At 65.8% G+C, this 53128-nt stretch carries 49 protein-coding genes, 1 tRNA gene and 2 pseudogenes (1 of these 52 running past the window's edge); 35 read left to right on the top strand and 17 right to left on the bottom strand.

Features of this window, described 5'->3' with window-relative positions; genetic code table 11:
* The 7 genes and pseudogenes from AC1DQ3_RS12310 to AC1DQ3_RS12280 form a co-directional block, all read left to right on the top strand.
* A pseudogene (locus tag AC1DQ3_RS12310) lies at nt 1-148 on the top strand (TenA family transcriptional regulator); the annotation flags it as partial.
* An 80-nt stretch (nt 149-228) separates the two neighbouring features.
* A complete protein-coding gene (locus AC1DQ3_RS12305; RefSeq protein ID WP_477120467.1) occupies nt 229-582 on the top strand; it encodes a 2Fe-2S iron-sulfur cluster-binding protein in 354 nt (117 codons plus the stop codon).
* Nucleotides 583-607: 25 nt separating this feature from the next.
* Nucleotides 608-931, top strand: coding sequence for a ferredoxin (locus AC1DQ3_RS12300; protein WP_477120466.1), 324 nt, complete (start codon nt 608-610; stop codon nt 929-931).
* Between the two features lie 66 nt (nt 932-997).
* Nucleotides 998-1321, top strand: a complete 324-nt coding sequence (locus tag AC1DQ3_RS12295; RefSeq protein WP_477120465.1) for a 2Fe-2S iron-sulfur cluster-binding protein — start codon at nt 998-1000, stop codon at nt 1319-1321.
* A 197-nt stretch (nt 1322-1518) separates the two neighbouring features.
* Nucleotides 1519-3060, top strand: coding sequence for a hypothetical protein (locus AC1DQ3_RS12290; protein WP_477120464.1), 1542 nt, complete (start codon nt 1519-1521; stop codon nt 3058-3060).
* A 63-nt stretch (nt 3061-3123) separates the two neighbouring features.
* On the top strand, nt 3124-4632 hold the full coding sequence (locus tag AC1DQ3_RS12285) for a gamma-glutamyltransferase family protein (RefSeq protein ID WP_477120463.1): 1509 nt from the start codon (nt 3124-3126) through the stop codon (nt 4630-4632).
* Between the two features lie 54 nt (nt 4633-4686).
* The gene (locus AC1DQ3_RS12280) at nt 4687-5307 is read left to right on the top strand and encodes a glutathione S-transferase family protein (RefSeq protein ID WP_477120462.1); all 621 of its coding nucleotides are present in this window, start codon (nt 4687-4689) and stop codon (nt 5305-5307) included.
* Between the two features lie 11 nt (nt 5308-5318).
* Here the strand turns inward: AC1DQ3_RS12280 and AC1DQ3_RS12275 are convergent, their stop codons facing one another.
* Nucleotides 5319-6482 (bottom strand): OpgC domain-containing protein, encoded by a 1164-nt coding sequence (locus AC1DQ3_RS12275; RefSeq protein WP_477120461.1) that lies wholly within the window; start codon nt 6480-6482, stop codon nt 5319-5321.
* A gap of 577 nt (nt 6483-7059) precedes the next feature.
* On the opposite strand from AC1DQ3_RS12275, the gene tcuC reads away from it, so the two are divergent.
* The 5 genes from tcuC to AC1DQ3_RS12250 all read left to right on the top strand — a co-directional run bounded on the left by tcuC (nt 7060) and on the right by AC1DQ3_RS12250 (nt 13980).
* A complete protein-coding gene (tcuC, locus tag AC1DQ3_RS12270) occupies nt 7060-8358 on the top strand; it encodes a tricarballylate/proton symporter TcuC (RefSeq protein ID WP_477120460.1) in 1299 nt (432 codons plus the stop codon).
* Between the two features lie 235 nt (nt 8359-8593).
* Nucleotides 8594-10147: a class I adenylate-forming enzyme family protein gene (locus AC1DQ3_RS12265; protein ID WP_477120475.1), complete on the top strand. Its 1554-nt coding sequence runs from the start codon at nt 8594-8596 to the stop codon at nt 10145-10147.
* Nucleotides 10148-10263: 116 nt separating this feature from the next.
* On the top strand, nt 10264-11430 hold the full coding sequence (locus AC1DQ3_RS12260) for a thiolase domain-containing protein (RefSeq protein WP_477120459.1): 1167 nt from the start codon (nt 10264-10266) through the stop codon (nt 11428-11430).
* 4 nt (nt 11431-11434) lie between these two features.
* Nucleotides 11435-11833 carry a Zn-ribbon domain-containing OB-fold protein gene (locus AC1DQ3_RS12255; protein ID WP_477120458.1) on the top strand — a complete coding sequence of 133 codons (399 nt, stop codon included), beginning with the start codon at nt 11435-11437 and terminating at the stop codon, nt 11831-11833.
* Nucleotides 11834-12153: 320 nt separating this feature from the next.
* Nucleotides 12154-13980 (top strand): methyl-accepting chemotaxis protein, encoded by a 1827-nt coding sequence (locus tag AC1DQ3_RS12250; RefSeq protein ID WP_477120457.1) that lies wholly within the window; start codon nt 12154-12156, stop codon nt 13978-13980.
* 117 nt (nt 13981-14097) lie between these two features.
* Here the strand turns inward: AC1DQ3_RS12250 and AC1DQ3_RS12245 are convergent, their stop codons facing one another.
* Nucleotides 14098-14634, bottom strand: coding sequence for a carboxymuconolactone decarboxylase family protein (locus AC1DQ3_RS12245; RefSeq protein WP_477120456.1), 537 nt, complete (start codon nt 14632-14634; stop codon nt 14098-14100).
* A 177-nt stretch (nt 14635-14811) separates the two neighbouring features.
* Here AC1DQ3_RS12245 and AC1DQ3_RS12240 point away from each other — a divergent pair, with 177 nt between their 5' ends.
* Nucleotides 14812-15783, top strand: a complete 972-nt coding sequence (locus tag AC1DQ3_RS12240; RefSeq protein ID WP_477120455.1) for an AraC family transcriptional regulator — start codon at nt 14812-14814, stop codon at nt 15781-15783.
* Here the strand turns inward: AC1DQ3_RS12240 and AC1DQ3_RS12235 are convergent.
* From AC1DQ3_RS12235 to AC1DQ3_RS12200, 8 genes are all read right to left on the bottom strand, one after another.
* Nucleotides 15765-16703, bottom strand: a complete 939-nt coding sequence (locus AC1DQ3_RS12235; protein WP_477120454.1) for a 2-dehydropantoate 2-reductase — start codon at nt 16701-16703, stop codon at nt 15765-15767. The two genes, AC1DQ3_RS12240 and AC1DQ3_RS12235, sit on opposite strands and share 19 nt — an antisense overlap.
* A gap of 43 nt (nt 16704-16746) precedes the next feature.
* A complete protein-coding gene (locus AC1DQ3_RS12230) occupies nt 16747-17295 on the bottom strand; it encodes a winged helix-turn-helix transcriptional regulator (RefSeq protein ID WP_477120453.1) in 549 nt (182 codons plus the stop codon).
* A gap of 93 nt (nt 17296-17388) precedes the next feature.
* Nucleotides 17389-18576, bottom strand: coding sequence for a thiolase family protein (locus AC1DQ3_RS12225; RefSeq protein WP_477120452.1), 1188 nt, complete (start codon nt 18574-18576; stop codon nt 17389-17391).
* 28 nt (nt 18577-18604) lie between these two features.
* Nucleotides 18605-19249 carry a DUF302 domain-containing protein gene (locus AC1DQ3_RS12220; RefSeq protein ID WP_477120451.1) on the bottom strand — a complete coding sequence of 215 codons (645 nt, stop codon included), beginning with the start codon at nt 19247-19249 and terminating at the stop codon, nt 18605-18607.
* A complete protein-coding gene (locus AC1DQ3_RS12215) occupies nt 19246-20130 on the bottom strand; it encodes an FAD binding domain-containing protein (RefSeq protein ID WP_477120450.1) in 885 nt (294 codons plus the stop codon). Before AC1DQ3_RS12215 ends, AC1DQ3_RS12220 begins: the two co-directional genes overlap by 4 nt.
* The gene (locus AC1DQ3_RS12210) at nt 20127-22502 is read right to left on the bottom strand and encodes a xanthine dehydrogenase family protein molybdopterin-binding subunit (protein ID WP_477120449.1); all 2376 of its coding nucleotides are present in this window, start codon (nt 22500-22502) and stop codon (nt 20127-20129) included. Before AC1DQ3_RS12210 ends, AC1DQ3_RS12215 begins: the two co-directional genes overlap by 4 nt.
* On the bottom strand, nt 22495-23004 hold the full coding sequence (locus tag AC1DQ3_RS12205; RefSeq protein WP_477120448.1) for a (2Fe-2S)-binding protein: 510 nt from the start codon (nt 23002-23004) through the stop codon (nt 22495-22497). The genes AC1DQ3_RS12210 and AC1DQ3_RS12205 overlap by 8 nt, the downstream gene beginning before the upstream one ends.
* 100 nt (nt 23005-23104) lie before the next feature.
* Nucleotides 23105-23593 carry an SRPBCC family protein gene (locus AC1DQ3_RS12200; RefSeq protein WP_477120474.1) on the bottom strand — a complete coding sequence of 163 codons (489 nt, stop codon included), beginning with the start codon at nt 23591-23593 and terminating at the stop codon, nt 23105-23107.
* A gap of 296 nt (nt 23594-23889) precedes the next feature.
* Between AC1DQ3_RS12200 and AC1DQ3_RS12195 the strand changes: the two genes are divergently transcribed.
* Together AC1DQ3_RS12195 and AC1DQ3_RS12190 are read left to right on the top strand one after the other, a co-directional pair.
* Complete coding sequence (locus AC1DQ3_RS12195; RefSeq protein WP_477120447.1) at nt 23890-24441, top strand: TetR/AcrR family transcriptional regulator; 552 nt, start codon at nt 23890-23892, stop codon at nt 24439-24441.
* A gap of 115 nt (nt 24442-24556) precedes the next feature.
* Nucleotides 24557-25258, top strand: a complete 702-nt coding sequence (locus AC1DQ3_RS12190) for a TetR/AcrR family transcriptional regulator (RefSeq protein WP_477120446.1) — start codon at nt 24557-24559, stop codon at nt 25256-25258.
* A 110-nt stretch (nt 25259-25368) separates the two neighbouring features.
* On the opposite strand, the gene AC1DQ3_RS12185 is transcribed toward AC1DQ3_RS12190, so the two are convergent.
* Nucleotides 25369-26325, bottom strand: coding sequence for a chemotaxis protein (locus tag AC1DQ3_RS12185; RefSeq protein ID WP_477120445.1), 957 nt, complete (start codon nt 26323-26325; stop codon nt 25369-25371).
* Nucleotides 26326-26758: 433 nt separating this feature from the next.
* Here AC1DQ3_RS12185 and AC1DQ3_RS12180 point away from each other — a divergent pair, with 433 nt between their 5' ends.
* The 3 genes from AC1DQ3_RS12180 to AC1DQ3_RS12170 all read left to right on the top strand — a co-directional run bounded on the left by AC1DQ3_RS12180 (nt 26759) and on the right by AC1DQ3_RS12170 (nt 29491).
* Nucleotides 26759-27973, top strand: coding sequence for an MFS transporter (locus tag AC1DQ3_RS12180; RefSeq protein WP_477120444.1), 1215 nt, complete (start codon nt 26759-26761; stop codon nt 27971-27973).
* Nucleotides 27974-28405: 432 nt separating this feature from the next.
* Nucleotides 28406-29107: an MgtC/SapB family protein gene (locus AC1DQ3_RS12175; RefSeq protein ID WP_477120473.1), complete on the top strand. Its 702-nt coding sequence runs from the start codon at nt 28406-28408 to the stop codon at nt 29105-29107.
* A 27-nt stretch (nt 29108-29134) separates the two neighbouring features.
* The gene (locus tag AC1DQ3_RS12170) at nt 29135-29491 is read left to right on the top strand and encodes a hypothetical protein (RefSeq protein ID WP_477120443.1); all 357 of its coding nucleotides are present in this window, start codon (nt 29135-29137) and stop codon (nt 29489-29491) included.
* Between the two features lie 121 nt (nt 29492-29612).
* On the opposite strand, the gene AC1DQ3_RS12165 is transcribed toward AC1DQ3_RS12170, so the two are convergent.
* Nucleotides 29613-29798 carry a YjfB family protein gene (locus AC1DQ3_RS12165; RefSeq protein ID WP_477120442.1) on the bottom strand — a complete coding sequence of 62 codons (186 nt, stop codon included), beginning with the start codon at nt 29796-29798 and terminating at the stop codon, nt 29613-29615.
* A 310-nt stretch (nt 29799-30108) separates the two neighbouring features.
* Between AC1DQ3_RS12165 and serA the strand changes: the two genes are divergently transcribed.
* Nucleotides 30109-31320 carry a phosphoglycerate dehydrogenase gene (serA, locus tag AC1DQ3_RS12160; RefSeq protein ID WP_477120441.1) on the top strand — a complete coding sequence of 404 codons (1212 nt, stop codon included), beginning with the start codon at nt 30109-30111 and terminating at the stop codon, nt 31318-31320.
* Between the two features lie 54 nt (nt 31321-31374).
* Here serA and AC1DQ3_RS12155 read toward each other — a convergent pair whose 3' ends face one another.
* Nucleotides 31375-31602, bottom strand: a complete 228-nt coding sequence (locus AC1DQ3_RS12155; RefSeq protein WP_477120440.1) for an H-NS family nucleoid-associated regulatory protein — start codon at nt 31600-31602, stop codon at nt 31375-31377.
* Nucleotides 31603-32450: 848 nt separating this feature from the next.
* On the opposite strand from AC1DQ3_RS12155, the gene AC1DQ3_RS12150 reads away from it, so the two are divergent.
* Entirely contained in the window at nt 32451-32885 is a 435-nt protein-coding gene (locus AC1DQ3_RS12150; RefSeq protein WP_477120439.1) for a PaaI family thioesterase, read from the top strand.
* Nucleotides 32886-32921: 36 nt separating this feature from the next.
* Here the strand turns inward: AC1DQ3_RS12150 and AC1DQ3_RS12145 are convergent, their stop codons facing one another.
* Nucleotides 32922-34343 carry an MFS transporter gene (locus tag AC1DQ3_RS12145; protein ID WP_477120438.1) on the bottom strand — a complete coding sequence of 474 codons (1422 nt, stop codon included), beginning with the start codon at nt 34341-34343 and terminating at the stop codon, nt 32922-32924.
* 110 nt (nt 34344-34453) lie between these two features.
* Nucleotides 34454-34900 carry an RcnB family protein gene (locus AC1DQ3_RS12140; RefSeq protein ID WP_477120437.1) on the bottom strand — a complete coding sequence of 149 codons (447 nt, stop codon included), beginning with the start codon at nt 34898-34900 and terminating at the stop codon, nt 34454-34456.
* A gap of 257 nt (nt 34901-35157) precedes the next feature.
* Between AC1DQ3_RS12140 and AC1DQ3_RS12135 the strand changes: the two genes are divergently transcribed.
* From AC1DQ3_RS12135 to AC1DQ3_RS12105, 7 genes are all read left to right on the top strand, one after another.
* A complete protein-coding gene (locus AC1DQ3_RS12135) occupies nt 35158-35319 on the top strand; it encodes a hypothetical protein (RefSeq protein WP_477120436.1) in 162 nt (53 codons plus the stop codon).
* Nucleotides 35320-35325: 6 nt separating this feature from the next.
* Entirely contained in the window at nt 35326-36819 is a 1494-nt protein-coding gene (locus AC1DQ3_RS12130) for an MFS transporter (protein ID WP_477120435.1), read from the top strand.
* 277 nt (nt 36820-37096) lie between these two features.
* Nucleotides 37097-38173, top strand: a complete 1077-nt coding sequence (locus tag AC1DQ3_RS12125; RefSeq protein ID WP_477120434.1) for a class I SAM-dependent methyltransferase — start codon at nt 37097-37099, stop codon at nt 38171-38173.
* 29 nt (nt 38174-38202) lie between these two features.
* Nucleotides 38203-38670 (top strand): ferritin-like domain-containing protein, encoded by a 468-nt coding sequence (locus AC1DQ3_RS12120; protein ID WP_477120433.1) that lies wholly within the window; start codon nt 38203-38205, stop codon nt 38668-38670.
* Nucleotides 38671-38726: 56 nt separating this feature from the next.
* A complete protein-coding gene (locus AC1DQ3_RS12115; RefSeq protein ID WP_477120432.1) occupies nt 38727-39605 on the top strand; it encodes an NAD(P)-dependent oxidoreductase in 879 nt (292 codons plus the stop codon).
* 80 nt (nt 39606-39685) lie between these two features.
* The gene (locus AC1DQ3_RS12110) at nt 39686-41053 is read left to right on the top strand and encodes a TAXI family TRAP transporter solute-binding subunit (protein ID WP_477120431.1); all 1368 of its coding nucleotides are present in this window, start codon (nt 39686-39688) and stop codon (nt 41051-41053) included.
* Nucleotides 41054-41184: 131 nt separating this feature from the next.
* On the top strand, nt 41185-42237 hold the full coding sequence (locus AC1DQ3_RS12105) for a phytoene/squalene synthase family protein (protein ID WP_477120430.1): 1053 nt from the start codon (nt 41185-41187) through the stop codon (nt 42235-42237).
* A 117-nt stretch (nt 42238-42354) separates the two neighbouring features.
* Here the strand turns inward: AC1DQ3_RS12105 and AC1DQ3_RS12100 are convergent.
* Together AC1DQ3_RS12100 and AC1DQ3_RS12095 are read right to left on the bottom strand one after the other, a co-directional pair.
* A tRNA-Leu gene (locus tag AC1DQ3_RS12100) sits at nt 42355-42441 on the bottom strand.
* 216 nt (nt 42442-42657) lie between these two features.
* Entirely contained in the window at nt 42658-44895 is a 2238-nt protein-coding gene (locus tag AC1DQ3_RS12095; protein ID WP_477120429.1) for an NADP-dependent isocitrate dehydrogenase, read from the bottom strand.
* Nucleotides 44896-45195: 300 nt separating this feature from the next.
* Between AC1DQ3_RS12095 and AC1DQ3_RS12090 the strand changes: the two genes are divergently transcribed.
* From AC1DQ3_RS12090 to AC1DQ3_RS12055, 8 genes and pseudogenes are all read left to right on the top strand, one after another.
* Complete coding sequence (locus AC1DQ3_RS12090) at nt 45196-45972, top strand: FadR/GntR family transcriptional regulator (protein ID WP_477120428.1); 777 nt, start codon at nt 45196-45198, stop codon at nt 45970-45972.
* A gap of 105 nt (nt 45973-46077) precedes the next feature.
* On the top strand, nt 46078-47487 hold the full coding sequence (locus AC1DQ3_RS12085) for an amidase family protein (RefSeq protein WP_477120427.1): 1410 nt from the start codon (nt 46078-46080) through the stop codon (nt 47485-47487).
* 27 nt (nt 47488-47514) lie between these two features.
* Nucleotides 47515-48528: a Bug family tripartite tricarboxylate transporter substrate binding protein gene (locus AC1DQ3_RS12080; protein ID WP_477120426.1), complete on the top strand. Its 1014-nt coding sequence runs from the start codon at nt 47515-47517 to the stop codon at nt 48526-48528.
* 350 nt (nt 48529-48878) lie between these two features.
* A complete protein-coding gene (locus AC1DQ3_RS12075; protein WP_477120425.1) occupies nt 48879-50288 on the top strand; it encodes an MFS transporter in 1410 nt (469 codons plus the stop codon).
* A gap of 40 nt (nt 50289-50328) precedes the next feature.
* Entirely contained in the window at nt 50329-51387 is a 1059-nt protein-coding gene (locus AC1DQ3_RS12070) for a porin (RefSeq protein ID WP_477120424.1), read from the top strand.
* 132 nt (nt 51388-51519) lie between these two features.
* Nucleotides 51520-51843: pseudogene (locus AC1DQ3_RS12065) on the top strand (AEC family transporter); the annotation flags it as partial.
* A 109-nt stretch (nt 51844-51952) separates the two neighbouring features.
* A complete protein-coding gene (locus tag AC1DQ3_RS12060) occupies nt 51953-52480 on the top strand; it encodes an AEC family transporter (RefSeq protein ID WP_477120423.1) in 528 nt (175 codons plus the stop codon).
* 272 nt (nt 52481-52752) lie between these two features.
* Nucleotides 52753-53128, top strand: the 5' end (the start) of a protein-coding gene (locus AC1DQ3_RS12055; protein ID WP_477120422.1) for an alkaline phosphatase family protein. The gene runs 1292 nt beyond the window's last position; only the first 376 of its 1668 coding nucleotides appear in the window; the start codon lies at nt 52753-52755; the stop codon falls past the right edge of the window.

The raw sequence follows: 53128 nt of genomic DNA, 5'->3' as shown, positions 1-53128 counted from the left end.
GGAGCACGCCAACACCGTCGAGCTGCAGCAGCGCTGCCTGAAGATCTGCGAAATCGGCGCCCAGATGCGCCTGCTCTACACCACCGCGCTCTACCACGACTACGTCGCGCAGGAAATTCCCCTGCCCGAACTGGACATGGCCGCCTGAGACGGCCGCCAGAGCGCGCAATAACACGCGGCCGGGCGCATCGCCCCGGCCGCCCCACAGACCGCTTGCGGAAACGTTGTATGCCGAAAGTCGTATTTCACAAGAACGGCCAGACCTTCGAGGATGAGGTCAAACCCAGTACCAACCTGGTGGTGCGCGCAGGGATCAAGCAGTTTCCCTACCCGAACCTGCGCTATGAGTGCGGCATGGGCAAGTGCTCCAAGTGCGCCTGCCGTGTGATCGCCGGCGGCGAACACCTGCCGCCGCCGAACTGGAAGGAAAAGAAGCAACTGGGCGAACGGCTGGAACAGGGCTATCGCCTGACCTGCCAGATCTGGCTGGAGCACGACATCGAGCTGATGCAGGATGAACTGCCGCCGGAAAGCGCCGCGGCCAACGTCGCGCAAATCGGCGTCCCGGCCAGCCCTCAGTAACCAGCAACCTCCGAGCAGCGCAGTCATGTACGTGATACTCAGCAGCAAGCCAGGGCAATTCAGGACCGAACTGGTCGAGGGGCTGGTCGCCGTCGAGGCTTACGACTATCTCTTCTATGGCCGCAAGACCGCCCACTTCGTCATCGCCGAAATGGCGTACCCGGTCAAGGTGAAGGTGGTCGAGGAATTCTGCCTCGACGCGGACCCGGATGCCGCGCAGGCGCCGACCATCAACTACGTACCCTCGAAATTCCTCGAGAAATTCGACACGCTGCAGGATGCCCGCGAAGAACTCCAGCGCCTCGCCACATTCGGCAGCATGGACATCTCGCTGGTGAAGCGCGAATAACGCGCGTATCAACCTTGTATGACCGGCACGACGCCGGGCAGCCCCTCATGCAATCGGATTGTCTTCATGATTGAAATCACCTTTGTCAGCAACGACGGCAAGGTCGTCAGCGCCCCCGAGAACAGCAACCTGCTGCGCGTGTCCCTGCGCGAGAAAGGCGGCATCCCCTTCAAGTGCGGCGGCGGCCTGTGCGGCACCTGCAAGTGCAAGATCGAACGCGGGCTGGAGTTCACCGACGCCGTCAAGCCGAAGGAGCGCAAGCACCTGACGGAGGCGCAGTTTGGCGAGGGCTACCGCATGGCCTGCCAGACCTTCGTCAACGGCGATATCAGCGTGTCCTGGGAAGTCCAGGTGAGCCCGGCCAGGGCTGTCGGGACGGTTGCCGGATAACTCCAGGCAAGCCACGGCGCCCGGCGACCGCAGTGACGCAGCGCGCGCCCGGCATCCCTGAACGGGACCCGCAGCGCACTTGCACGCCACGCGGCCCCGCCAAGGGTTGCCGCGCCGGTGCCAAGCCAGCTACGATGCGTCGGCACAGACCGGCAGCCCCTACCCAGCCACGCCGGCACAGGAGACAAGCCCCCAAAATGGAATCACACATCGCCCTCGGCGCGGCCCACTGGGTCTACCTCGCCGGCGTTCTCGCCATCGTGCTGACGATGGTGTTCCGCGCCAACGTCGTCGTGCCCGCCATCGTCGCGACCTTCCTCGTCACGCTGGCCTGGACCCATAGCCCGGTCAGCGCCCTGGCCAGCATTTTCAACGCCAGCCTGGTGGCCGCGCGCGAGCTGTTCAATATCTTCCTGGTGATCGCGCTGATGACAGCGCTGCTCAACGCGCTCAAATCGCTGCGCTCGGACGTGCGCATGGTGGAGCCCTTCCGCGCGGTGATGAAGAACGGCCATGCCGCCTACTTCATGCTGGCCGCCATCACCTACACCATCTCGCTGTTCTTCTGGCCCACGCCGGCGATCCCGCTGGTATCCGCCATCCTGCTGCCGGCGGCGATCGCCGCCGGGCTGCCGCCGCTGGCGGGCGCCATGGCCATCGCTATCGCGGGCCAGGGCACCGCGCTGTCATCCGACTATGTGATCGGGGTGGCGCCGGGCATCAGCGCCAAGGCAGCCGGGGCCGCGGTCAGCGCCGCCATGGTGGCGGACCGCGCGCTGGTGCTGTCGCTGATCACCGGCGGCATCGCGCTCACGATGGCTTACTTCTCCATCCGCGCGCAGATCCGTCCCGCCCATGCCGACCACCTGGAACGCTGGCAAGGCCGCGCACCCGACGCGCGCCTGGCGAATGTCGAAGCCGCCGGCAGCTTCGACAAAGCCGAACTGGCGCGCGGCACCGCGCACGACGAACCGCTCGGCACCGATGCCAATATCGCACGCAGCCTCTCGATGGTGGATCTGCGCCAGATCAAGTGGTCGAAGGTCTTCGCCGTGCTGACGCCGGTAGCCTTCGCCGCCGTGATCGCGCTGATGGTGGTGCCCAAGCTTGGCCTGGGCGTGGCCGAGCTCAAGGGCGGCGAGGCAGCCGCCATGGTGGGCGGCATGGCCGCGCTGCTGATGATCCTGTGCACGCTGGCGGCCGAGGGGCCGCGCAAGATGCTGGATGCCAGCGCCGAGCACATCACCGACGGTTTTGTCTTTGCCTTCAAGGCGATGGGCTCCGTGCTGCCGATCGCGGGCTTCTTCTTTATCGGCGCGGGCGACACCGCCGGCGCCATCCTGCAGATTGGCTCGGGCCATGCGCCCAGCCTGCTGTTCGAGCTGATCCAGGGCGCCGGGCAATGGATCCCCAACAACCACGTCATGGTGGCGTTCGGCGTGCTGCTGGTGGGCATGATCACCGGCATCGACGGCTCCGGCTTTGCCGGCCTGCCGCTGACCGGCACGCTGGCCGGCGCGCTGGGCCCGACCGTCGGCATCGACGCCGCCACGCTGTGCGCGGTGGGCCAGATGGGCGCGGTCTGGACCGGTGGCGGCACGTTGATTGCGTGGTCCTCGCTGGTGGCTATCACCGGTTTCGCGCGCGTGCCGGTGCTCGATGCGGTGCGGGCCCTGCTGATGCCGGTGCTGGCGGGCCTGGCCGTATCGACGCTGTGCGCCGTGGTGCTGTGGCGCTGAGAGACCGCTCACGCTCGGCACGGCGTCATACCCAATTGATTTGATTCTCCTGGAGCGCTACGCATGACATCCACAGCTTCCGCCAGCCTTGCCGCCACGGCCGCCATCGCTGGCGGCGAAGGCGTGCGCGCCGCGCACTGCATGGTCGCCACCGGCCACCCGCTCGCCGCCGAGGCCGCGCTGCAAGTGCTGCGCGAAGGCGGCAGCGCTATCGATGCGGCGCTCGCGGCCGATGCCATCCTCGGCGTGGTGGAACCGATGGCCACCGGCATCGGTGGCGACCTGCTGGCCATGATCGTCGAGCCCGATGGCCATGCCGTCAGCTACAACGGCACGGGGCGCGCGCCCGCCGCCTTCCCAATGGACGCGCTGGCCGGCCTGCCCAGGCAGCGCATCCCCGAGCGCCATGCGCTGTCGCTGACCACGCCCGGCTTGGTGCGCGGCTGGGAAGACCTGCACCGCCGCTACGGCCGGCTGGAATGGAAACGGCTATTCGCACCCGCCATTGCGCTGGCGCGCGACGGCTTCGCGGTAGCGCCGGTGGCGGCGCGGGAATGGGCCTTGTTCGACCGCGTGCTGCATCAAGACCCGGTCTGCGCGGCGCTGTATCGCGCTGGCCGCCCGCCGGCAGCCGGGGAGATATTCAGCAACCCGGAACTGGCCGCCACGCTGGCCGCCATCGCCGCCGAAGGCGCCGATGCCTACTACCTCGGCAAGCCGGCCCAGGCCGCTGAAACGGCCAGCCGCAATGCCGGCGGCGCTCTGGCTGCCGCCGACTTCGCGACCCATCGGGGCGATTTCTGCACGCCTGTCTCCACCGGTTTTCGCGGCCTGACCATCCTCGAATGCCCGCCCAATACGCACGGCATCGCCATCCTGCACGCGCTGGACGAACTGGGTGAACTCGATCCTGCCCTGTTGGCGCAGGACGATCCCGCAGCCGTGCTGCGCACGGTGCAGGCCATGGGCCGCGCCATGCAGTACGCCAGGGAGACCGTGGCGGACCCGGCCGGCAATACCGTCTGCACCGTAGTGGTGGACCGCGACGGTCTGGCGGTCACGTTGATGACCAGCATCTTCAAGCGCTTCGGTTCGGGCATTGCCGTGCCCGGTTGCGGCTTCGTGCTGCAGAACCGCGGCTTCGGCTTTGCCGGCCCCGGCCATATCAACAGTCCGGCTCCCAACAAACGTCCGTATCACACCGTGGTGCCCGGCGCGGCGCTGCGCGATGGCCGCTTCCATGCTGGCTTCGGCGTGGTGGGCGGGTTGATGCAGCCGCAAGGCCAGCTGCAGTTGCTGGTCAGGCTGGCCGCCTGGCAGCAACCGCTGCAGGCCGCACTGGACGCGCCGCGCTGGCGGCTTGAATCCGATACCGCCCTTGCCATCGAGGCCGGCATGCCGCCGGAGATCGTCAGGGTCCTGCGCGATGCTGGCTTTGCCGACCCCGCCGGCCTGGGCGAACTCGGCGGGCGCAGCGATTTCGGCGGCGCACAGATCGTCATGCGCGATGCGTCCGGCACGCTGCTCGGCGCCTCGGACAAACGCAAGGACGGCATTGCGCTGGGCGAGTAAAACCTCGTCCGGAATGATCCCCTTTCATCCTCCCAACCCGCTGGAGCCTCACCGGTGACCCTGAAGATCTACGGCATTCCCGCCTCGCGCGCCATCCGTCCCATCTGGGCGGCGGAAGAACTCGGCCTGCCCTACGAGAACATCCCGCTGCATTACGCCTCGGCCGAGGTCAAGGCACCCGCCTACCTGGCGATCAATCCCAACGGCACGGTGCCCGCCATCGACGACGAGGGCCACATCGTCTACGAGTCGCTCGCCATCACGCTGTACCTGGCCCGCAAGCACGCGGCGCGGGGCCTGTGGAACGGCACGCAGTCGCAGGACGCGCACATTCTGCAATGGACCTTGTGGGCCGCCACCATGATGGAGCCGCTCACCACGCAATGGGCCCAGCATACCCGGCTGCTGCCGGCCGCCGAGCGCAATCCAGCGCTGGCCGGCGGTGCGCTGGCTGCATTGCGCAAGCCGCTGGCCGTGCTGGACGCGCATTGCGCGCGCCAGCCCTACCTGTTGGGCGATGTTTTCACGGTGGCGGACCTGAACGTGGCGTCGGTGCTGCACCGGCTGGCCGATCTGGATGCCGCGGGCTTTGCCAGCCTGGGCGAGTGGCACCAGCGCTGCGTGACGCGGCCGGCGGCGCAGCGTGCATTTGCGTTGCGGCAGAAGGCGGCCTGAGCGACGGCTGCCTAAGCGACCGCCCTCCTCACTTCCTTCCTCGCTTCCGCCCTCACTTCCTTCCTCTCCTCCTTGCGCCGCCCATACCAGCCGCCGATCGCCAGCAGCAGCGCCACCGCCACGATGTCGCCACCCAGCGCAATGGGCCGCGAGGGCCGGCCGCCGGCAATGCCATAGGTAAAGCCTTCGATCACCACCGACAGCACGGCGCCAAAGACGAAGCAAAACAGGCTGTGGCGGCCGATCTGCACCACCGGCCCCATCAGTGACGCCAGCCGCGCCACCCAGCCCGCGCGCACCGCGAGGTAGCACAGCCAGGCCAGCCCGAGAAAGCTCACGATACGCAGCGCCGCCAGGCTTTTCTTGGGCAGCGGGAAGACCATGGTCGGCACCCATGCTGGCAGCCACGGCTCGTACACATGCGGACGCATCCACAGGTAGGCCAGCAACACACCTGCCAGGGTCACCGCCACCGCGAGCACCGTGACGACCCAGCGCACCAGCGCCTGGCGCGGCAGGATCACGTCCGGCCGCAGGCGCGTCATCAGGCCCAGGCCGAACAGCAGTTGCCAGGCAAAGGGGTTGAAGCTCCAGCCGTTGCCATCGCTGCTAGGCAGCAGCGGCGTGAGCATCGGCGCCATCAGCCACAGCAACGCGCTGGCCCCGATAAACATCAGCGGCAGCGCCCGCGCCATGCGTATCGCCAGCGAAGCGAACAGGATGAACACGGCGTACATCGGCAGCACGTCGGAGACAAAAGGCTGCCGGGCGACACTGAACACCTCGATCAGCGTGCCGAGCGGATGCGCCATGAAGATCGGCGCCTCCGTGGAGTGGATCACCGGCGCCGGCACCCTGGCCAGCGCCAGCAACAGGCCGAACACCAGCATCAACACGCCTGTCAGCACGAACGCCTTGTAGATCTCCCAGCTACGGCGGATCAGGCGGTTCTGCGCGGCGCCGGCGCCGTGCCGCGCCTCCATGGCAACGTAGGCCGCCCCTGCCGAATAACCGGCCAGGAAGACAAAGATCTCCGCCGCGTCGAAGAGCGCGAAATTGCGGATGGTGTAGTCGGCCAGCACGCTGCCGTTCACATGGTCCACCACGATGAAAATCAGCGCGATACCGCGAATCAGGTCAACCTCGGTCCTGCGCCGGGTTCCGTTTATCGACAAAAGCAACTCCTGCAATACCTGGCAATCCGGGCGCTCCGACAAAGGGCCCGGATGTCTCAGAGACCATTGAACCATGGTCCCCGCTATAAAAATGATTTAATCAGCACCCAAAGGTAGCCGGTGGCGTTCAGCGTGCTGCTGGTGCATCACTCGACTTTGTCCTTGAATAGGGAAAAAAGTGCGACGGGCGATGCGCGCCCGTTGGCGCGGACGGCAAAAGGCCCCGGCGATGCAGCCGCGCCAGGGTGAAATGATACGGCATACTGGGGATTACCCTAGGACATGCTGCCAATCGACGAAGGCCTGGCGGTGGAAGCAATGCAGTTCATGGTCGCCGCGGCGTCGCACGATGCGCGGGGGACAGCCGCGCTTTCGTCGAGAAGCGTCCGGCGGTGTTTCGCGGCGCCTGAGTCCGCGGCCAGGCCTTGCCGAAGCGGCAGCTCTCGCACATGCCGGACTGGCAATGGGCGCTTGCAGCGCATATATTGACCAGCACAAGCGCGGCCCCGGCCGGCTGGCCGGCCTCCGCCCCCGGGGATACGGATAGCCGGTACGGCATGCCCGAAGGAGACTGGCGATGCAAGCGCAAATGGCAGGCACTGCCGCACCCGATTCCTCGAAGGCAGGCGCCGTACTGCGCGTCACCAGCGGCAACTTCCTTGAACAGTTCGACTTCTTCCTGTTCGGTTTCTACGCCACCTATATCGCCCACGCATTCTTTCCGTCGAACAGCGAATTCGCCTCGCTGATGCTGACCTTCGCCGTGTTTGGCGCGGGTTTCCTGATGCGCCCGCTCGGCGCCATCATCCTTGGGGCCTATATCGACAAGGTGGGGCGCCGCAAAGGACTGATCGTGACGTTGTCGCTCATGGCGTGCGGCACCATTCTGATCGCCCTTGTGCCGGGCTATGCCACCATCGGCCTGATGGCGCCGCTGCTGGTGCTGATCGGCCGCCTGCTGCAGGGCTTCTCGGCGGGCGCCGAGCTGGGCGGCGTCTCGGTCTACCTGGCGGAAATGGCGACACCGGGCCACAAGGGCTTCTATACCGCCTGGCAGTCGGCCAGCCAGCAGATCGCCATCGTCGTGGCAGCCGGGCTCGGCTTTGCGCTGAACCACTGGATGACCAGGGAGGCGCTCGGCGAGTGGGGCTGGCGCATTCCGTTCTTTATCGGCTGCCTGATCGTGCCTTTCCTCTTCGTGCTGCGCCGTTCGCTGCAGGAAACCGAGGAATTCAGCGCCCGCCGGCACCATCCGAGCACGCGCGAGGTATTCGATTCGATGCTGCGCAACTGGCGCACGGTGCTGGCCGGCATGCTGCTGGTGGCGATGACTACGACCACCTTTTACCTGATCACCGTCTACACCCCGACCTTCGGCAAGACGGTGCTCAAGCTCAGCACCGCCGACAGCCTGGCGGTGACGCTGTGCGTGGGCATCTCCAACTTTTTCTGGCTGCCCATCGGCGGCGCGCTGTCCGACCGCATCGGCCGCCGCCCTATCCTGCTGGCGATTACCTTGATCGCGCTGGTCACCGCTTATCCCGCGCTAGCGTGGCTGGCCAGCGCGCCCAGCTTCGAGCGCATGCTGCTGGTGCTGCTGTGGCTGTCCTTCCTGTTCGGCATGTACAACGGTGCCATGGTGGTGGCCCTGACCGAGGTGATGCCCTTCGAGGTGCGCGTGGCCGGCTTCTCGCTGGCCTACAGCCTCGCCACCGCCGTGTTCGGCGGCTTTACGCCGGCGATTTCGACCTACCTGATCGAGGTCACGGGCGACAAGGCCGCGCCGGGTTACTGGATGTCCTTTGCCGCTGCGTGCGGGTTGCTGGCCACCATCATCCTGTATCGCAAGGGGCGACCCGTAGCTTCGGCATTTTGAGGCGTTTGCTCCGTTGTGCACCGCAACAGAGATTTCCGGCAAGCCCCTCTTCCAAAAAGCCAAATTGCCGAAGCCGGCACAAAGCGCGACACTCTCTGCCAGCAGCGGGCGCAACAGGTGCGAGAGACGCGGCCGGCAAGCCATCGCCTGCCGGCCATTGCGCCGGCACAGGCCAGCCACGAGACAAGCAAGCACACCCCGAGAGCCGCAACGGCAGCCCCATCCCTCTATGCCTATGTCACCGACCAGCACCGACTTCACCTCCCTGCCCGCCCTGGTCGACGCACAAGCCGCGTTACGGCCGCAGCACCCTGCCGTGGTGCTGGACCAGCACAGCGTCGACTTCGCCACCCTCAACCAGCTCGCCGACCGGGTGGCTGCCGCGCTGCAGCGCGATGGCGTGCCGGCGCGGGGGGCCGTGGCGATCTGCGCGGCCACCTCGATCGAATACGTCGCCGCCTTCCTCGGCAGCCTGCGTGCCGGCGTGGCGGTGGCGCCGTTGTCCCCGGCGCTGAACCCGCAGACGCTGCGCGGCATGGTGCAGGATTCGGGAGCGCGCCGGCTGTTTATCGATGCCAGCACGCGCGATGCCCTGCACGGACTGGAAGCCGAACTGGGTATTCCCTGCATAGCGCTGGACGACAGCGACGCGGGACTGGCCTTCACCAAATGGCTGGCCCCCGGGAACGCCCGGCCGGCGCCGGTCGACGTGCAGCCCGACTGGGCTTTCAACCTGATCTACTCGTCCGGCACCACCGGCGTGCCCAAGGGCATCATCCAGCCTTTCGGCATGCGCTCTTCACACGTGCAGCGGGGCACCCAGGGCGGCTACGGGCCGGACAGCGTGACACTGCTATCGACCCCGCTGTACTCCAACACCACGCTGGTCAGCCTGTTCCCCACCTTGTCGCTGGGCGGCACCGTGGTGCTGATGCGCAAGTTCGATGCCGGCCAGTATCTCGAACTGGCGGCCCGGCATCGCGTCACCCACACCATGCTGGTGCCGGTGCAGTACCAGCGCATCCTGGCGCACCCGGACTTCGCCCGTACCGACTTGTCGTCGTTCCGCTACAAGTTCTGCACCAGCGCGCCCTTTGCCGCCGCGCTGAAGGCCGAGGTGCTGGCCCGCTGGCCGGGTGCGCTGATCGAGTACTACGGCATGACCGAGGGCGGTGGCCGCTGCGAACTGCGCGCCCACGAGCATCCGGACAAGCTGCATACGGTCGGGCGTCCGTCCGCGGATACCGACATGCGGCTGTTGGACGACGACGGCCGGGAGTTGCCGGCGGATGCGCCGCCGGGTACGCCGGGCGAGATCGTCGGGCACTCCCCCGCGATGATGTCCGCCTACCATAACCATCCGGAGAAGACGGCCGAGGCCGAGTGGTTCGATGCTACCGGCAAGCGTTTCATCCGCACCGGCGACGTCGGCTATTTCGATGCCGATGGCTTCCTGATCCTGATGGACCGCAAGAAGGACATGATCATCTCCGGCGGCTTCAACATCTATCCGAGCGATATCGAAGCGGTGCTGCTGGGCCATGCGGACATCGCCGATGCGGCCGTGGTCGGGGTGCCGTCGGAGCGCTGGGGCGAAACGCCGGTGGCCTTCGTGGTGCTGCGGCCCGGCGCCACGGCCGAGGCGGCCGGACTGCTCGACGAGGTCAACGGCCGGCTGGAAAAAATGCAGCGGCTTGCCGCGCTGGTACTGACGGACGAACTGCCGCGCAACGCGATCGGCAAGGTGCTCAAGCGCGACTTGCGCGAACGGTTCGGACGCGCGCCCTGAGCCTGCGGCGCGCGGCAGCAAACAGGAACGCAAGGCATCTGCTTAAATCATTCCGTCGATTCGTCGATTCCGTCGATTTCAGGACACCAAGACACCCGGGACAACCAGGGAGACCCATGAGCATCAACGGCAAGGCATATATCGTCGGGGCCTACGAGCACCCGACCCGCAAGGCACCGGACAAGACTGTCGCGCAACTGCACGCCGAGTCCGCCAAAGGCGCGCTGGAAGACGCCGGGCTGACCCTGCAGGACGTGGACGGATACTTCTGCGCGGGCGACGCGCCCGGCCTCGGCGCGCTCAATATGGTCGACTACCTCGGCCTGAAAGTGCGCCATGTCGATTCCACGGACACTGGCGGGTCGGCATATATCGTCCACGTCTCGCACGCCGCGCAGGCCATCGCCGCCGGCAAGTGCAATGTGGCGCTGATCACGCTGGCCGGACGGCCGCGCTCGGAAGGATCGAGCGGCACGCAGGCGCGCAACTGGGGGGCGAATCTGCCCGACCAGCCTTTTGAGGCGCCGTTCAACCCGGTGACCGTGAATTTGTACGCCATGGTGGCGATGCGCCATATGCACCAGTACGGCACCACCAGCGAGCAGCTCGCGTGGGTCAAGGTTGCCGCCTCTCATCACGCCCAGCACAACCCCAACGCCATGCTGCGCGACGTGGTGACCGTGGATGATGTGCTCGGCTCGGCGATGATTTCCGACCCGCTGCACAAGCTCGACTGCTGTGTCGTGTCCGACGGCGGCGGCGCGCTGATCGTGGCCCGCCCGGAGATCGCCGCCAGGCTCAAGCGCCCAAAGGTCAAGATCCTCGGCGCCGGCGAAGCCGTCAAAGGCCAGCTCGGCGGCATGGTCGACCTGAGCTGGTCGGGCGCCGCCATCTCTGGCCCGATCGCCTTTGAAGAAGCGGGCATCCGTGCGTCCGATATCAAATACGCCTCGATCTACGACAGTTTCACCATCACGGTACTGATGCAGCTGGAAGACCTGGGTTTCTGCAAGAAGGGCGAAGGCGGCAGGTTCGTGGCCGACGGCAACCTGATTTCCGGCGTGGGCAAGCTGCCCTTCAATACCGACGGCGGCGGCCTGTGCAACAACCACCCGGCCAATCGCGGCGGCATCACCAAGGTGATCGAAGCGGTACGCCAGCTGCGCGGCGAAGCGCATCCGGCCGTGCAGGTCAAGAACTGCGACCTCGCGCTGGCCCAGGGCACGGGCGGCTATCTCGGCTCGCGCCACGGCAGCGCCACCCTGATCCTGGAACGGGAGTAATTCGATGAGCACACCCTACACCGCCACTCCCCTCAAATCGCCGCAGGTAGCGCCGGACAACACCGAGTTCTGGGAAGCCGCGCGCGCCGGCCGGCTGCTCGTCAAGCACTGCAAGTCCTGCGGCAAACCGCACTGGTATCCGCGCACACTGTGCCCGTTCTGCATGGGCGAGACCGAATGGAAGCAGGCCTCGGGCCGCGGCACCATCTATTCATTCACCGTCACCCGCCGCGCCGGCCCCACGCCCTTCTGCATCGCCTATGTGGCGCTGGAAGAAGGCGTGACCATGATGACCAACATCGTGGACTGCGACCTGGATACGGTGCGTATCGGGCAGGAAGTCAAGCTCGTGTTCACGCCCACGGAGGACGGGCCGCCTGTGCCTACCTTCACGCCGCGCTAAGCGGGATCGAAGCAGGAAGGCGCCGCGGCCAGGCCGCGGCGCCTTCACATCGGGTATCGATGCGGGCCCCTCAGCCCGCACCACCGTCCCATCGCACGCAGCCATGTCCGAAGTTACAGACAGGCAGGGCCAGTACCAGCACGCTGGTTAGCGGCGGATCCGGCACGTGGCGGGCCAGCAAATGGCACCGTGCCGTGCAATGTCTGCACATTTTCGCGCAAGCCCTACAGTTCCCCACCAGTTGTCCGTTAGCCGGGTCACGCTGACCGACAACAAAATTGCCGGAGGCCTTTTCCACAACCGCACCTACCCCACCGCGCATGCCTCTCTCGCTACGTACACGCATTACGGCGACCTGTGTCGCCATTGTTGTCACCGCCCTGTCGGCATCCACCGGCATCACCTACGTTGTCACAAAGCATAGCGACGAACGCACCCTGAGGCAGAACCTCGCCACCATCACCCAAGGCAACGCCCAGGCCATCACGGAGTGGCTGACCGCACGTGCCGCCATGGTGCAAGCTGTTTCCCCCGAAAGCCTTGCCGGCGATCCCATGTCCGCGGTCACGCAACTGGAAAAATCCGGTGGTTTTGTCGTGGCTTATGCGGGATATCCGGACAAGCACGCGGTGTTTTCCCGCGACCTCGGCATTCCCGCGGACTACGACCCCACAGGCCGCCCGTGGTACCAGGCCGCGGTCAAGGCCGGCAAGCTGGTGATCACGCAGCCGTACGAAGACATCGCTTCGAAAAAACTCGTGGTGACGCTGGCCCTGCCGGTGCTGGCCAATGGCCAGCTGAAAGCCGTGGTGGCCGCTGACGTCAACCTGGATGCCGTCACTGCCATCGTGACAGGCATCCACCCCACTCCTGCCAGCTTCGCCTTCCTGGCCGATAACAGCGGCCGCATCGTTGCGCATCCGGACGCCAAGCTCAACCTCAAGCCTGCCACCGACCTGTCCGCCGAGCTGACAGCGAACGCGCTGGACAGCCTGGCGGATCTCGACAAGCCGTTCGCGGTGACGATAGCCGGCGCGGCCAAGCTGCTCCATGCGGAGCCAGTCAAGAATTCGGACTGGCGACTGGTTGTCGCCATGGATGAGGACGAAGCCCTCGCCGGCCTGCGCGAAGTGCTGCGGGCCATGTCCATGACACTGGTGGCTGTGGCCTTGCTCGCCGCCGCGGTGGGCTCCGTGATGACTGCCTCGGCGTTCCGGCGGCTGTCCCAGGTGCGCGCGGCGATGGACGAAATCGGCTCCGGGAACGGCGACCTGACCAAGCGGCTGCCGGCTGACGGACAAGACGAAGTCGCCCGGATTGCCCGCTCGTTCAATCAGTTTGCCGACAAGCTATCCACCGTCCTGATCGATATCCGCGACAGCAGCGAATCCGTCCGGACAGCAGCCGCGGAAATCTCCCAGGGCAATATCGACTTGTCGTCGCGCACCGAGCAGGCTGCCGCCAGCCTGGAGCAGACGGCTGCGTCCATGGACCAGCTCACCGGCACCGTGCAGAACTCGGCCGAAGCCGCAGTGCGTGCCGGCGAACTGGCTGCGTCGGCGTCCCAGGTCGCCAACCGCGGAGGCGAAGCCGTTGCGCGGGTGGTGACTACGATGCAGGAAATCTCCACGGCGTCGACCAAGATCCACGACATTATCGGCGTCATCGACGGCATTGCATTCCAGACCAATATCCTCGCGCTGAACGCTGCCGTGGAAGCCGCCCGCGCCGGAGAACAAGGGCGTGGATTCGCCGTGGTGGCCGGCGAAGTCCGCACGCTTGCGCAACGCAGCGCCCAGGCCGCCAAGGAGATCAAGGTGTTGATCAGCAAGTCGGTGGAGAAGGTGGATTCGGGCGCGGACCTGGTGCAGGAAGCCGGGGAAACCATGAACAGCATTGTCGCCAGCGTGAAGCAGGTGGAGCAGGTGCTCAGCGAAATCTCGGCCGCGGGTGGCGAACAGAGCGTCGGCATCATGCAGGTCAACCAGGCCGTGGGCCAGCTCGACAACACCACGCAGCAGAATGCGGCGCTGGTCGAGCAAGCGTCGGCTGCCGCCGGCTTCCTGCATGAGCAGGCCAACAAGCTTGCCGACGCGGTGAGCCAGTTCCGGCTGGCCCGGGCGCATGGCGGCGCGCTAGTGGCTTGAAGCACCAGGGAACGCCAGTAGCGGAGCCCATGGTTCTTGCCGGCACGACCGCGGCGGGGCGGCACGGCGGCGCAGCGCATCAAGCGCTTCGCGCTGCGATCACCGGCCGCCCCCTACTCACGCCACCTTCGGAAAATCCACCACCGTATCGTTGACGCGATTGACCATATTGGTGAACAGGATCGCGCTGACCACCTGCACCGCCTCGACGATCTGGCGGTCGGTGTAGCCGGCTTCGCGCAGATTGGCCACGGCGCCGGCGGGCAGCGTGCCGGAGGTCTTGACCAGGGCCAGCGCAAAGCGGACCAGGGCGTCGATCTTGCTGTCTTCCGGGTAGCTGCCGGCGCGCAGTTCGCGTGTCTGCTCCGCGCTGTAGCCTGCCATCTTGCCGGTCATGGTATGCGCTGCGACACAGTAGTCACAGCCCGAGGCTTCGCTCACGGAAAGATTGATGGCCTCCTGTTCGCGGGCGCTCAGCGTGGACTTCTTCAGCAGCGCGCCGGTTTGCAGTACGTTGGCCAGCACCGCCGGGGCATTGCTGCCGATGGTGAGGTAGGCATTGGGCACCTTGCCGACGGCGGCCTTGATGGCGGCGAACAGTTCGGCGGTTTCGCCAGTGGCTTCATTGACGCTGATGGTGTGCAGACGGGACATGATGGACTCCGGTTGGTTGCGTGATGGATCGCGCCGTGTTTGTTGCGCTGCTTCCATGGACTGAAGTCTAGGCTGGCAAACTGCCATTTACCGCATATAATCGTCGCAATATCCTGCTTTATCGTCTCAATTTCCAGTCTCAATTTTCAGGCTCAACCTCCAGTCTCAAACCGAACCATGGATGCCCTGACCGAACTGGTGCGCATGCTGGCTCCCGCCGGCACGGTGGACCTGCACTGCCGCTTTGCCGGCAACTGGCGGGTGGATGAGGCGGCGGCGCCGGCCGGACACCTGCCCTATCACGTCATCCTGGACGGGCAGGCGTGCGCGCTGGTGGGACAGGAAACGATGGCGCTGGGCGCGGGCGACGTGCTGCTGTTTCCCCATGGCAGCGCGCACACGTTGCGCAGCAGCGGCCTGCCCGACGACGCCTCGCCCATGCCCGTCCCTCAGACGCGCTTCAATGGCCTGCTGACGGAGTTGACGATACCGGGCGACGCGCATCCGCTGGACATGCTGTGCGGCACCTTCGTGCTCGGCTTGCCGGGCACCATGCTGTTGCGCAACCTGCCCCCGGTGCTGCGCATCGCCACCGCGGATCGCGCCGATTGCGCCTGGCTGGATGCGCTGATCGCAATGATGCGCAATGAAGCACAGGCGCCCGAGCCGGGTGGCATGGCGGTGATCGCGCAGCTATCCACCGCCTTGCTGACCTTGCTGCTGCGCGCCTTGATTGCCCAGGGCGGCGTCACGCACAGCCTGCTGGCGCTGATGGCCGATGCACGCATGTCGAAAGCGATCGATGCGGTGCTGCGCGCACCGGCCGAGCCATGGTCGGTGGCTTCGCTGGCCGCGGTGGGCAACATGTCGCGCGCCACCTTTGCCCGGCGCTTTACCCAGCTCAGCAGCGAGACCCCACTGCAACTGGTCACCACCTTGCGCATGGAACTGGCGGCCCGGCTGCTGACGCAGGACCGCGATTCCGCGGCCAGCATCGGCGCGCATTGCGGCTATGCCTCAGAGGCGGCGTTCGGGCGCGCCTTCAAGGCGTATTTCGGCATGGCGCCGGGCGCGTTCCGGCGCGAGGCGCGGGAGCGCCGCGCCGCCGCCGCCGTGGCGGCGGCGCAGGATCAGGCGGCGACGCGCTGAACTTCGTAGACCTGCAGGTGGGCATAGGCGATGCGCACCAGCGGCACGTCATGCCCCAGGCGCGCCGCGCGCTGCGCCATGTCGCCGACAAGATCGCGGGCCTCCAGGCGGGGCGCGCCTTGCGCGATGTCGCGCATCATCGAGGCGGCCCACGTGGAGGTCTCGTCCAGCAGCCGCGCGGCCATGGCATCGGCCACCGGCCCGGGCAAGGCATGGCCGGACAGGCGCGCCACCGCCGCGCATTCGTCCATGGCCTGCTGCATCAGCGCGCGTCCGTCGGCGGTCCGGGCGATCTCGCCGACCGTGCCGCGCATCAGGCAGGTCATCAGCGCACCAGCCGAGATCATCACCCACTTGTTCCACAACGCCTGGTCGATCGCCGGCGACAGCTCGCGCGTGCCAGGCGTGGTCGCGGCAAGTGCATGAAAAGCGCTGGCCAGGTCCTGCGCTGCTTCGGCACGGGCACCCACCACCAGCCGGTCCGCCGCGCCCTGGTGTACCACCACGCCGGCAGGATCCAGCGTGGTCGCGATGTACGAGACGCCGCCGAGCACCCTTTCCCGCCCGTAGCGCGCATCCAGCGTCTCATACGCGCGCAGGCCGTTGACCAGGGGCAGGATCGCCGCGCCCTTGCCGCTCGCGCCATCCAGCGCCGGATCCAGTGCGGCCATCGCGCTGGCCAGGTCGTAGGTCTTGCAGGCCAGCAGGACGAGGTCGTAGTCCGCCCTGACGTCCTCGGCCAGCACGGTCTTCACGGCGGCATGGATATCGCCAAGCTCGCTGCGTACTACCAGGCCGTCCCTGGCCAGCACTTCCGCGCGCCGTGGCCGCACCAGGAACGTGACATCGGCGCCGGCCTGCATCAGCCGCCCGCCGTAGTAACCGCCCATGGCGCCCGCGCCCAGGACCAGAATCTTCATGACGTTCCCCGCTTCGATCAATGGGATGGATAACAAAAAATGCCTACGAGACGCCCCTACCCACAAGCTCGTCGCCCGCCTGTGCGGCATCCTCACCGTCCGACAAGAAGCCGGCGGCGGTTTCAAGCCGCCGGCGCGTGCCGTCTCCGGCGGCGGGACCAGGCACCAGCGTGTGCCGCGTGAAATTCACGCGCTCGCCGGTGCCGGCGTCCACCAGCACCGGTTCGACGACCTTGCCGGTTTCCCTGTCGAGCAATTCCACGCTGGGACCTTCCGGCGCGAAGTGCTTGTTGCCCCACGCCAGCATGGCCAGCAGCACGGGCAGGAAATCGCGCCCGCACTGCGTCAGTACATAYTCATAGCGCGGCGRCTTCCCGGAATACTGGCGCCGTTCCAGCAAGCCCTCGTCCACCAGCGCGGTCAGGCGGCGTGTGAGCATGTTGGGCGCGATATCCAGGTTCTTCTGGAAATCGTCGAAACGCCGCGCCCCATAGAACGCCTCGCGCATCAGCAGCATGCTCCACCACTCGCCGACCCGTTCCAGGCTGCGGGCGATCGGGCATTGCATATCCCTGAAGGTTTTTCTCTGCATGGTCGTGGGCTCCACTCCGGCGTCCTGATACTTTCAACATGATAGCTGGATTGCAGCGCCCCCGCCCCGGAAAGTCCGCCCCGCCCGCCCCGCCTAATCCAGGGCTTCGAGCGCCAGCGCGATACCCTGCCCGCCTCCGATGCACAGCGTCACAATGCCCCGGCGTATCCCGTCCGCGCGCATCGAATACAGCAGGCGCGTAGTCAGCACCGCCCCGGTTGCGCCAATGGGGTGGCCGTGCGCGATGGCGCCCCCTTCCACGTTGATGATGTCGAGCGGCAATCCGAGTTCGCTGGCTACCGCCAGGGGCACTGCCGCGAAGGCTTCATTGATCTCGACCCGCTCGACATCGCCCAGCGCCCATTGCGCGCGTTGCAGCGCCTGGCGCACGGCCGGAACGGGGCCAAGGCCGAACAAACCCGGCTCGACCGCGCCCACGCCGTAGGCCACCAGCCGGGCCATCGGCGCAAGGCCTTTGCTCTCGGCCAGGGACCGTTCGGCGACCAGCATGGCCGCCGCGCCGCTATTGAGCCCCGGGGCATTGCCCGCGGTGATGGTGCCGTCCTTGCGGAACGCCGGACGCAGCTTGCTGAGAATCTCGAAGGTGGTGTCCGGCCGGTTGGCCTCATCCACGCTGAATGTCGCCGTGCCGCCCTTCGCCTTCACTGGCACACCGACGATCTGTTCCACGAAGCGGCCCTGCTCCTGCGCGCGCGCAAAGCGGCTCTGCGAGCGCTCGGCCCAGCGGTCCTGTTCTTCGCGGCTGATCTTGCAGCGGGTTGCCAGGTCCTCGGTATGCCAGCCGGAATGCTCGCCGGAGAAGGCATCCACCAGCCCGTCGCGCAACATGCTGTCATGCAGTACCGTGTCGCCCATGCGGCTGCCCCAGCGGCCGGCGGGCATCAGGTAAGGCGCCTGGTCCATATTCTCCATGCCGCCAGCAATCGCCGCATCGACATAGCCGAGCCAGACTTCATCGGCGGCGCTGGCGATCGCCTGCGCGCCTGACCCGCATACGCGGTTGACGGTCATCGCGGGCAGCGAAACCGGCAGCCCCGCGCCGATGGCCGCCTGCCGGGCCGGATTCATCCTGTTGCCCGCCTGGATCACGTTGCCGAACACCACGCTGCCGATCAGACCGGGATCGATGCCGGAGCGGCGCAATGTCTCGCCGATCACCGTCGCCCCAAGCTCGGTCGCCGGCGTTGCCTTCAGCGAACCGTTATATGACCCGATTGCAGTGCGCACGGGTTGGCACAACACGACTTCTCTTGCTTTCATCACATCATCCCTTGCGTTTGGACATCAGTTACTGACTCGCCTGCTGCTGGGCGGCCAGCGATGCCGCGTGCTCGATCACCTTCTCCAGCTTGCCGTCAAGCGCGCGCGCCACCGCCAGGATGTCGGCGTCGCCGAACTGCCCGAACAGCGTCGACGGCTGGTCGAACTCCACCCGCACCGCGCCCGGCTTGCCTTCGTAGACCAGCACGGACAGCGGCGCATAGAGTCCGGCGCGGATGTCGCGGCGCGTCATCTGGAGGGCTATCTGCGGGTTGCCCACGTGATAGCGCTTGGCTTTGCGCTGCGCTCCGGCGAGAGCGAACAGGGCGCCGTGGTTTTGCACCGCAAAGATCATCAGGCCCTGCTCGCCTTCCATCCGCCCGAGCCGCGCTTGCGCCGCGACGGGATCGCTGGCAAGCGCCGCCGAAACCGTGGGATCGAACCTGCCGAGGATGGCCTCGAAGTTGCGGGTAAACAGTTCATAGCTGACGCTGATCTCCAGGTCCTCGTGCGTGACGCTGACCTGCCGGGACGAGGCGACCTTGACCAGGGCAGGCGGGTTCATTGCGGCAGGCTTCATCGAGATCGGTTCTCCACAGTGTGCGGCCCCGCCAGCCAGCGCGAGCGTCAACGCCAGGCCAGGGCAGAGGGCTTGCTTCAGGTTCCGAGTCATGTCCTGTCTTCCCGGTGCAGCTCGGCCACAGCATCCATTGCATCCGCCAGCGCCCGCTTCAGCATGACCCTGCCGAGCTGAAGCCGGTACGCTGCATCGGCAAAGCTGTCCTCCAGGGGCGCCACGCCGTCGAACGCCGTGGCTGCGATACGGTCAATTCCATCCTGGCCGCCCTCCAGGCCCTCGCCCAGCAAGGTCTCCGCGGCATCGGCGCGAAACGGCGTGTCGGCTACGCCAGTGATCCCGATCGTTCCTCCCGTGCACTTGTCACCGGTGAAACGCAGCGCGACCGCCGCGGCGGCCACGGCGTAGCCCGACGACGGATGGCGGAATTTCCGGTAGCCAACCCGGAGCGCCGCCGGCAACGGAATATGGATGCGGGTAAGTATCTCGTCCGGCTGCACTGCCGTGGCCATGAACCCCACAAAGAACTCCCGCGCAGGAACACGCCGCGTTCCTGTTGCGCCAGCCACCTCCATGACCGCCTCGAGCGCCAGCACCGCTGCCGGCCAGTCCGCCGACGGATCGGCATTCACCAGGGATCCGCCGATCGTTCCGCGATTTCGCACCGCCGGATCCGCGATGACGTGGCCAACCAGGGCGAACAGCGGAGCCAGCGCCTTGAGCTGGCTGTTGACCGCGAGTTCGGCATGCGTGGTAGCGCTGCCGATCGAGATGTGATCCGCGTGGACCTCGATACCCCTCAACTCGGGAAGGCCACCGATATCGACCAGGAACGACGGTTTGGCCAGCCGCAGCTTCATCATGGGCACCAGCGAATGGCCGCCGGCGAGGATCTTCGCATCGGCATCGCCAGACAGCAGCGAAAGCGCATCCTGCACGCTGCTGGCCCGGACATAATCGACTTCGTAGGGAATCATGCCGGGCTCCTGTTGGCCTCATGGATCGCGCGCCAGATCTTGGGCGGCGTCAGGGGCATATCTAGATGGGAAATGCCGAATGGCTTCAAGGCATCGCATACCGCCGCCACCACCGCCGGCGGCGCGCCGACGCAACCGGCTTCGCCAATGCCCTTGACCCCCAGCGGGTTCGTGGGCGAGGGCGAGACATGAAAGCTGGTACGCATGCGCGGAACCTGCTCGATCCGCGGGAAGCCATAGTCGAGCAGCGAGCCCGACAGCAACTGGCCCGCCTCGTCATACTTCGCTTCTTCGAAGAGCGCCTGCCCGATACCTTGCGCGATCCCGCCATGCATCTGGCCATGGCAGAGCATGGGATTGATCAGCACGCCGACGTCGTCGACCGCGACGTAATCGAGGATCTTCACCAGCCCGGTTTCGGCATCCACCTCCACGACGACCGCATGGCAGCCGTTGGGCGCGCCCATCGAGGTGGGCTCGTAGAACACGCGCTCATCCAGTCCGGGCTCGACATCCCTGGGCAACTTGCTGGCGACGTAAGCCATGCGCGCGACCTGCGAAAATGCAACGGCGTTGCCCTCCTCGCCGGCCCGGAACTCGCCGTCGGCGTAGCGCACGTTCTCTTCGGCGGTTTCCAGCATGATGGCCGCGATCCTGCGTGCCTTGGCGAGGATCTTTCCGGCCGCAACGTAGGCCGCGGAACCGCCGACCGGCATGGAGCGCGAGTTGAACGTGCCATGGCCGGCCAGCACGCGATCCGTGTCCCCCTGCACCACATCGACATCGTCCATCGGCAACTGCAGGACCTCGGCCACGATCTGGGCATAGCTGGTGGCGTGGCCATGGCCCTGGGGCATGGATCCGCTGAACAGCGTCACCTTGCCGTCGGAATGCACGCGGATATGGGCGCTCTCCCAGCCACCGCGATCGAAGCCGACCTTGCGCAGCAGGGGCGACATACCCATGCCAACGAGTTCCAGATAGCAGATCACGCCGATGCCGATGTACTTGCCCTGCAGGCGCATCGCCGCCTGGCGTTGGCGCCAGCCAGCGTAGTCGATCAGCTCGGTGGCGCTATCCAGGCACGCCTGGTAGTCGCCGCTGTCCCACCTGCCGCGCGCATTGTTATGCGGCTGATAGGGAAACTGGTCGGCCTGCACCAGGTTGCGGCGACGAAGCTCGACCGGATCGATGTCCAGCGCCCCTGCCACCGCGTCCATCATCCGTTCGACGATATAGGCCGCCTCGGGGCGCCCCGCCCCGCGATAGGCATCGACCGGCGTGGTATTGGTCGTGACCAGATTGACTTCGACATCGACCGAGGTGATCCGGTAGTTGCCGGTGACATAGCTGGCCGTGTTGATCGTCGGAATACCGGTTGCCATATTGGACAGATAGGCGCCAAGGTTGGCGAAAGACTGCACCTTGATGCCCAGCACCTGGCCCGAATCCTTGACCGCTGCTTCGACGTACTCCACATGCGCGCGGCCGTGCGTGGTGGCCACATGATTCTCGCTGCGCGTCTCGGTCCAGCTCACCGGACGCCCGAAATGCCTGGAGGCAAACGCCACCAGCACCTCTTCCGCATAGAAATGCATCTTTGCCCCGAACCCGCCGCCGATGTCGGGCGCGACGATGCGGATGCGATGCTCGGGCCAGCCCAGCGCTTCCGAAAGCCAGCGCCTCGACATATGCGGCACCTGGGTCGGCACGATGAACGTCAGCCGCTCCTCGGCCCGGTCATAATTGGCGCAAAGCGCCCGCGGCTCCAGCGGGCTGGGAATCAGGCGCTGGTTGACCAGCCGGATGGACACCACGCGGTCGGCTTCCTTGACCGCGTCCTCATAGCTGCCGCCCTTTACGCGGTAGACACCGATCAGGTTGCCATCCACATTGGCGTGCAGTTGCGGCGCCTGCGGCAGCAGCGCCGCCTCCGCGTCAACCACCACGGGCAGTTCCTCGTAATCGACCGCCACCAGTTCCGCCGCGTCAGCCGCCTGTTCGCGCGTTCCGGCCAGCACCATGGCCACGGCCTCGCCGGCGTAACGCACCCGGTCGGCAGCCAGCGGCGGATGGGCGGGCACCTTCGAGTCGCCCACCACCCAGTTTGGACGGATATCGCCCACCTTTCCCTGGATATCCGCATAGGTCAATACACCCACCACCCCGGGCGATGCGAGCGCACCGCTCGTGTCGATGTGGCGAACGTTGGCATGGGCAAACGGCGATCTGACGAAGGCGGCGAATACCATGCCCGGGAACTGGAAGTCATCGGTGAACTTCCCGCGCCCACCCAGCAGCCGCTGGTCTTCCCTGCGCCGGATGGACTTGCCGATATAGGTCCGCGTGGTGTCATGCAGCGCTTCACTCATGGCAGGCCTCCCCAACGGCAACCGGCACCGCCTGGCGCAGCGTTGCAGCCGCAAGCAACACGGCATCGACGATATTCTGGTAGCCGGTGCAGCGGCACAGATTGCCGTGCAAGGCCTCCCTCACCGCTTCCTCCGATGGCTCGCGCACGCGCAGCAGCAGCGCCCGCGCGGCGAGCAGCATGCCCGGCGTACAGAATCCGCACTGGAGGCCGTGCAGTTCATTGAACGCCTGTTTAAGCGCCGTGATCGTCGCGTCCCGTTCCATGCCCTCGATGGTATGGATCGAAACCCCCTCGGTCTGCACGGCAAGCACCGTGCAAGACCTGACCGTTTCCTGATCGAGGAGCACGGTACACGCACCGCACTGGGAGGTATCGCAACCGATATGCACACCAGTCAGACGCAGCGAGTCCCGAAGCATGTGGACCAGGAGCTGCCTCGGCTCCACGTCATGCGTCTCGCTCGCATCATTGATGGTGTTGTGTAGCTGCACTTTTGCCATCGTATCTCCTTCGGCCCCCTTCACCGTTCGCTGATGGGCGGCCTATAGAATTATGATCATCATACTAAAGAACAAAAAAAACCGATGCGGCCACTCTTCGTCACATCGCTGCCTGGCTCCCCTCTTCACCGCATTCCATCACCAGCCGCTCGAACCGCGCAAAGAAATCCGCAAGGAACTTGTTGGCTACCGCGCCCACCAGCCGGGAGCCGATCTGGGCCAGTTTGCCGCCCATCTGGCAGACTGCCGCATAGTGCAGCGAGGTGCCGCCATCGATGTCCTCCAGCCGCACATCGGCGCCCAGCTTGCCGAAGCCTGCCATCCCCCCGGTGCCGTTGCCCTCGATACGATAACCAACGCCTTCCCGCAGGTCGGAGAACCGGGCAGTCCCCTTGAAGCGGGCCTTGATGGGACCGATCGCCGCCACGATCACCGCGTCATAGCTTTCGCCATCCGTTTCGCCATCCTTTTCGCCATCCGATTTCTGATACTGCTCGCATCCCGGCAAGCACTTCTGCAGCGTGGTTGGGTCGTTCAAGCGCCGCCACACCTCCGCCCTGGGCGCCTTGATTACCTGTGTGCCAGTCAATTCCAATTCCGTCTCCTTTGCCTAAATGTATCCTGTGTCTACATCGTAGGCATGCGATCCGGCGTCGTCAAGAAGGTCGGAGGATTTCGACCTCAGTGCTAACCCCTAGGACAAAGTACGACGCGACGCCGGCTGCTCCTTCCCATCCGTCATCTTCATCATCGCTATGCAATGATGCTCGTCATACTATAGACTCGAGGGGAACGTTCAATGACCGCTGAGTCCGGTTTCTCGTGCGTTGCCATGAGACCGGAGGCCGGTAGCGGCGCCAATTCTTTTATGTACGGAGTCCAATCGTGCGTTACCCGCCAGATCACAAAGCCGAAACCCGAAAACAAATCGTCGAAACAGCCTCTGCCGAGTTTCGCGAACACGGTATCAACGGTGTCGGAGTGGCGCAGTTGATGAAGAGCGCCGGCCTTACGCATGGTGGCTTCTATGCGCACTTCGACTCCAAGGATGACCTGGTGGCCGACGCGATCGATGCTGCGTTCGACCAGACCATGGCCTTTCTCGGAGACGCCGCGTCCGCGGCACCACCGAAGCAGCGAAAACGCGCCATCCTGCATGCCTATATGGGCAAGAAGCATCTCGACCATACCGAACGAGGTTGCGCGATCGCCGCCCTGGGCACTGATGTTGCAAGGCTCGATGCCAGGACGCGCCGGCGATTCGAGGCCCGGGTCGGTTCGCTGATCCAACTGATCGCGGGAAGCGAGAGCCAGTCCGCGCGGGAAGATGCGATCGTCATGCTCGCCACGATGGTCGGCGGCCTGGTGCTCGCCCGTGCGGTACGCTCGGAAGCGCTATCCACGGAAATCGTGGAGGCCGTGCAGGCATCGCGATAAGAGCGCGCCACCCTCGCTGCCTGGCAGCATGGGAGGCAGCCTGGCCCGGGAGGGTCCGCTATACGTTAGCGCTAACATGGAGGCCTGACGACACCGCGAGCAGCAATACGAACTGATGACAAGCGCTACCAGCCCTCCGGCCCGCCAAAGCTATCACCACGGCAACCTGCGGGAAGAAATGATCCGCTGCGGCAGGGAGATCCTGGCCGCCGAAGGCGTCCATGGGCTGACGCTGCGCTCGGCGGCCAGGCTCGCCGGCGTTTCCCACGGCGCGCCGCGCAACCAGTTCGCCGGCAAGGAAGGCCTGCTTGCCGCGATTGCCGCCGACGGTTTCCGTGAGCTGGTGGCAACGCGGCAAGCCCGGCTGTCTGACGAGATGACGGCCGAAGCCAGGCTGCTCACCGTCATGGACGGCTATATCGAGTTCGCCGTCAAGCACCCCGCCCTGTTCTATCTGATGTTCGGTCCGCAGATCGTGGGCAAGGAGAACTACCCCGAACTGCTGGAAGCGGGCAGTGCGTCTTACCAGCTCCTGTTTGGCGCAGTACAGGACTACTTCACTGAAAACGGCCTGGCGCAACAATTCGACGACATGATGGTGCGCTGCGCATGGTCCGCCATGCATGGCGTCAGCATGTTCTTCAGCGCCAGGCCCACCGGGCCTGGCGCACGCCCGAAGGTGACGCTGGCGCAGTGGCGGCAGGCCGTGCAAGAGTTCGTCCTGACAGGACTGCTGGCTGCCGGCAAGGCAAAGGCCGCTGCCAGCGCTGCGGCCGCCGCGAAGCCGAAGACACGCCGGGCCGCCGCGGGTTCATAGCAGGCCCGCCGGGGTCCCTGCGTCAGCGCGCGGCCGCCAGCGGGCTTGCCGGCGATTCCGCGCGCGGATCGCCGGCCGCATCATCGTGCGGGGCCTTGCAGGGCAGCGAATTACCGTGCCAACACGTCCCGGATCGTATCCGCCAGATCCTTCGCCAGGAACTTCGACACATAAGCATCGGCCCCGACCTTGCGCACGTGGTCTTCACTGGCGGTGCCCGACAGCGAGGAGTGAATCACCACGGGAATCGACTTGAAGCGCGCATCCGCCTTGATCTTGCGGGTCAGCGTGAAGCCGTCCATCTCGGGCATTTCCAGGTCGGTCAGCACCATGGCGATCTCGTCCTGCACGGTCCTGCCGTTGGCGGCGGCGTGGTCGGCGATCTCGCTCAGCTGCTGCCAGGCTTCCTGGCCGGTCTTGGTCATCAGCACCGGCACGCCCATGGCCTTGAGGCCCTGCTCGATCAGGCTGCGGGCAAAGGCGGAATCGTCGGCGGCCAGGATCTTGGTGCCGGGGCGCAGCGTCACCTGCGGCCCGACGGTCTTGGGATCGACTTCGGGCTGGCGTGTCGGCAGCACATCGCGCAGGATCTGCTCGACGTCGAGCACCTGTACCAGGCGCGGGTTGTCGGAATCGGTATCCAGCTTGGCGATGCTGGTCACCTTGTCGCCCTTGACGCTGGTTTCGGCCGAAACCACCTGGTTCCACTCCAGGCGCACGATCTCGTCCACCGCTTCCACCGCGAAACCCTGGGTGGAACGCGCGTATTCAGTCACCAGCAGGATGTTGAGGCCGCTGCGCGGCGTGCACCCGACCAGCTTGGGCAGGTCGATCACCGGGATCACCTGGCCACGGATATCTGCCATGCCCAGCATGGCAGGGCCGCCGCCCACCACGGTGGTGACCTGCGGCATTACCAGGATCTCCCGGACCTTGAAGACGTTGATGCCGAACAGTTCGCTGCGCGCGGACTGGTCGGACTCGCCCAGTCGGAACAACAGCAACTCGAACTGATTGTTGTTGGTCAGGTTGGTCCGTTCGTCGATGTCTCTCATCGAACTGCTCATAGGCTTCCTTTGTCGCCGCGCGGTGTTGATCGTTTCGCCGGGCCTGTCTGCCCTGCGCGACCCCGGCGCGGAGTCGCTGCATTGACGGGCCACTGCTCTGGCTAACGGCCAATCCTCGGGGAAATTTAGCGGCAAAGTGGCATCGGGCACGCGATTTGCCGCTTCACCCCGCTAAAGTGCGGGATACGGCTGGCGGCGGACCCGCGCGCATTGGCACCCTGGCGATCTTGTGATCACCAGCACACTCGCGCCGGCCGCACTCAAGCTCATGTACTCAAGCGCACGTACAACAGTCGATTCGCAAGCCGATTTACACGAACTAAGCAGCCGCTTAAAATGCCCAAGCCAGCGCCGGCGACATTGCATATGACCGGGCGGCCATGATCTTATCGGCGCTTCTGGGGACGCGCGCCGGCTAACCGCCCTCCTCGCCATGTCTTCGAACAGTACGACGCGCGCCGCCCCGGATTCCGGGGAACACCTGCAAGGCAGCATCAGCCGGCGCATTGTCGCCATCGTTTTCTTCAACTTCATTGCCTACCTGAGCGTTGGCCTGCCGCTGGCGGTGGTGCCCGGTTTCGTGCATGGCGACCTTGGCTATGGCACGGTCGTGGCCGGGCTGGCGGTCAGCATCCAGTATCTGGCGACGCTGCTGAGCCGGGCTTACGCGGGCACCCTGTGCGACCTGCAAGGCCCGAAGGAATCGGTCACGCTCGGGCTCGTACTCTGTGCCGGCAGCGGCCTGCTGGCGGTGTTGTCCAGCCTGTTCGTGCATACCGGCTGGCTCAGCCTGGCCTGGCTGTTCGCCGGCCGGCTGGTGCTCGGCGCGGGCGAGAGCCTGGTCACCACCGGCACCATCGCCTGGGGCATCGGCGACGTCGGCTCCCGCCACACCGGCAAGGTGATCTCCTGGAATGGCATGACAACCTACGGCGCGCTGGCGCTGGGCGCGCCGCTCGGCGTGCTGCTCGACGCCCGCTGGGGCCTTGCCTCGCTGGGCATCGTCACCGCCGTCATGTCCGTCGCCGCGTTTGCGCTGGCGCGACGCAAGCCGGCCGTACCCACGGTGAAGGGCGCGCGCATGCCGTTTCGCACCGTGTTCCGCCACATGACGCCGTTCGGCCTGTGCCTGGCGCTGGGCTCGGTGGGCTTCGGCGCCATCACCGCCTTTGTGACGCTGTACTACGCCAGCCACGGCTGGAACCACGCCGCGCTGGCGCTGACCAGCCTGGGCGTGAGCTTTGTGCTGGCGCGCCTGCTGCTGGCGGACAGCATCGGCCGCTTTGGCGGCTATCCGGTGGCGCTGTGCGCCTTTGCCGTGGAGGCCACCGGGCTGGCGCTGATCTGGCTGGCGCAGGGGCCCACGCAGGCGCTGGCGGGCGCCGCGGTAACCGGATTTGGCTTTGCGCTGGTGTTCCCGTCGCTGGGCATGGAGGCGGTCAAGCTGGTGCCGGCGAGCAACCGCGGCTCGGCGCTCGGCGCCTATGCGCTCTTTCTCGATCTCTCGCTGGGACTGACCGGCCCGGTGGCCGGCGTGATCGCCAGCCATGCGGGCTATGGCTCCGTGTTCCTGTTCTCGGCCGTGGCGGCGCTGGCTGGGCTGGGTCTGAGCCAGGTGCTGGCGGCACGGGCTCGGCGCTCGGCCTGACTATTCTTAATTTTCCGGTGTTTTCAAATAATTCCGATCGATATTCAGCCAATTAACATCCATTCATCCGTTAAATGCCGCAAATCGCGCGTAATGGGCGATTTTGGGCGGTTTTCGCTTGACCCACTCAACTCGAGTCGCTACAGTACGCGGGTTATTAATTTCAGGGCTTACCCAGTGGGCACTTGTTCCGACGACAGTAGTCGATCCAGGATCGGCACCTCCGCCTGACCGGAGCCCGGTAGCCCCCCAGCGACCGTGCCCCGCTTGCGGCACGGTGCTATCGAGGCCGGACGTCCTGTCCCGCCTCTGTTCTTGAATACGGCTTCATTCCTCTGACCGCGCATGCGTTGCAGCACGCCGCTGCCTGCGCTTGCCCGTGTCCAGTACAAGACTCACCGGTTCGTCCTGCCTGTTACAGGAGTTCTTATGGTGTGGCACGAATTCGCCCTGCGCTTGCTTGAAGCGCTAGCGCTGGGTGCGTGTATTGGTACCGAACGGCAGTTGCGCCAGCGTATGGCGGGGCTGCGCACCAATGCGCTGGTCGCCGCCGGCGCTGCCTTGTTCGTTTCGGTATCTGCTTTTACCTTCGATCCGCAGGGCCATGCGCGCATTGCCGCGCAGGTCGTCTCCGGCATCGGTTTTCTCGGCGCCGGCGTGATCATGCGTGACGGCCTGAACGTGCGCGGCCTGAATACCGCCGCCACGCTGTGGTGTTCTGCCGCGGTGGGCGTGCTCGCCGGCCTTGGTCACGCTGCCGAGGCCGCGATCGGCACCGCCTGCATCCTGTGCGCCAATTTTGGCCTGCGCATGCTGGGCCAGCGCATCAACCGCGGCGGCGTGTCCATCACCACGGAAGTGGAAATGGTCTACCGCATCACCACGGTCTGCACGGCGCAGGAAGAGATTCATGTGCGCGGCCTGCTGTTGCATGCGCTGACGGAGATGCCCGCCTTGCTGCTGCAATCGCTGCACAGCGAGGACACCCCCAGCGGCGGCCACATTGAAGTCCGTGCCGATGTGCTGGCGGCGCCCGGCAATGAAAGCAAGCTGGAGCAGATCGTCAGCCGCATCAGCATGGAGAAAAGCGTTTCCCTCGTGCGCTGGGCCATTCCGGCCGGCGCGCTCGAATAACCCCAAGGAGAGGGAAAGGAGCTGGATATGCGTTTTTTCAACGGGATGCTCCCCCAGGCCCTCACCCGCCGTACCGCCCAGGCGGGCCGCGGCGCGGCCACCCAGCTGTTCCAGGTGGTACTGCTTTGCAAGGACGAACATGGCGCCAGGCTGGAGCAGCAGCTTCGCCATGAACTGGCCGCACGCGATTTGCAGCTGCAGAGCTTGCGCACGCGGCAGAGCGAGCGGCGCGAACTGGTCGAGATGCGCGTGCTGGTGCACTGCCAGCCCGGCGGCCGGCCCGGCATGGTCAAGCTGGTGCAACGCCTGGGCCTGGAACCCCTGGTCCGCGCGGTGCGCTGGGAAACCGTTCCGCAGCCCGAACGTGCGCTCGCGGCGGCCTGAGCCTCGCCGACCCACCGATTCAAACCGATTGCCAGAGGAAGGACGCCAGCGCTGGAAGCAGCGCTGGCGTCGCGACAGATTGCGCCCGAGCTGCATCAGCCCCGGGGCGCGAGATGGCTTATCACGCCGTGATGTCGATATTCTGTCCAAGGTGAGGCGGATTGCTGGGAGCGACGCTCACTTGCGGCACCGATGCCAGCAGGGATGCCACGTTCTGTGCCTGCAGGTCGAGCGACTTGCGCAGCATCATGACCGGCACCGGATTGGAATCCGCGTTGCTCGCCGCGCTGACGAGGGATGTGTCCATGGGTCAATTTTCCTGGTTGTGTGGTAACTAGGTTGAAGTTGGGATGGATGTTGAAACCTGCAGGAAGACGTTCCCGCCTGCATCCAGTGTTGTCGGCGCTTCAGCCCGAAACCTTTAGCGCGGCAGTACGGCGACCGGCACGGCGGATGCGAAGCGGCCCCATTTGCCATTGGCGGCAATGTGGGTGTTCGGCTGGCTAGCGCTGCCTGCGTTACCATGTCGGCGTACGTTTCGCGTTGCGCATGCCTGCGCTTCATCGCATCCTCGCTGCACCCACGCCGCGCCATCACCGCCGCCACACCCAATCGCCATGACCTCCGCACTACTGCTTGAAAATATCCATGACACCGCCGTCGAGCGCTTCAGGGAAGCCCAAGTCACCGTGGAGCGCCGCACCGGCGCGCTCGCGGGCGACGAACTGCATCGCGCCCCCGCAGCGCACCAGATGCTTGGCATCCGCTCGGCCACGCACCTGGGTGCCGCTGAAATCGAGGCGGCCAAACACCTGCTGGCCATCGGCTGCTTCTGCATCGGCACCTCGCAGGTAGACCTGGACGCCGCGGCCCGCGCCGGCATGCCGGTGTTCAACGCGCCGTTCTCGAATACGCGCTCGGTGGCCGAACTGGTCATCGCGGAGGCGATCCTGCTGTTGCGCAGGGTGCCGGAGAAGAACACGCTGGCGCACGCCGGCAAATGGGCGAAGGGCGCCAGCGGATCGTTCGAGGCGCGCGGCAAGACCATCGCCATCATCGGCTACGGCAATATCGGCTCGCAGGTTGGCGTGCTGGCCGAGGCCATGGGCATGCGCGTGGTGTACTACGATGTGCAGGCCAGGCTGTCGCTCGGCTCGGCGCGCGCGGCGCGCTCGCTGGTGGATGCGGTGTCGCACGCCGACATCGTGACGCTGCACGTGCCGGCCACCGCGCAGACCAGGAAGATGATCGATGCCGAGGTGCTCGGCCAGTTCCGGCGCGGCGCAATCCTGATCAATGCCTCGCGCGGCACGGTGGTGGACATCGACGCGCTGCGCGCGGCGTGCGACGCGGGCCACATCGCCGGCCTGGCGATCGATGTGTTCCCCGCAGAGCCCAAGACCAATGCGGACCGCTTCACCAGCCCGCTGCAAGGCGTGCCCAACGCGATCCTGACGCCGCATATCGGCGGCAGCACCGAGGAGGCGCAGGAGAACATCGGCACCGAAGTCGCCACCAAGCTGATCGCCTTCCTGCGCACCGGCGACACCATCGGTGCGGTGAATTTCCCCGAGGTCAGCCCTGGCCCGCTGACGTCGCCGGCGCGGCTGCTCAACGTGCACGGCAATGCGCCGGGCGCGCTCGCCGCACTCAACACGCTGCTGGCGCGCGACGGGGTCAACATCGTGGCCCAGCACCTGCAAACCCGTGGCCAGACAGGCTATGTGGTGACCGACCTGGACAAGGTCCCGTCGCCGGATCTGATTGCCGCGCTGGACACGGAACCGGCCTTTATCCGCTGCCGCACCCTGCTGAACCCGCTGGCCTGATCCGGCGTCGCCGCACCCGACGGCAATAACGGCAGCGGCGGCCAGCCGTTGCCGTCAACTCACCCGGAAGTGCTCCACCGACTGGCCCGCGTTCACTGCGCGCACCAGCCACGCCGGCATGGGGCCTTCGCCATCCCACACCTGTCCCTCGGCATTGCGATAGCGGCGTGCGGGAGCGGCAGCGGGCGGCTGCGAAGACGCCGTTGCCGGTGACGGCGCCGCGGGTGCCAGTGCTGCCGGCGCGGATGCCAGCGCCGACCCGGCAACTGGTGCGGGTTTCACGGTAGCCCCTGCTCGCGACGCGGGCACGGACATCGTTGCCCGCGCGGGCAATGGCACTGCTGCCGGGGCAGGGGCAGGGGCAATTGCCGGCACCGGACTTGGCGCGGGCATCGTCGCCCGTGCCGATACAGGAGTCGATACAGGAGTCGATACAGGTGCCGATACAGGTGCCGATGCGGGCGCCGCCACGGGCGTTGCGGCTGGGATAGCTGCCGGCACTTGTACTGGCAAGGGATCTCCGGCCGGCAACCATTTGCGCGCTGCCGCCCTGCGCGATGGCTTCGGCGCAACCGCCGGCGGTGCCGTGACCGGTCCGGCAGGCAACAGCGGGGGCGCCAATACCGGGGCCTCTGCCACCGCGGCCACCGCCGGCACCGCAGGCGCCGGCGCCACCCCTACCCTTTCGAAACAACCTGCCGCCTCAAGTTCATCCATGGAGATGCCGAGCCGCTCTATCTGGACGCGAATCCAGATAATGGCAGCGACTTTCTTGACGTCGGCGGGAACTGAAGAAGGCATGGCGGAAGACACAATAAAAACAGATGGAAGAGGCGGGAGAACCGTCGAAAATGCGGCGCCGGATGTACACCGGTCATCCTGAAGTTCGCACATGATAGCCGAGCGCGGCCTGCGCCCCTGCAACCCTCCAGATCAGAATACGTCGAACCGGCCAAAAGCCCCACTCCAGGCCCTGCGAATCGGCCTCCGGGACGCCTCGGTCCAGCCCGTGCGCCATCTCTGCTTTTGCGCCATGTTCATGCTGGTCACTATCCTAAGCGGGGGGACCCAGGGCTGTCCGGGGCTATCATTGCGGTCATTGCAACTTGCCACCCTCGTCCCGCCAAGCCATGCCCGACAACACCGCAGCAAGCCAGCCTTACGCGCTGGAGAATCCCTTTCTCGAATCGCTGGATGTCGCCATCGTGGAGTGGCAGCCTGACCTGGTACGCATGTCGCTGGTGCCGCAGCCCGCGCATGTCAACAATACGGGCGTGGTGCAAGGCGGCATCCTGGCCACGCTGCTGGATGCGGCGGCGGGCTACGCCGGCTTGTTTCCGGAGAACGGCGTGCGCCGCGCCGCCACGACCATCTCGCTAAACGTCAACTATGTCTCGTCCGCGCACGTGGAACCGCTGCAAGTGGTCGGCCGGCGCGTGGGCGGCGGGCGGCGCGTGTTCTTCTCCAACGCCGAGATCACGGATAGCCAGGGCCGGCTGATCGCCACCGCGCAGGCGGCATTCCGCAGGAAGGATCCGGCCTCGGCGTCCCAGGCCGCCGGATAGCAGCGCGCAATCGCCGTGAGCCCGAGGCCAGCAGCGTTATTCGCGCGCCGACAGCGGCGGCGCGATATCCTCCAGCGGCCGCTTTTCCGCATTGACCGCATAGCGCATGGCGAACACCCCAGCGCCGATCATCAGCGCCGCGCCGATGGCATAGCCGCCGGCCACCGCCGCGCGGCTGCCGCTCTGGATCAGCATACCGAACAGCAGCGGCCCGGCAAAGCCTCCGCTGCCCGTACCCACCGCGTAGAACACGGAGATGGCAAGGGCGCGTGTCTCCAGCGGGAACACCTCGCTAACCGTCAGGTAGGCGGAACTTGCTGCGGCAGAAGCCAGGAAGAACACGGCCGACCAGCATAGCGCCTGGCTGCGCGCATCGAGCCAGCCTTGCATGAAGGCCCATCCGGTCAACCCCAGGCCCACGCCGGACAGCACATAGGTCAGCCCGATCATGCGGCGCCGCCCCACGTGATCGAACAGCGGCCCCAGCAGCAGCGGGCCCAGTACATTGCCCAGCGCGAACGGGAAGATGTACAGGCCGACGCGGTTGTCAGGCACGCCGTGGAAGCGCGTCAGTACCAGTGCGTAGGTAAAGAAGATCGCGTTATAGAAAAACGCCTGCGAGATCATCAGCGCCAGAGCTACCCCGCTGCGCAACCGGTAGCGCTTGAAGAGCACGTGCGCCACCTCGCCCAGGGTGGGCGCGCCGCGCCGGGAAAAAGTGACCGTGCCCGCTGCGGGCGGCAGCGTTCCATATTGGGCCATCACCTGCGCCTCGATCGCGGCGACGATGCGGCCGGCTTGCTCGCCGTGCCCGTGCGAGAGCAGCCAGCGCGGGCTTTCAGGCACATCGCGGCGCACCAGCAGGATGGCCACCGCCAGCACCGCGCCGAGCAGGAATGCGGCCCGCCAGCCCAGCGCCGGGCCCAGCACGCGCGGATCCAGCAAGATCAGGCTCAGCCCCGCGCCGAGCGCAGCACCAAGCCAGAAGCTGCCATTGATGGCGAGATTGACGCGCCCGCGCATGCGGGCCGGGATCAGTTCGTCGATCGCCGAGTTGATCGCCGCGTACTCCCCGCCTATGCCAAGGCCGGTCAGGAAACGGCACACCGCGAAGAAGACGAAGCCATTGGAGAAGGCCGTGGCCAGGGTCGCCGCCATATACACCGCAAGCGTCACCAGGAACAAGGTCTTGCGGCCCAGGCGATCCGCGAGCCGGCCGAACGTGAGCGCGCCCAGCACCGCCCCGGCCACATACAGCGATCCCAGCCACCCCATCTGCGAGGCATCCAGGCCAAGCCCGTCCGGGCGCTCGAGCACGCCACCCAGCGAGCCCACCAGCGTGACTTCCAGCCCGTCCAGCACCCATGCCACCCCCAGCGCGACCACGATCCGCCAGTGCCAGCGCGACCACGGCAGGCGGTCGAGGCGGGCAGGGATATCGCTCTGGATGACGGGCATGGGCAAGCTCCGGCTCGTTGCCACGGGTGGGCGGGGACGGCAGCCAGACGCGCAGGCAATCGCTGCGCCGCGCACAGCCCACCAAACGGCGGGCTGCCTGGATTGCGCGCTCAGCGCGCGGTGATCACGCTGAAGACCTGGCCACTCCCGATTGCGACGAGCAGGTAGTCTCCGCCAACGCCGACCCACTGGTAGCCACGCGGCGGCGCGGACAGGCGGTAGTCATGCCAGTTGTCGACCACGTATTGCCGCTGGCGGTATTCGGGCGGCACCCGCTCGCCCTTCTGCCACCTGCCGGGACCCGGCCGGTCGGCGCGCCTGTCGTAGTCCTGCCCGTGGCCCCAGGATTCCCTGCCCCTGTCGTCGTGGCCGGGACCGCCAGGGCCGCGATCCCTGTCACCGTCCCTGTTCCTGTCGGGGCCGTGCCCCTGGTCCCGCCCCATCGGGGGCCCCCCGCGATAGTCGCCACCTGCCCCCCTGTCCTGGGCATAACCCGCGATCGAAGTGAGCGTACATGCTGCCAGCAACAAGCTGGTGATTATCTTGGCCTTGCGCATTCCAATCTCCTGATTCCCTCATGCTTGAGGTCATGCGTTCGAGTCTAGATCCGGGCGGCAAACCAAGGGGTTACGAAATCTTGGGACGGTTACATCATCGGTGATCGGCAAAATACCGTGCCATGGCCAGAATGGCACGCTGGGCGGCAGTACCCGAAACACTGCGATTACCTAGCTGGTAATTGGCCTGCCGCGCGGCGGCGCCGACACTGAGTTTGCCTGGAATCGCCAGGCAAACTTAACCGGAGCCGCCCGCCATGCCTGCCGCCACCGTTACACTTTCCGCTCACTCCCAGCGCCCGCCTGCTACGGCACGCCGGGCCGGCCATGTGCAAACCCGCGACGGGCACGGCCTGCCGTTCACCCATGGCGCCCGGCTTGGCGCGGACATCCTCGCCTTTGTGCGCGAACTGGGCTGACCTGCCATGCCTTCCTCACGCATCGAGCGCGCCGCGCCGCTTTCCTCGCCGCTCCCATCGTCCGAGGATGCGCCCATCGCCCATCACCCTGCGGCTCGTTCCCCTGCCGCCGAACGCCTCGCCCTGCTGGTCATGCTGAGCGGCACCTTCATGGTGGTGATGGATTTCTTTATCGTGAACGTGGCGCTGCCGGCCATCCAGCGCGAACTGCACGCCAGCGCCGGCGCCCTGCAGTTCGTGGTGGCGGGCTATGGCCTGGCGAATGCCGCCGGGCTGATTACCGGCGGACGCCTGGGAGATATGCTGGGACGGCGCCGCATGTTCATGCTGGGCCTGCTGCTGTTCGCGCTCACCTCCGCCGCCTGTGGGCTGGCACCATCGGCGCCTGTGCTGGTGGCGGCGCGCGTGGCGCAGGGCCTGGCAGGCGCGCTGCTCCAGCCGCAGGTGCTCGCCATGCTTTCGCTGACCTATGCCGGCACGGCACGGGCGCGGGCGTTCGCCGCTTACGGGCTGACGCTTGGCCTCGCGGCTTTGCTCGGCCAACTGGCGGGCGGCGTGCTGATCCGCGCCGACCTGGGCGGGCTGGGCTGGCGCGCTTGCTTCCTGATCAACGTGCCGGTGGCATTGCTGGCGCTGATCCTGGCACCACGCGTGTTGCCGGATGCGCCAGCCAACCCCGGCTGCAAGCCGGACCTGCCTGGCATGGCATTGCTGGCCGCCGCCCTGTGCGCGCTGGCATGGCCGCTGGTGGAAGGCAGGCAGCAAGGCTGGCCGCCGGCAGCGCTGCTCGCGCTGGCCCTGGCGCCGGTGCTGCTGGCGCTGTTGGCTTACCGGCAGCACAGGCTGCACGCGCGCGGCGGCCAGCCGCTGGTGAGCCCGGCGCTGTTCACCACACCGGGTTTCGCACGCGGGCTGGTGGTGGCGGTAGTGTTCTACGCAGGCAATGCCTCATTCTATTTCGTGCTGGCGCTCTACCTGCAGGACGGCCTGGGCCTGAGCCCCTTGCAGGGAGGCAGCGCGTTCACGATGCTGGCGCTTGGCTTCGTTGCCACCTCGCTGGCCGCGCCACGCATTACCGCCCGCCTGGGCGCCTCGTCCATCGCCCATGGCGCGCTGCTGCTGGCGGCGGGACACTGGCTGCAACTAGCGGCTACGCTGCTGCCATGGCAGGGCACGGCGTCGATGGTGGTGCTGGTGCTACTGCTGGTGGTGGAGGGCGCAGGCATCGGCATGGTGATGGCGCCGCTGGCCTCGGTCGTGCTGGCGGGACTGCCGTCCCACCATGCCGGTGTTGCCGCCGGCGTGTTGGCCACCGTGCAGCAGGTGGGCAACTCGGTTGGCGTGGCGCTGGTCGGGAACCTCTTCTACGCCAGCCTGGAAGGCAACGGTGCCATGCATGACTACAGCCGCGCCTATGCCTGGTGCCTGGGCTGCCTGCTCGCCCTTGCGCTCGTCGTCACGCACCTGTGCCGGGCGCGGCGCCAGGCGCCGGTATCGTGAGCGCTGGCGCCGCCCGGCAGGGCCCGGCGGGCCAGCTTATGGGGCTGGCGGTACATGGGGTGGCTGCCCGGCGCGTGTGCCCCGCGTGTGCCCCCGCGTGTGCCCTTCACCCGGCCTTGTACCTTGTAAGCAGCCAGCATCGCCCGCCCCCCTGCCGGCAAGGCTCCCGGCAGCCAGAATCGGCTGGATTTCGCCTCTTCCGGCATCTAGAGTTACCAGCATCCTTCCCTACGCCGAGGCGCCCGGATATCAGCCGGCGGCAGTGACGAGGTGACTTATGCAGAACGGAAAAGATGCCGCCCGCGACGGCTTGGCCGCCAGCCCCCGGCAGGCGCCGGATCTGACGCCGGATCGGCTATTGCAGCTCGGAATGGGCTTCTGGGCCGCCAAGACCCTGCTAAGCGCCGTCGAACTCGGCGTGTTCACGCTGTTGGCAAAGGCACCGCAGGACGCGGCGGGGCTAAGCGCCACGCTCGGCCTGCATCCGCGTGGCGCGGTGGATTTCCTCGACACGCTGGTGGCCTTGCAAGTACTCGAACGCGAAGATGGCCAGACCGGCCATCTCTACGGCAACACGCCCGACGCCGAGCTGTTCCTCGACAAGGCCAAGCCCAGCTACATGGGCGGCCTGCTCGAGATGGCCAATGCGCGGCTGTACCCGATCTGGGGATCGCTCACCGAATCGCTTTGCACCGGCCGCCCGCAGAGCGAGGCCGATGAGCACGGCGATCTGTTCGCGGCAATCTACCGGGACGAACAAGGCCTGCGCGGATTCCTGCAAGCCATGACCGGCGTCAGCCTGGCTGCCGCGCAAGCGATGGCGCGCAGATTCCCTTGGGCGGAATGCCGGACCTTCATCGATATCGGTGCCGCCCAAGGTGCGCTCCCGGTGCAGATCGCGCTGGCCCACCCGCACCTGACCGGCGGCGGCTTCGACCTGCCGGCGGTTGGCCCGGTGTTCCTGGAATACGTCGCCGCGCACGGCTTGCAGGATCGCCTGCGCTTTTACCCCGGCGATTTTTTCAAGGACCCTTGCCCGCAGGCGGACGTCCTGATCATGGGCCACGTCCTTCACGACTGGGATCTTGAGCAGAAGCTTGTCCTGCTGGAGAAGTGCTATGCGGCGCTGCCGGCCGGCGGGCGCCTGATCGTCTACGACGCCATGATCGACGACGCGCGCCGGCAGAACGTCTTCGGTTTGCTGATGAGCCTGAACATGCTGGTGGAAACGCCGGGCGGATTCGATTACACCGGCGCGCAGTGCTGCGCATGGGCCCGGCAGGTTGGCTTTGCGCAAGCGCGCGTGGAGCCGCTCTGCGGACCGGATTCCATGATGATCGCAACCCGGCGATAGCAACGCCGACACGACGGGAGGGACATGCCATGGCTGAGATGGAGAAAGACCAGGTGGTTAGCGTGCTCAACCGGATCCTCGAAGCCGAGCTTGCCGGGGTGGTCCGCTATACCCATTATTCGCTGCTGGTGTTCGGCTTCGGCCGCATCCCGATCGTCTCCTGGTTGCGCGAGCAGGCCAATGAGTCGCTGCTGCATGCGCAGCAGGCCGGGGAATGGATCACCACGCTCGGCGCCTATCCGTCGCTGGCCATCGGCAAGCTGCTCGATAGCCATACCTTCGATACCGCCGCCATGCTGCGCGAATCGCTGGAAGCGGAAAATGCTGCCCTCAAGCTGTATCGCGAGCTGCTGGCACTGGTGGAAGACCGCTCGGTGGCGCTGGAGGAATTCGCGCGCCAGATGATCCAGATCGAGGAACTGCATGCCGGCGAGGTGGACAAGATGCTGCGCAAGCCCGGGCAATCCGCGGCCTTCGCGCCGCCGCCGAAGGCCTGACGCGCGTAGCACGCCGGCGAACCGGCCACCCTTGCGCGCATAAGAACGGAGACAGCATGAAGACAATCGGCATGATCGGCATTGGCATGATGGGCCACGGCATCGCCACCAATATCGCGAAGCACGGCCACCCGATGGTGCTGCTCGATCATCCCGGCAACCAGCCGCTGGCCAACCTGCTGGCCGCCGGCGCCACGACGGCCACCAGCCCGGTCGAACTGGCACGCGCGGCCAGTATCGTGATCCTGTGCGTCACCGGCACGCCGGAGGTGGAAGACGTGCTGTTCGGCCCTGACGGCGTGATTGCCGGCCTGCGCCCGGGCGCCGTGGTGATCGACTGCTCCACCGCCCTCCCCTCCTCCACCGAGCGCATTGCCACCGCCGTGGCCGAGGCCGGCGGGCGCTTCCTCGACGCCCCCATGACGCGCACGCCCAAGGAAGCCGCCGAAGGCCGCCTCAATCTGATCGTCGGCGGCGAGCGCGCCTTGTTCGACGAATGCCGGCCGCTGCTGGCCTGTTTCGCCGAGCACATCGTGTACGCCGGGCCTGCCGGCTCCGGCCACCGGCTCAAGCTGCTGCACAACTATGTCTCGCTGGGCTTCTCCGCGGTGCTGGCCGAAGCCGCCGCCTGCGCCGGGCGCGCCGGCGTGGACCCGGCCGTGCTGGTGGAAGTGCTGGCCAGGGGCAGCGGTGACGGCGTGATCCTGAACCGCATGCGCCCCTATATCGAATCGCAGGACAACTCGGGCTTCCGCTTCTCGATCGCCAATGCGCTCAAGGACATGGGCTACTACACCACGATGGCGCGCGAGATGGGCGCGTCGCGGTCCACCGCGGAAGCGGTCCGGGACACGTACGAGCGCGCCAGCCATGGCGGGCACTCGCAAGCCACCGTGCCCGAGCTGATTTCGATCCTGGGTGACGCGGCGGGATAAGGCCGCTGACTGCGTTCAGCGCCCGGCGCGCCTTGCACGGGTGCTATCATCCTTCGGCACTACCCTCCGCACTCGTGCCGATGACGCCCGACCCCACGCCAGAGAAGCCCACGCCAGGCAAGGCGCTCCCCGATATCCGCCAATTGCGCGCACGCTTCGTCGCCATCTCCTGGCGCGACCTGGCCGTGTCCTTCGGTCCCGCCATGGTGTTCATCCTGGCGGCGATCTGGCTGGCCGTCTGGCTGGTAAAGCCGGCGCCGCCCAACACCATCACCATCAGCGCGGGCCCCATGGGCAGCTCCTTCCATAACGCTGCAGACAAATACGCAAAGATCCTCGCACGCAATGGCATCACCTTGAACGTGCTGGCCTCGGAAGGGTCGCTGCAGAACGTGCAGCGGCTGGCCGACCACAAGCAGCCGGTTGACCTCGCGCTGGTGCAGGGCGGCGTCTCCGACGACGTGGACAAGGAGGGACTGGTCTCGCTGGGCGGCGTGTTCTACGCACCGATCAGCGTGCTGTACCGTGGCAGGGAAGTGCACAAGCTCTCCGACTTCCGGAAGTCGCGCATCGCTATCGGCCGCGAGGGCAGCGGCGCCCGCGTGCTGGCCCTGAGCTTGCTCAAGGCGAACGGCATCGAGCCTGGCGGCAGCGCTACGCTGATCTCGTACGATGGCGACGACGCCGCGCAGGCGCTGGTCGACGGCAAGATCGACGTGGCCATGCTGACCGGCGATTCCGCCACGGGCCCGACCATGCGCAAGCTGTTTCGCACACCGGGCATCCGCGAGCTGGATTTCGTCCAGGCCGATGCCTATACCAAGCGCTTCCTCTACCTGCAGAAACTGGTGCTGCCCGCCGGCGTCATCGACCTTGGCAATAACCTGCCGGCGCGTCCCATCCGCCTGATCAGCCCGACGGTGGAACTGGTGGCGCGCGACACCCTGCATCCCGCGCTGTCGGACCTGCTGATCGAAGCCGCGCGCGAGGTCCACGGCAAGGCCGGGCTGCTGCAGAATGCCGGGCAGTTTCCCTCGGCGACCGCGCATGAGTTCCCGCTGAGCGACGATGCCACGCGCTACTACGCGTCGGGCAAGGGCTTCTTCTACCGGCATCTCCCGTTCTGGCTGGCGAGCCTGCTCGACCGCGCGCTGGTGGTGCTGGTGCCCCTGATCGTGATCCTGGTCCCGGCCTTCCGGCTGGTGCCTTCGCTGTACAGCTGGCGCGTCAAGTCGCGTATCTATCGCTGGTATGGCATCTTGATCGAGATCGAGCGCATCGCGCTGGTCAACCCCACCGACGAGGAAAAGGCCAATCTGGCCGCGCGCCTCGACGCGATCGAGGAGGCGGTCAACAGGATGAAGATGCCACTGGCGTATGCCGACCAGTTCTATGTGTTGCGCGAGCATATTGCCTTTGTCCGGCGGCGGCTGACTGGCACCTTGTAAGACCAGGACACCGCGCCACGCTGGAGCCGGCTGCGTTCTGCCAGGTACCGAACATTTCCCGGTCAGAGTCAATGGTTGCCGGATACAATTCGGCACCGCCAGACTTGTCGGATGCCGACCTGACCTCATCCATGCCAAACCCCACCCGGGCCTTCCTTCTTGGCCCGCTACTGAAAGGCGTCTCGCGTTCTTTCTACCTGACCCTGCGCGTGCTGCCCGCCGGGATGCGCGATCCGGTTGGCCTGGCATACCTGCTGGCACGTGCCGCGGACACGATCGCCGACACCTCGCTGATCCCGCCGCAGCAACGGCTGGCGCTGCTCCTGTCCCTGCGCGGTCAGGTCAACGGTGCCGCGGACGACGGCACGTTCCTGCGGCGCATGGCGGTGGAGGTCGCGGGGCAACAGACGCAGTCGGACGAAAAGATCCTCCTTGAGTCGCTCGGGCCAGCGCTGGCAATCTTGTCCCAGTTGAGCGAGTCCGACCGGAAAGCGGTACGCGAGATCGTGACGACCCTGACGACCGGCATGGAGTTCGACCTGCGCACCTTCCCCGACGAATGCTCGGGGCAGATCGTTGCGCTGCGCGAAGCGGAAGAGCTCGATCGCTACACCTACCTGGTGGCGGGATGCGTGGGGGAATTCTGGACGAAGATGACCTACGCGCATGTGCCGGGGGCGCTCAACGGCAACCCGGACACGATGTTGCACCGTGGCGTGCGCTTCGGCAAAGCGCTGCAGCTGACCAATGTCCTGCGGGACTGCGGCAAGGATCTGCGCATCGGCCGCTGCTACCTCCCGGCGACCATGCTGGATCGATTTGGACTGACGCCGCAAGACCTTCTGTTGCCAGCCAATTCGCTACGCGCGCAACCCCTGCTGTTCGCGCTGATCCGCGAGACGCTGGATCACTTCCGCGAGGCGGTTGAATATACGCTCGCTATTCCGGCGTCCCGCATCCGGTTGCGGCTGGCCTGCATCTGGCCTGTCCTCATTGGACTGGAAACGCTGATGCTGCTGGTCGATAACGACCATTGGCTGGACCCGGAAAAAGTCTCCAAGGTACGACGCAGCAAGGTGTACCGGATCATGGCGGCTTCAGTGCCCCTGGTGGTCTCGGACAAGCTGCTGCGTGCCTGGGCCGACAGGCTGATGGGAAGAATCGAAGCCCGGCTGGGAAGCTGACTGGCACCTTGGCAAGGAAGAATCGCGTTTACCGCGGGATTCGTCCCGGGCAGGTTCACCGCAGCATGCGCCAAAGCAAAAGGCCTGCACAGCGTGCAGGCCTTTTGCTTTCCATCTTGGTGCCCAGGAGAGGACTCGAACCTCCACAGTGTTGCCACCGCTAGGACCTGAACCTAGTGCGTCTACCAATTTCGCCACCTGGGCCAGGTGAGGAGGCGCATTTTACCTAACGGATCGAAATTTGCAAGTGCCGCGCATGCCAAATCCGAAGATGCATATTGCCTTGTCCCGATGCGCATCGTGAAGCTACGACTATCGACGAGACCATCGACAAGATCCCTTCCGGCTATGCGCCGGAAGGGATCGGTCAAGGCAAGCGCGAGTGCAAGCCGCCTCGACCGGGATGGAGCAGGACAGCCTTTAAGCCTGGGCAGCCGCCAGCGCCGCGTTCAGCGTCTTGCTCGGGCGCATCACGGCGTCCAGCTTCGCGAAGTCGGGCTTGTAGTAGCCGCCGATATCCGCTTCCTTGCCTTGCACGGCCGACAGTTCGCCAACGATGGTCTGCTCATTGTCGGTCAGTTGCCTGGCCAGGGGCGCGAACTGCGCGGCCAGGGCCGCGTCGTCGGTTTGCGCCGCCAGTTGCTGGGCCCAGTACATGGCCAGGTAGAACTGGCTGCCGCGGTTGTCCAGTTGCCCGGTCTTGGGCGACGGGTTCCTGTTGTTCTCCAGCAGCTGGCCAGTGGCGGCATCCAGCGTCTTGGCCAGGATCTTGGCCTTGGCGTTGTTGGTCTTGATGCCCAGGTCTTCCAGCGACACGGCCAGCGCCAGGAATTCACCCAGCGAGTCCCAGCGCAGGTGGTTCTCTTCCACCAGCTGCTTGACGTGCTTGGGGGCCGAGCCGCCGGCACCGGTTTCGTACATGCCGCCACCTGCCATCAGGGGCACGATGGAGAGCATCTTGGCGCTGGTGCCCAGTTCCATGATGGGGAACAGGTCGGTCAGGTAGTCGCGCAGGATGTTGCCGGTGACCGAAATGGTGTCAAGGCCGCGGATGACGCGCTCCAGCGTGTAGCGCATGGCGCGTACCTGCGACATGATCTGGATGTCCAGGCCGGTGGTGTCGTGATCCTTCAGGTAGGTCTCGACCTTCTTGATCATCTCGGCTTCGTGCGGACGGTACGGGTCCAGCCAGAAGATCGCCGGCATGCCGGAGTTGCGGGCGCGGGTGACCGCCAGCTTGACCCAGTCGCGGATCGGCGCGTCCTTGACCTGGCACATGCGCCAGATGTCGCCCTCTTCCACGTTCTGCACCAGCAGCACTTCGCCGGTGGCGAGGTCGACGATGCGGGCTTCGCCGGCTTCGGGCACTTCGAAGGTCTTGTCGTGCGAGCCGTATTCCTCGGCTTGCTGGGCCATCAGGCCGACGTTGGGCACGGTGCCCATGGTGACCGGGTCGAAGTTGCCGTTGGTCTTGCAGAAGTTGATGATTTCCTGGTAGATGCGGGCAAACGTGCTCTCCGGGATCACGGCCTTGGTGTCCTTCGGACGGCCGTCGGCACCCCACATCTTGCCGCCGATACGGATCATGGCCGGCATCGAGGCGTCCACGATCACGTCGTTGGGGGCGTGCAGGTTGGAGATACCCTTGGCCGAGTCCACCATTGCCAGCTCGGGACGATGCTCGTGGCAGGCGTGCATGTCGCGGATGATTTCTTCGCGCTTGGAGCTGGGCAGGCTTTCCAGCTTGTCGTACAGGTTGACCAGGCCATTGTTCACGTTCACGCCCAGTTCGTCGAACAGCGCGCCGTGCTTGGCGAAGGCTTCCTTGTAGAAGATCTTGACCGCGTGGCCGAACACGATGGGGTGGGAGACCTTCATCATCGTGGCCTTCACGTGCAGCGAGAACATGACGCCGGTCTTGCGGGCGTCTTCCATCTGTTCTTCGTAGAAGTCGCACAGCGCCTTCTTGCTCATGAACATGCTGTCGATGATCTCGCCGTCCAGCAGCGACACCTTGGGCTTGAGCACGATGGTCTTGCCGCTCTTGGTGACCAGTTCCATCTTGACATCACGGGCCTTGTCCAGCGTCATGGACTTTTCGCCGTGGTAGAAGTCGCCGTGCTTCATGTGGGCCACGTGGGTGCGCGAAGCCATGCTCCACTCACCCATGCTGTGCGGGTTCTTGCGGGCGTAGTTCTTCACGGCGGCGGGGGCGCGGCGGTCCGAGTTGCCTTCGCGCAGCACCGGGTTCACGGCGCTGCCCAGGCACCTGGAATAGCGCTGGCGGATCGCTTTTTCGACGTCGGTCTTCGGGTCTTCCGGGAAATCGGGCACGTTGTAGCCCTTGGCCTGGAGTTCCTTGATCGCGCCGACCAGCTGGTGCACCGAGGCACTGATGTTGGGCAGCTTGATGATGTTGGTGTCCGGCTGCAGGGTCAGGCGGCCCAGCTCGGCCAGGTTGTCGGGGACGCGCTGCGCTTCAGTCAGGAATTCCGGGAATTCGCCCAGGATACGACCCGCCACCGAAATATCGCTGGTGGTGACGTCGATCCCGGCCGGCGCGGTAAAGGTGCGGATGATCGGCAGGAAGGCGCTGGTCGCCAGCAGCGGCGCCTCGTCGGTCAGCGTATAGATGATGGTGGGTTGCTGGGTACTCATTGCTTCTCTCAGGGTCAAGAAATGGGTTGGAGAACGCCACCGGCTGGGTCGCAGYCCGGCAGTAATGCCGAATTTTGCCTGATTTTGCTTCGGGGGGCTTGAACACGAGATAGCTTTTTGCATTATGAAATGCAAAAAAACGCCTTTGCCTGCCCGGCTGGCATCCTCGCCAGCCGCCCTCGCCCGCGCGGCCACCTCGTGCGCCGTCTTCACGAAAGCGCTCGCCGCCGGGAATACCCGCATAGAAAAAACCGGACATCTGCCTAATTATGATAATTATGATCATAAATAGGCCAAGCAATGCCCAGCGATCCCAAGCCCCGGCTATCGGGCAGCAAACGCGTCAAACGCGTCGATCAGGTAGTCAACGGTATCAAGCGCTGGATCGTCCAGACGCACCAGAAGGTGGGCGGCAAGCTGCCGCAGGAGGCAGCCTTGATCGAGCAGATGGGCGTCGGTCGCGGGACCGTGCGCGAAGCGCTGACCGCCTTGCAGGTGCAAGGTCTGGTAACCGTCACCACCGGGCCCAACGGCGGCGCCACGCTGACGCAGCCCTCCTATGACCAGTGCCTGGAGGCTGTCTCCAACTTCCTTTACTTCCAGCCGGTCGATATCGCGACACTGTATGCCTTGCGCCGCGTGGTTGAGCCGGAGCTGGCTGCCAACGTGGCATTGCGCCTGTCCGATGCCGACCTGGCCGATCTCGATGCGCTGATCGGCCTCAGCCATCCGGCGCACGGCGGCAGCGCGGACTGGAACGAGCGGCGCGAAGCCGATCTGCTGTTTCACGACCGGCTCGCCGATGCCTGCAGCAGCCCCATGCTGGCGCTGTTCTGCCGCCTGCTCAACGACATCATTCGCCGCGTGATCGTGGTGCGCAATGCGCAAGACAGCTTCGACCGCTTTGACGAAGAGATCGTCCACAGCCACACGGCCCTGATGGATGCGTTCCGCGCGCGCGATGCCAACCGCGCTCGCGCGCTCATGCAAGAGCATATGGCTCACGCCGAAGCCCTGGCCCTTGAGGCCGAGTCGCGGGTCGACCGGGGCAGCCTGCTGATGAGCCCGGGCGACTGATCCTTGCCGCGCGGGTTTCGCCCGCCGGCACCACCCTCCTCCTCGCCACACTCCCATCGGACGATGGGGGCGGGGCCCCTTTTGCCCATTTTTTGGAGTCCCAACGTGAAACCCCTTGAGACACTCTGGCGCTGGAGCGCCGTCGACATTGCCGCCGCCGTGCGACGGCGGGAGATATCCTGCCGCGAGGCTACCGCCAGCGCGCTCGCGCGCATCGAACAACTCAATCCGCGCATCAACGCCCTGGCGGAGGTGCTGGCCGATCAGGCACTGGCCAGCGCCGACGCGGCTGACCAGCTGGCCGCCAGCGGAGCACCACTCGGCCCGCTTCATGGCGTACCGGTCACGATAAAAATCAATGTGGACCAGGCTGGCCTGGCCACGACCAATGGCGTGATCCCGCTGCAGCACAATATCGCGCGCGAAGATGCCCCGGTGGTGGCGCACTGGCGCAATGCCGGCGCCATCATTGTCGGGCGCAGCAACACGGCCACCTATTCTTCGCGCTGGTTCACCGACAACGGCCTGCATGGGCGCACGCTGAATCCCTGGAACCCGGATATCACGCCCGGAGGCTCCAGCGGCGGCGCTGCTGCCGCGGTGGCTTGCGGCATGGGTGCACTGGCGCATGGCAACGACATCGGCGGCTCGATCCGCTATCCGGCGTATGCATGCGGCGTGCTTGGCTTGCGGCCCACGACAGGCCGGGTGCCCGCGTACAACCCCACAGCCAGTGTCGAGCGAAGCATCACGCCGCAACTCATGTCGGTACAGGGGCCATTGGCGCGCAGCGTGGCTGATCTGCGCCTTGGGTATCACGCCATGGCATGCCATGACGCGCGCGACCCTGCCTGGGTGCCCGTACCGCTCGAACTGCCGCAGCCGCCGGGCCCGATCCGCGTGGCGCTGTTCAAGCGTTACCCCGGCATCCCCGTCGATCCCGCGGTAAGCGAAGCGCTGGACTGCGCTGCGCAATGGCTCCAGCAAGCCGGCTATGCCGTCGAGGAAGCCGCCCTGCCCGACTTTGCGGAAGCCGCCGCCTTGTGGCGCACGCTGACGACGGATGACAGCCGCCGCAACATCGTCGCGGGCGTGGAACAACACGGCGACGAGGCCATGCGGCGCAGCCAGCGCAATATGCTGGCGGGCATGCCGGAGACCGACCGCGATGGCTTCCTGGATGCCCTGGCGCGACGCCAGGCACTGGGCCGCGGCTGGTCGGTCTTCCTGCACAAGTATCCGCTGGTGTTGATGCCGGTGTCGTGGCAGCGTCCCTGCGCGCAAGACGCGGATATCGGCACGCTGGAACAGACCCGCGCCCTGATCGACGCCCAGAGTCCGCTGCTTGCGACTGCCATGCTGGGCATGCCGGGTCTCGCGGTACCAACCGGCATGGCCGATGGCGTGCCCATCGGCGTGCAACTGCTGGCCTGGCGCTTCAGAGAGGACCTGTTGCTGCAAGCGGGCCAGGCCATAGAAGACGCAGCGCGCTACACCCCATTCACCGCCCGGTAACCCCCGTAGATAAACCAGGAGCTTCCCATGAACGAATGCAACGAACGCACCCCTAAGTCCACCGCGCGCCTTTCGCGCCGCGCCATGCTGGCCGGCACCGCCGCTGCACTGTGTACCGGCAGCCTGATGTCGCGCGCCGCCTGGGGGCATTCCGTCTCGCGCATCATCGTGCCGTTTCCGGCGGGCGGACCTGCCGATTTCATGGGCCGCTTGCTGGCCGAGAAACTCAAGGATCCACTGGGCCGCACCGTCATTGTCGACAACCGTCCCGGTGCCGGCACCCGCGTGGCGGCCGAGGTGCTGAAGAACGCGCCGGCCGACGGCAATACCGTGCTGCTGGCGCCCGTGGATCCCATGTTTATCGGGCCGTTGATCTATAGCAATATGCGTTTCAATCCGGCTACCGATTTCAGGACGATCACCGACGTGGCCGGCGTCCAGTTCGGCCTGGCCGTCAATGCAAGCTCCCCGATCAAGACACTCGCGGAGTTCGTCCAGGCGGCCAAGGGCCGGCCCGCCGACCATTCGATCGGCATCAGCACGGTTGGCACATTGCTCCATTTCCTTGCGGTGGAGTTCGTGGCCCAGTCCCGGACCGGCAGCACCCTGGTGCCCTATCGCGGGGGCGGCGCCCTGGTGACGGACTTGATGGGCAACCAGATCGCAGCCGGCATGGACGCGACGACCTCATTCATGGAGTATCACCGTGCCGGCAAGCTCCGCGTGCTGGCGGTGGCCGGCGACAAGCGCGCCGACGCCCTTCCCGACGTACCCACGTTCGCGGAATCCGGATTTCCAAACCTGGTGACCTCGTCGCGCTATCTGCTGTACGTGCGCGCCGGCACCGCACCCGAAGTGGCCGCGCAGTGGTACCAGTCCGTGCGCAAGGTACTGGCCATGCCCGATATCCGCGAGAAGCTGGGCCGCACGGGTTACGACCTGCTGCCCGGCGCTACGGCGGACGAAGTCACCAGGTATGCGAACGCGCTTGCCGCTCGCTGGACGCCAGTCATCAAGGCCTCCGGCTTCAAGGGCGATTGAATCCCGGTGCCGCCAGCGCGTGCCACGGGGCACGGCACCGGCGGCTGGCCATGGGGCCCCCTCCCCATCGATTCACGGCGCCAGCCGCGCGGCTGGCGCGCGGTCTCCCACGTCCCGCCCGGTGCTGGCAAGCCTGCCGGCCTCAGGGGCCGCCAGCGTCCTCGCAGTGCCACCGCCCCACCTGATCCAGCAGTTACCGCCCCACCCCATCCCGCTCATTCCGCTAGTAAAAACCCGCCTTTCGATCGTTAATCGCGCGTAATGCGCGATTAACGCGCAATCTGCGCGAATTCAGCTTGTCCTGACCCTGGCGATCGCTTAATTTTCAGGCATCAAATACAGGAGACAACATGGCTACCACCATCGACCGAGAGACGCACGGCACACGCCAGACGAAGAAGGCGACCGCAAGCGGCTGGATCGGCTCTGCGCTTGAATACTACGATTTCTTCATCTACGCGACCGCGGCGTCCCTGCTCTTCCCGCAGATCTTTTTCCCCTCGGGAAATCCCAAGATCGCCATCGTCGCTTCGCTTGCCACTTACGGCGTCGGCTATATCGCACGGCCTATTGGCGCCATCGTCCTGGGCCACTGGGGCGACACCCACGGACGCAAGACCGTACTGGTCCTGTGCATGTTCCTCATGGGCTTCTCGACGATGGCGGTCGGCCTGCTGCCGACATACCACCAGGTCGGCATGCTCGCCCCGGTGCTGCTGGTCGTGCTTCGTCTCATCCAGGGCTTCGCAGTGGCCGGCGAGATCTCGGGCGCCAGTTCGATGATCCTCGAGCACGCCCCCTTCGGCCGGCGCGGCTACTACGCCAGCTTTACGCTCCAGGGCGTGCAGGCCGGCCAGATCCTCGCCGCGGCAGTGTTCCTGCCGCTCGCACACTACATGCCGGCGGAAGCGTTCAATTCCTGGGGCTGGCGCATTCCCTTCCTGCTGAGCGCCTTCGTGCTGGTCGCCGGCTTCATCATCCGCCGTGAAGTCAATGAAACGCCAGCGTTTGCCAAAGAGGCCAGCAGCGGCGAAGTGCCCCGCTCGCCCTTCGTTGAAGCCTTCAAATACAGCTTGGGCGATATGATCCGGGTCGTCTGCATGTCCCTGATGAACGTCATCCCGGTGGTCGCCACGATTTTCGGCGCGGCCTACGCGGTGCAGCCCGCGTACGGCATCGGCTTCGAAAAGAGCATCTATCTCTGGATTCCGGTCGCTGGCAACATTCTCGCGGTACTGGTCATTCCCTATGTGGGCAATCTGTCCGACAAGATCGGCCGCCGGCTGCCGGTTGTCGTCGGTGCGCTTTGCTCGGGGTTGCTCTCCTTCGCCTACCTCTACGCCATCAGCATCCATAACGTGCCACTCGCGATCGTCGCATCGCTGCTGATGTGGGGCGTGGTCTACCAAGGCTACAACGCGATCTTCCCGAGCTTCTACCCCGAGTTGTTTCCGACCCGCTCGCGCGTCACGGCAATGGCCATCGCCCAGAACATCGGCACAGCCATCACTGCCCTGCTTCCGGCGCTCTTCGCCATGACAGCGCCTCCAGGCTCGACCGATATCCCGCTCACGATCGGGGCGATCACCTTGACCGTCACGATCATCGCGGCGATCGCGGCATGGAGCGCACGGGAAACCCATCGCATCCGCATGAGCGATCTCGGAGAACCCGGCGCCGTGCCCATGGACAAGCGCGAGTACGACCGGCTGCGGGAAGAGGCCATGGGCGACGCAAAAGTAGCCAAGGCAGCCGCCTGAGCCAACAAAACCAATCGACATTATCCGGAGGAGTAACTACATGAAGAAAGCCGCCGCCCTGTTCATCCTGGGGAGCGCAGCCTGGCCAGCATTCGCGCAGCAATCCGGCGTCACACTGTACGGCCTGATCGACACCACGATTCGCTACTCCACCCACCAGAACGCCGCAGGCAATGGCAAGTGGGAAATGACCGACGGCGAGCTCACCGGCAGCCGCTGGGGATTGCGCGGCACCGAAGACCTGGGCAACAACCTGAAGGCCTTCTACATCCTGGAGTCGGGCTTCAGCCCCGATACCGGCTTCAGCCAGCAAGGCGGCCGCCTCTTCGGGCGCACTGCCGTGATCGGCCTGGACGGGGATTTCGGCAAGCTCGTCCTCGGCCGGCAGTACACCCTCGCCCATGAAATCCTGTCCTCCTACGAGGCGATGGCTTTCGCCAACAACTCCATCGTTGGCTACCAGGGCGGCAACTACACCGGGCTGCGCTACGACAACACCGTCAAGTACATCAAGTCCTTCGGTGGCCTGCAGGTCGCAGGCGCCTACACCTTCGGCGAAGTCGCCGGCAATTTCCCGGCCAGCAACGCCACCGCGGGCTCGCTCGTCTACAGCGCCGGCCCCATCGAGGTTGGCGCCGTCTACCAGGTCACGCACGATGTCTCCTCCGCCTTCTTCGGCGCCGTGCCTCCCTCGCAGGCCAGCAAGCAGACCGTCTGGGGACTGGGCGGCACCTGGAAGGCCGCGCGCGCGCAGTATTACCTGGGCTACACCAACAACCGCCTCGATGTTGCCGACTATCGCAACAACGTCGGCTACGTCGGCACCCGCGTCAACCTTACCGAAGCCCTGAACCTGATCGGCACCTTCCAGTACGACTGGCTCAAGCACGCCGGCGCAAGCGGCAAGCGCCTGACCACCGCGGCCATGCTGGACTACAACTTCAGCAAGCGGACCGACGTCTACGTGGCGGTCGACTACACCCACCTGAGCGGCGCATGGATCCCGCTGAACAGCTCGCCCACTTTCATCAACAGCGGCAATACGTTCGGTAACAGCACCCGGCTGGGCGCGATGGCGGGGATCCGGCACAAATTCTGAGCGCCGCCCACCTGACCCCAGGTGCGCAAACGAAAGCCGCAGCGTCGCCCTCACGCCCTGGTCATCCCTGCGGGCGTCGGGATATGACGGCGGCGCACCACCTTCATCCGCCGTCTTTCGGAACACCTTTCCATGCTCGACATCCTGGCCGTCATCGCCCCGATCTACATCGCCATCCTGATCGGATACTCGATGACCCGCTCCGGGATCTTCGCCAAGGCCGACATGCGCGTCTTCGGCAAGTTCGTGATCAACCTGGCGCTGCCGGCGCTGCTGTTTCGTACGTTGTCGCAGCGGCAGCTCGGGGAAATCCTGAACGTCAGCTATCTCCTCGCGTATTTTCTCGGATCGTGGACGATGGTGGGCCTGGGCTATTTCTGGTGCCGGCGGGTTTCCGGCCTGAATCCGGCCACCAGCGCTTTCTACGCGATGGGCATGTCGTGTTCCAACAGTGGCTATGTCGGCTATCCGATCCTGCTGCTCACCCTTGCACCCGTGGCAGGCGTAGCCCTTGCGCTCAACATGACGGTGGAGAACCTGCTCGTTATCCCCTTGCCTGCTCTGCATGGCGCAGAGCAGGCAAGGTGGCGCCGGGCAGTGGCGTGCGCTGGGCAAGTCGCTGATGCGGATGCTCTACAACCCGCTGATCATGGCGTTGCTCGCGGGGCTCGCCGTGTCCGTGCTCGGTTTGAAATTGCCCGGGCCGGTGCTGCGCACCGTCGATATGCTGGCGACCGCATGCAGTGCACTCTCTCTGTTTGTCATTGGCGGTACCTTGGTCGGTCTTCCCATGCGCGGGCATGGATCACGGATTGCGCCGATCGTCCTTGGCAAGCTGATGCTGCATCCGCTGCTGGTTTTCGCGGCAATCACAATGGTGCCCATGCTCGGACTTGGGGAGATCGAACCGTCGCTGCGCATGGCGGCCGTGTTGCTGGCGGCCATGCCCATGATGGGAATCTATGCCACCTTGGGGCAGGTCTATGGACAAGAAGATTTCAGCGCCGTCACCCTGCTGGTCACAACGATTGCCTCGTTCTTTACGCTTAGCGCATTGCTATGGGCGTTGGGCAATTTCCAGCTTTTCGCATGAGGACAGATGCGGCTCAGCGCCTGATGTACCCGCTGATGTACCGCTCTCGCACCTGCATGATCCGCCAGGTGCCGGCAACGGCATTCCCCGCACGCCTCGGACGCTACGCATAGCGTATGCGTTGCCAAGCCCGTCCCTCATTGACACCATCCGGACATGTGAGATTGATAGCGTCTCCTGGCTGCCCTGTGGCAGCATCCCGAGGAGACTTCATGCGTACACCAAGAAGGCTTACCTTAGCTGTTGTCCTGTCGCTGACGTGCGGCTTGACAATGTCCGCACGCGCCGACGACGACGCCCGTCAACTGCGTGCCAAACATGTCCTGCTGATTTCGGTCGACGGCCTGCACCAGGCCGACCTGGACTGGTTCGTCAACGCAAATCCCAACTCCACCCTTTCCCAGCTGGTCCGTCAAGGCGTCGCATACAGGAATGCGCAAACGCCCTTCCCCTCGGACTCTTTTCCCGGCATGGTCGGCCAGGTGACGGGTGGCAACCCCAGGACCACCGGCATCTACTATGACGACGCCTACAGCCGCAGCCTGCTGCCGGTGGGCACCACGAAGGCCAGTTGCAGTAGCGCAAAGCCTGGCGCCGAGGTCTTCTACGCGGAAGTGATTGCGAAGGATCTGAACCGGCTGGACAGCG

This window comes from Cupriavidus sp. 01T418 (assembly GCF_056398885.1).
This window is presented reverse-complemented; position numbering and strand designations above follow the sequence as displayed.

Coding starts and splice junctions, on each gene's coding strand:
- AC1DQ3_RS12125 (WP_477120434.1), top strand. CDS start 37,097: ATGCAGAACGGAAAAGATGCCGCCCGCGACGGCTTGGCCGCCAGCCCC.
- AC1DQ3_RS12145 (WP_477120438.1), bottom strand. CDS start 34,343: ATGCCCGTCATCCAGAGCGATATCCCTGCCCGCCTCGACCGCCTGCCG.
- AC1DQ3_RS12190 (WP_477120446.1), top strand. CDS start 24,557: ATGACAAGCGCTACCAGCCCTCCGGCCCGCCAAAGCTATCACCACGGC.
- AC1DQ3_RS12130 (WP_477120435.1), top strand. CDS start 35,326: ATGCCTTCCTCACGCATCGAGCGCGCCGCGCCGCTTTCCTCGCCGCTC.
- AC1DQ3_RS12140 (WP_477120437.1), bottom strand. CDS start 34,900: ATGCGCAAGGCCAAGATAATCACCAGCTTGTTGCTGGCAGCATGTACG.
- AC1DQ3_RS12135 (WP_477120436.1), top strand. CDS start 35,158: ATGCCTGCCGCCACCGTTACACTTTCCGCTCACTCCCAGCGCCCGCCT.
- AC1DQ3_RS12185 (WP_477120445.1), bottom strand. CDS start 26,325: ATGAGCAGTTCGATGAGAGACATCGACGAACGGACCAACCTGACCAAC.
- AC1DQ3_RS12260 (WP_477120459.1), top strand. CDS start 10,264: ATGAGCATCAACGGCAAGGCATATATCGTCGGGGCCTACGAGCACCCG.
- AC1DQ3_RS12235 (WP_477120454.1), bottom strand. CDS start 16,703: ATGAAGATTCTGGTCCTGGGCGCGGGCGCCATGGGCGGTTACTACGGC.
- serA (WP_477120441.1), top strand. CDS start 30,109: ATGACCTCCGCACTACTGCTTGAAAATATCCATGACACCGCCGTCGAG.
- AC1DQ3_RS12290 (WP_477120464.1), top strand. CDS start 1,519: ATGGAATCACACATCGCCCTCGGCGCGGCCCACTGGGTCTACCTCGCC.
- AC1DQ3_RS12165 (WP_477120442.1), bottom strand. CDS start 29,798: ATGGACACATCCCTCGTCAGCGCGGCGAGCAACGCGGATTCCAATCCG.
- AC1DQ3_RS12300 (WP_477120466.1), top strand. CDS start 608: ATGTACGTGATACTCAGCAGCAAGCCAGGGCAATTCAGGACCGAACTG.
- AC1DQ3_RS12240 (WP_477120455.1), top strand. CDS start 14,812: ATGGATGCCCTGACCGAACTGGTGCGCATGCTGGCTCCCGCCGGCACG.
- AC1DQ3_RS12110 (WP_477120431.1), top strand. CDS start 39,686: ATGACGCCCGACCCCACGCCAGAGAAGCCCACGCCAGGCAAGGCGCTC.
- AC1DQ3_RS12105 (WP_477120430.1), top strand. CDS start 41,185: ATGCCAAACCCCACCCGGGCCTTCCTTCTTGGCCCGCTACTGAAAGGC.
- AC1DQ3_RS12215 (WP_477120450.1), bottom strand. CDS start 20,130: ATGATTCCCTACGAAGTCGATTATGTCCGGGCCAGCAGCGTGCAGGAT.
- AC1DQ3_RS12115 (WP_477120432.1), top strand. CDS start 38,727: ATGAAGACAATCGGCATGATCGGCATTGGCATGATGGGCCACGGCATC.
- AC1DQ3_RS12245 (WP_477120456.1), bottom strand. CDS start 14,634: ATGTCCCGTCTGCACACCATCAGCGTCAATGAAGCCACTGGCGAAACC.
- AC1DQ3_RS12075 (WP_477120425.1), top strand. CDS start 48,879: ATGGCTACCACCATCGACCGAGAGACGCACGGCACACGCCAGACGAAG.
- AC1DQ3_RS12305 (WP_477120467.1), top strand. CDS start 229: ATGCCGAAAGTCGTATTTCACAAGAACGGCCAGACCTTCGAGGATGAG.
- AC1DQ3_RS12095 (WP_477120429.1), bottom strand. CDS start 44,895: ATGAGTACCCAGCAACCCACCATCATCTATACGCTGACCGACGAGGCG.
- AC1DQ3_RS12150 (WP_477120439.1), top strand. CDS start 32,451: ATGCCCGACAACACCGCAGCAAGCCAGCCTTACGCGCTGGAGAATCCC.
- AC1DQ3_RS12205 (WP_477120448.1), bottom strand. CDS start 23,004: ATGGCAAAAGTGCAGCTACACAACACCATCAATGATGCGAGCGAGACG.
- AC1DQ3_RS12070 (WP_477120424.1), top strand. CDS start 50,329: ATGAAGAAAGCCGCCGCCCTGTTCATCCTGGGGAGCGCAGCCTGGCCA.
- AC1DQ3_RS12220 (WP_477120451.1), bottom strand. CDS start 19,249: ATGACTCGGAACCTGAAGCAAGCCCTCTGCCCTGGCCTGGCGTTGACG.
- AC1DQ3_RS12295 (WP_477120465.1), top strand. CDS start 998: ATGATTGAAATCACCTTTGTCAGCAACGACGGCAAGGTCGTCAGCGCC.
- AC1DQ3_RS12170 (WP_477120443.1), top strand. CDS start 29,135: ATGCGTTTTTTCAACGGGATGCTCCCCCAGGCCCTCACCCGCCGTACC.
- AC1DQ3_RS12225 (WP_477120452.1), bottom strand. CDS start 18,576: ATGAAAGCAAGAGAAGTCGTGTTGTGCCAACCCGTGCGCACTGCAATC.
- AC1DQ3_RS12255 (WP_477120458.1), top strand. CDS start 11,435: ATGAGCACACCCTACACCGCCACTCCCCTCAAATCGCCGCAGGTAGCG.
- AC1DQ3_RS12250 (WP_477120457.1), top strand. CDS start 12,154: ATGCCTCTCTCGCTACGTACACGCATTACGGCGACCTGTGTCGCCATT.
- AC1DQ3_RS12080 (WP_477120426.1), top strand. CDS start 47,515: ATGAACGAATGCAACGAACGCACCCCTAAGTCCACCGCGCGCCTTTCG.
- AC1DQ3_RS12120 (WP_477120433.1), top strand. CDS start 38,203: ATGGCTGAGATGGAGAAAGACCAGGTGGTTAGCGTGCTCAACCGGATC.
- AC1DQ3_RS12180 (WP_477120444.1), top strand. CDS start 26,759: ATGTCTTCGAACAGTACGACGCGCGCCGCCCCGGATTCCGGGGAACAC.
- AC1DQ3_RS12090 (WP_477120428.1), top strand. CDS start 45,196: ATGCCCAGCGATCCCAAGCCCCGGCTATCGGGCAGCAAACGCGTCAAA.
- AC1DQ3_RS12210 (WP_477120449.1), bottom strand. CDS start 22,502: ATGAGTGAAGCGCTGCATGACACCACGCGGACCTATATCGGCAAGTCC.
- AC1DQ3_RS12265 (WP_477120475.1), top strand. CDS start 8,594: ATGTCACCGACCAGCACCGACTTCACCTCCCTGCCCGCCCTGGTCGAC.
- AC1DQ3_RS12060 (WP_477120423.1), top strand. CDS start 51,953: ATGGCGCAGAGCAGGCAAGGTGGCGCCGGGCAGTGGCGTGCGCTGGGC.
- AC1DQ3_RS12285 (WP_477120463.1), top strand. CDS start 3,124: ATGACATCCACAGCTTCCGCCAGCCTTGCCGCCACGGCCGCCATCGCT.
- tcuC (WP_477120460.1), top strand. CDS start 7,060: ATGCAAGCGCAAATGGCAGGCACTGCCGCACCCGATTCCTCGAAGGCA.